Here is a 55,486-nt window from a genome sequence, read left to right on the forward strand (position 1 = left end):
AGCGTGGGCTCGGCTCTACAGGGATTCTGCGGAGCGGCCCCTTTGTAGAGCCGGCCGCTGGCCGGCTGTTGGGGAAGCCGGCCAGCGGCCGGCTCTACCCGACGTCCGTAGCGGGCCTCAGCCCTTCATCGTGCCGGTATCCAGCCAGCGCTGGTGCCACGACAACGCTTCCGGCAGCAGGTGCGGGGTGTGCTTGCCGTAGCTCTCGCGGCTGGCACGGTCGAAGTAATCCTGCAGCTGCGGGCGGAAGTCCGGGTGGGCGCAGTTGTCGATCAGCACCTGCGCGCGCTTGCGCGGGGTCAGGCCGCGCAGATCGGCCAGGCCCTGTTCGGTGACGATCACCGACACATCGTGCTCGGTGTGGTCGACATGGCTGGCCATCGGCACGATCGCCGAGATGGTGCCGTTCTTGGCGGTGGACGGGCTCAGGAACGCCGACAGGAAACCGTTGCGGGCAAAGTCACCGGAACCGCCGATGCCGTTCATGATCCGCGTGCCCATCACGTGCGTCGAATTGACGTTGCCGTAGATGTCCACCTCGATCATGCCGTTCATGCCGATGCAGCCCAGGCGGCGCACCAGTTCCGGGTGGTTGGAGATTTCCTGCGTGCGCATGATGATGCGCTCGCGGTAGAAATCGATGTTCTCCTTGAACGTCTCATTCGCCTGCGGGCTCAGCGCGAAGCCGGTGCAGGAGGCGTAGCTCAGCACGCCGTCGCGCAGCAGGTCGAGCATGCCGTCCTGGATCACTTCGGTGAACGCGGCCAGGTCGCGGAAACCACTCTTGGCCAGGCCGGCCAGCACGGCGTTGGGGATGTTGCCCACGCCCGACTGCAGCGGCAGCAGGTTCGGCGGCAGGCGGCCCTTCTTCACCTCGTGCTTGAGGAACTCGATCAGGTGCGAAGCGATCTGCTCGCTGGTTGCATCGATCGGGCTGAACGGGCTGTTGCGGTCCGGGCCGTTGGTACGCACCACGGCCACGATCTTGTCCGGGTCGCAGCGCAGCGCGGTATCGCCGATGCGGTCGTTGGCGTTCACCAGCGGAATCGGCTTGCGGTGCGGCGGCAGCGCGGTGCCGTAGTAGATGTCATGCATGCCGTCGACACCGGCCGGCTGCCATTCGTTGACCTCGACGATCACCTTCCTGGCCAGGTCCAGCCAGGTCTTGTTGTTGCCGACCGAGGTGGAGGGCACCAGCGAACCATCTTCGCGGATGGCCGAGACTTCGATGACGGCGGTATCGATCTCGCCATAGAAGCCGAACCACACGTGCTGGGCAACGTGGCTGAGGTGGATGTCGATGTAATCCAGCTTGCCCTCGTTGATGCGGTTGCGCGCGTCCGGGTCGCTCTGGAACGGCATGCGCATGGCGATGCCATCGGCCTTGGCCAGCGCGCCATCGAGTTCCGGCGCGGTCGAGGCGCCGGTCATCAGCTTGATCTGGAAGGGATTGCCCTGGGCATGCACCGCTTCGATGCGGCGGGCCAGTTCGACGGGAACGGCCTTGGGATAGCCGGAGCCGGTAAAGCCGCTCATGGCCACGGTTTCACCGGGCTGGATCAGCGCGGCTGCGGCCTCGGCGGAGACCACGCGGTCACGGAGACGCGCGTTGGCGATGCGATCAACAGACATGACGACAGTGTTTCTGGGGGGAATCCCGATTATCGGCCATCCTCATCCGTACGGGGGGTTCTACCTTCGTGGAATGGCTTTTCCCCCAGGGGCTCACCCATACCCACCGGTTCTGTTTTGCAGTGCAGCGTGCAAAGTGCTTTCGCAGCCCGCACGATGGCCCTGCATCCCGACGTGGGGGAGGGAGCAGAGCCCGCTGGCAGTTCGCTGCAAGCGGGCTTTTTTATTGCCTGTCGCCCAGTATGAATGCGCGGCTCCCAGTATCGGTAGTGGCGGCCGCTGGCCGGCAACCCCAGTAACCTTCGGCAGGATCATCGGATTTGCCGGCCAGCGGCCGGCACTACTGGGTCCGTTGCGCCCCAGCCGGGTCGATACAATCAGACCCATGACCCTCGCCCCCGCTGACCTGCCCGCCGCCCTGCAGCCTCTTGTCGACCGCGCGCTGGCGCGCTTGGCCCAGGTCCTGCCCGAACCCATCCCGACCGATCTGCTGCCGCTGCTGAGCCGGTTGGCGGTGACCAGCGACTTCGCGCTGGACACCCTGGTGCGGCAACCGGCGCTGCTGGCGCAGCTGGCCGCGCCCGGTTGCCCGCCGATCCCGCCACCGGTGCTCGATCCGCTGCAGCCCAGCGACTGGCCGGCGCAGATCCGGCGCTGGCGTACTGCCATGTCGACGCGGCTGATCTGGCGCGACCTGACCGGTCTGGACGACGTGGCACAGACCCTGGCTGGCGCCACCACCCTGGCCGAGGACTGCCTGCGGCTGGCGCTGGACGCGCTGCAGCAGGAATTCGCCCAGCGGCACGGTGTGGTCCGCGATGGCGAAGGCGCCGCGCAGCAGCTGGTGGTGTTCGGCCTCGGCAAGCTCGGCGGCGGCGAGCTCAACTTCAGTTCCGATATCGACCTGGTCTACGCCTATCCGCACGGCGGCGAATCCGACGGCCCGCGCGCGCTGGCCGCTGAAGAGTATTTCGCCCGCCTCGGCCAGCGCCTGGCCAAGCTGCTGGACGAAACCACCGTCGATGGCTTCAGCCACCGCGTCGACCTGCGCCTGCGCCCGTTCGGCAGCGCCGGCCGCGTCGCGCTGTCGTTCGCGGCGATGGACCAGTACTTCCAGCGGGAAGGCCGCGACTGGGAGCGCTATGCGTGGCTGAAGGCGCGCGCTGTCGCCGGTGATATCGAGGCCGGTGAAGCGTGGCTGCAGACCCTGCGCCCGTTCGTGTACCGCCGCTACCTGGATTTCACTGCGCTCGATGGCCTGCGCGAGATGAAGGCGGCGATCACCGCCGAAGTCGCGCGCCGCGAGCTGCACGAAGACATCAAGCGCGGCGCCGGTGGCATCCGCGAGATCGAGTTCCTGTGCCAGGCGCTGCAGCTGATCCGCGGTGGCCGCGAACCTGCGCTGCGCGAGCGCCGCCTGCTGGTGGCGCTGGACGCGCTGGTGGCTGCGGGGCAGATCGCGCCCGAGGACGGCAGTGCGCTGCGCGAGGCCTACCTGTTCCTGCGCCGCCTGGAGAATCGCCTGCAGATGTTGCGCGATGCGCAGACCCACGTGCTGCCCAGCGATGCACTGGACCGCGAGCGCATCGCCGTCGGCCTCGGCTACCCGGACTGGGACGTGTTGCGCGCGGCGCTGGCCGAACAGCAGCAGCGGGTCAGTACCGAATTCGCCGCGCTGCTGGCACCGCGCAAGGGCCAGGCCGCGCCCGACGCGCTGGCCAACTACTGGCGTAGCCTGCCCGAGGGCAGCAACGCACCGCTGCTGGCTGAAGCCGGTTTCCTCGATGCCAACGGCGCGGACCAGTCATTGCGTGATTTCGCGCAGGGCACCGGCGTGAAGTCATTGTCCGATGCCGCGCGTGCCCGGCTGGATCGCGTACTGCCCGCGTTGCTGCATGCGGCCACGCGTTCGCCGCAACCCGACGCCGCGCTCAGGCGCGTGCTTGGCCTGCTGCAGGCGGTGCTGCGCCGGACCAGCTATCTCGCGCTGCTGGACGAACAGCCCAGCGCGCTGGCGCGGCTGGTCGACGTGCTGGCGCGCAGCGCGCTGCTGGCCGAGCGGCTGGCCGCGTACCCGCTGCTGCTGGACGAACTGCTGGACGTGCGCGTGTCCGGGCCGATGCCCGATGCGGCCGGTATGCTGGCCGAGTGCCAGCAGGTGCTGGCGGTGGAAGATCCCGAATCCGCACTGCGCTGGCTCAACGAGACGCGGCTGGCGCTCAGCTTCCGCATGGCACTGGCCACGCTGGATGGCCGCCAGGGTGCGGTGGACAGCACGCGGCAACTGGCCGAGCTGGCGCAGGCGGTGGTCACCACCGTGCTGGCGATGGCCGAGGCGGACATGCGCGCCGCGCACGGCGGGATTCCCGGTGGACGTTTCGCGATCATCGGCTACGGCAGCCTCGGCGGGCTTGAGCTGGGCTTCGGTTCCGACCTGGACCTGGTGTTCCTGCACGACAATCCGGCCGGCGTGGAGGCCAGCGATGGCGCACGTCCGCTGGAACCGGGGCGCTGGTATGCACGACTGGCACAGAAGGTGATGGCGCTGCTTGGTGCGGTCACCGCCGCCGGGCGCCTGTACGACATCGACGTGCGCCTGCGCCCGGACGGTGGCAAGGGTTCGCTGGTGTCTTCGTTGGCCAGCTACACCGAATACCAGCGCGAACGCGCGTGGACCTGGGAACACCAGGCCCTGGTCCGCGCACGCGGTGTGGCCGGTGATGCCAGCCTGCTGGCCGATTTCGAACAGGTGCGCGCACAGACACTGGGTCGTGAGCGCGATCCGGCCACGCTGTATGCCGATGTGCTGAAGATGCGCGGCCGCATGCGCACTGAACTGGACCGCAGCGATGCCGCGCGGCTGGACCTGAAACAGGGTGCCGGTGGCGTGGTGGACCTGGAGTTCCTGCTGCAGACCGGCGTGCTGGCGCGTAGTGCGCAGCATTCCGCGCTGTTGCAGCCACGCGACACGCCGTCGCTGATCGATGCGTTGGCGGTTGCCGGTTTCCTTCCGGAAGACACTGCGCAAGCACTGCATGGCGCGCATGCCACGCTGCTGGATGTCGGCCTGGCCTGCACGCTGGACCGGCGCCCGCGATTGGCACCGACCACGCCCGCGATTGAAGAGGCGTGTGCCGCGATTACGGCAGCGTGCAGAGCGGCAGCGTTGCCGTTCGGGTGATGGGTGCACCCATTAGAACAATTGCCCGGGGATGATCCGCTGTTGGTAGGTGCCAACCGTTGGTCGGCACAATCTGTCAGCGGTGATGAACTCTGATGGAGCGTGCCGACCAAGGGTCGGCACCTACCGTGCTCATGTGCCATCCAAGGTCGGCACCTACCAGAGCATGTGCGGTCAGCTGGTCGCGCGCAGCGGCGCCATCTTCCACAGCAGCGCGCGGAACGGGGCCAGCAGGCACACGCCGATCGCCAGCTTCACTGCCAGGTCGCCGGCTGCCCAGCTCACCCACGGCAGGGTGGAACCGGCAAACGCGATCGACCAGAAAATGGTGGTATCCACCGTCGCACTGCAGGTCGTGGCCACCATCGGTGCGCGCCACCAGCTGCCACGGCGCAGGCGGTCGAACACGGTGATGTCCAGCAACTGCGCCACGATGAAGGCCGAGCACGAGGCAACGGCGATGCGCGGCGTGGCCACCCAGATCGACAGCAGCACCGCCACCGCGAAGCCGATCCACGCTACGCGGCGCGCCGGGCCCGGGCCGAAGCGGCGGTTGATCAGGTTGCTGACCAGGAACGCGACCGGATAACTGAAGGCACCCCAGGTCAGCCAGTCGTTGATCGGGTACTGCACCAGCACGTTGGACAGCAGCACCACCGCGCCCATCGCCAATACCGCCAGCACCAGGGCGCGGGCGGTCAGCGGGGCAAACACAGGGGCAGGACGCACGGACATCGCGAGCCAGGGGGGACAAAGGGGATTGCCCATTATCCGCTCGGCCCGCGGCAAAGCCAAAACCGCTTGTTCAGCTTTACAACGCTTCGCTCATCACATCGCCCGCGGCGTAGGCGGTGGGGACGTAGGCCAGCGCCTGGCCCTGTGCGCTCTTCACGGTCCAGCCGGCACCGGCCTCGGTGGGGTCGAAATGCACCTGCTGGCCGACCACGAAGGCCGCCGTCTGGTCTTCATGCACGCGCGCCGGCCAGCGCAGGGTGGCGGTCTGATCGGCCTTGTCGGGCACCTGCAGCTGCACCTGGCGCTCGCCCGCCGCCGTGGTCTCCACCTTTTTCACTTCCATCGGTGGCAGCGGCACCGCCTTGGTGCGGGCAACCCTGCCATTGCGTTCGCTGGCCTTGAACGGCGCTTTCGACAGTTCGGACAGGCCCGCCGACGCAGCGAGCGGCACCGAGACCACGATCAGCGAGGTGATCAGCACGCTGGCCTCGCTGCTGTTCAACTCCGGCGCGGCGCCGGCATGGACGGTGGGCACCAGCAGCGCGGAGAGCAGCAGGGCAGAAGCGGGAACGCGCAGGCAACGGAACATGGAGACCTCCTGGTCAGCGTGGGGACGGCGGCTCAGCGCCGGGTATCGAAGATGTCGCGCGGGCCGGTGGCTTCGGGCAGGTATTCCAGCGGGCGGCCCTGGTTGTCCTTCAGCTGCCAGCCCTGGTCGTTGCCGGTCGGCTCGAAATTCACGGTCTGGCCCACGGTGAACTGCACGGCCGGGCCGCCGATGCCGCGCGGATACTGCATCGATGCGGTGTTCTGCGGATCGTTGGCATCACGCAGCAGCACTTCGCGGCGGCCATCGACGGTGGTGGCGATCGCACTCACCTCCATCTGCGGCAGCTTGATCTGCTGCGGGCGGGCCAGCGGCCGGCCGGCGTCGGCCGCGTCCTGGGCTTCCTTCGCTGCTGCGGCGCGGGCCGAGGCCACCATCTGCGTGGACATTTCCAGGCTCGGTCCCTGCGGACCCGGGTCATGGATGATCACGATACGGCGTTCGGCGTGGGCGGCCGTCGACCAGGCCAGGCCGGTGACGATCACCATCGACAACACAGAGGCAAGCAGCGGACGCATATCGTTCTCCTAGCGGAATTCAGGGGGCGGCGGCAGTGGCACCGGCCACCGGCACGTGGGGGATCACCAGTTCCTGCTGCAGCTGGCTGCGCTGGTGCAGGAAGTCGAACACCGATTCCACCGTCACCACCGAATAGTTGCCGGAGATGCGTTCGCCGGCCGGATGGTCGGTGGTGGTGGCGTTGGCCACGAACAGGCGCGCACCCACGCGCTTGCCGAGGCCGATATGCAGCACGCTGGGCTGGTACTTCTGCTGGTGCAGCCACTGCTGTGCCTGTTCGCGCTTGACGATGGCCGGCGCGCCTTCGGCCTGCGCCATCGCCGCCGCCAGCACTTCCAGCACCCACTGGTTGGAGTTCTGGTAGTCGGTGGCGAACGGGTAGGCGACCACGTTGTACTTCGCTTCGTGCAGCGCCTTGGGCTGGATCGAGGGCGGCACCAGCATCGCGCGCAGCGCTGCACGCAAGGGGGCCGACGGCACGCCGATGCGCAGGTCGGTATGGCCGCCGCTCTCGCCGACGAAGTTGCCGAGGCCCTCGTGGTACAGCTGCGAGCGGTCGGTCTTGCAGCGGTTGAGCAGGTGCATCGCGCGCCAGCGGCCGTCGTCCTCGCGCAGCAGGAAGGCCAGGTGGCTGTGGCGCAGGCCATAGCGGCTCAGGTCCTGGCCACCGCGCGCGGCCACCACCACGTCCACATCGGGCAGCGCGTCCAGGCGTTCGGCGGTGGTCCAGGCGACATCCAGCATCGCCGCCTGCGACGCCACGCTCGGGTAGCGCTCGCGGCAGGCGGTGCTGTCGGCCCAGGCCGGTGCGGTCGCCAGCAGGCTGGCGATCAGCAGCGCGGCGCGGCGCAGGCGGGAAAAACGATCCATGTCGGTACCTTCAACGGCGGGCAGGCCCGCGCGCCGATCATACGCTGCTCAGCGCAGCGGGCGATCCACGCCCTTGCGCTGGAGTTCCCTGTCGCAGGCATCGCTGATCGGGGCGATCGGCAGCGGCGGGCGCTCGCCCGTCTTCGGATCGCGCAGCGCCGGCTGTTCGCGGTACGCATCCAGCTGCTGCTGGCATTGATAGGAGATCGGGTCCAGCTCGGTGGGCGCGGTCGAACACGCGGCGAGCAGGGCCAGGGGCAGCAGGAGCAGGGTACGCATGAAGGCATTCGGTCCGGTGGGGGACACCGGACTCTAACGGTATGGGCGGATTGAAATGTTCAGAAATCGCTGCGCACCCCGGTAGTGCCGGCCGCTGGCCGGCATCGGCAGGGTGTCCGGTAATGCGCACAGCGTTGCCGGCCAGCGGCCGGCACTACCCCAAGGCCAGGCGCTGCTTTACTTCCGCCGCCACGCGCGCGGTTTCGCGCAATGGCTCGATGCGGTCGTACTGCCAGTCCAGCCAGTGCGGCTGCAAGCGCCCGCGTTCGCGCAGCTGCTGCTGGAACCGGGCCAGCCGGCCCTGCGCGGTATCGGCCAGCGCCACCATTACCGGCATGCGCGTGGCGCAGGCTTCAGAGAGCAGGTTCACCGAATCGGGCGAGACCACCACGCGGTTGGCCCAGCCGAGCAGGCCGCCATAGGGATTGGTACCGTCGCCACCATCGCCCCAGATCACGTGCGGCAGGTCGGCGAACTTCGCGCGCAGGATCTCGGCCAGGGCTGGCGGCGTGCGTCGCGAGGTGGTGGCCAGCAGGCTGCCGCCTTCGCTGCGGATCTGCTCGGCCAGCGCCTGGAACACACCGACCATCGCCGTCTCGTCCCACGGCGCCAGCGGCGTCGGCCCGCCCACCAGCAGTGCGGTGCGCGGACCGGGCAGGGTGCTGAAGCCGGCGAACGCGGCGCGGCCCCAGGCCAGCCAGTCGTCGTCCACCGGGTTGAGGCTGCCGAGCAGGGTCAGCACATTGCTGCCGCGCAGGGCGTCGTGTTCCGGCACCACCACCACGTCCCAATGGCGGGCGCCGATGCGCGGGTCGAGGATCTGCACCACCTGGCTGCCGCGTGCACGCAGCACGCGCAGGGCACCGGCCGCCTGGCGACCACAGCCGATCGCCAGTGCCGGCGCCTCAGCCGCCAGCGTCGCCAAGGCCTCGCCGTAGCCATTCACATCGCCGGGCAGGCGGCGCGGCGACAGCCAGCGCCAGGGTGCGCGCGGTTGCAGGAGCAGCGGTCGGTGGGTGCCCTGGCGCAGTGCCGAGGCCAGCGCGACCGCTTGGCGGACATTGCCCGCACGGCCGTCAGTGACCGTCCATGGCGCGCTCGATCGTTTCACCATTGGCATTAATTCGTTTCAGCCCTGCTGGGTGTTGCAACAGTCGCGACACTCTACACTGCGGCTCGTCGTTTCGCCCCGCGCCGCCCGCGGGCACTGACTTCCTTTCGCCGCCCTGGAGATCCACCGATGTCCCACGCGCTCGACGCCGCCGCCCTTGATCAGCTGTTCCGTACGGCCCGCACCCAGAACGCCTTCCTCGACAAGCCGGTCCCCGAGAGCCTGCTGAAGGAACTGTACGACTTGGTGAAGTGGGGCCCCACCGCGGCCAACACCACGCCGGCCCGCTTCGTCTTCGTCACCTCGAAGGAGGCCAAGGACAAGCTGGCCCCGGCGCTGTCCGAAGGCAACCTGGCCAAGACCATGGCTGCGCCGGTCACCGTCATCATCGGTTTCGACCTGGACTTCCACGAGAAGCTGCCGTACCTGTTCCCGCACACCGATGCCAAGGCCTGGTTCGATGGCCCGCAGGAAGGCCGCCACGAAGCCGCCATCCGCAACGGCAGCCTGCAGGGTGCCTACCTGATCCTGGCTGCGCGCGCGCTGGGCCTGGATGCCGGCCCGATGTCCGGCTTCGACCCGGCCAAGGTCGACGAAGCCTTCTTCGCCGGCACCTCCATCAAGTCGAATTTCCTGGTCAACCTGGGTTACGGTGATCCGGCGGGCCTGTTCCCGCGCCTGCCGCGCCTGTCGTTCGACGAAGCGGCGCGCATCGCGTAAGTCGCTGTATCGGTTTCGGGCCCGCCGTCCCGCGGCGGGCTCTTGCTGCACCGTGTACCCACCCTACGATCCGGAGAGTTCCTCAGATGAGCGCCACCCGTAAACTGCTGCTGCCGCTGGCCCTGACCCTGGCCATCGCCGCCTGCTCCAAGCCGGCCGATACCGCTGCCCCGGCGGCCGATGCCGCCGCCCCGGCGACCACCGAGCAGGCTGCCACCCCGGCCGCTGATGCCGCGCCGGCCGCCGAAGCGATCAAGATCGCCTCGGGCACCTACAAGCTGGACCCGAGCCACACCGACGTACTGGCGCAGTGGAGCCACTTCGGCTTCTCCAACCCCAGCGCGCACTTCGGCAACGTCGAAGGCACCCTGGTGTACAACGCCGAAGACGTGACCAAGTCCACCGTGGAAGTGAAGCTGCCGCTGAGCGGCCTGAACAGCTTCACCGCCAAGTTCGACGAGCACCTGAAGAGCGCCGACTTCTTCGACGCCGCCAAGTTCGCCGATGCCACCTTCAAGAGCACCAAGGTGGAAGCGGCCGGCACCAACAAGCTGACCGTCACCGGCGACCTGACCATCAAGGGCATCACCAAGCCGGTCACCCTGGACGTCACCGTCAACGGCGGCGGCGAGCACCCGATGGCCAAGGTTCCGGCCGCCGGCTTCGATGCCACCACCACCCTGAAGCGCAGCGATTTCGGCGTCGGCGCCTATGCCCCGAACGTCAGCGATGAAGTGAAGATCCGCATCACCACCGAAGCCACCGGCGAAAAGCCGGCGGCCTGATGCACCCCACTCACTCGTCGTGAGAAGGCAGAAGGCCCGCTGAAAAGCGGGCCTTCTTTTTGGGTGCCGGTAGAGCCGGCCGCTGGCCGGCTGCATGCGAGGTGCCCGATGCCGATGGGGTTGCCGGCCAGCGGCCGGCACTACCCGGTAGATGCCAACCGGCATCTGGTGGGTGCGGATCTGCATCTGGTGGGTGTCAACCTGCATTTGGTGGGTGCGGACCGTTGGTCCGCACGATCCCTCAGCGCAACGCGCCCAGCCACGCCCCACATGCTTCGCTCGGGCTCTGCTTGGCCTTCACCGTCATCCCGCTCACCCGCACGAACGTCTGCGCCGCCTGCGCCACGCTCTGGCGGGCGATCAGCGCCGCCTGCTTGGTGGCAGCCTGCTGCTTGCGCAGCTGCACGATGTTGATCGAAGGCCGACCCACCGGCGCGTACTTCTGGTCGCGGCGCAGCACGTCGGCCACCTGCGCCACTTCGAATTCGGCCTGCAGGTAGCGGTGCTGTGCTTCCACCAGCTCGCGCAGCGGCGCGCGCAGTGCAGCGGTGTCGGCGAAGGCGGCCAGGGCCGCGTCGCAGGCAGCGTCATCAGCGAAACGGGCGCGCAGCGCATCCACGCTGGCCAGGGTCAGTTTGGCCATGTGGGCCTCGTTGCTGCAGGAAAGGAGCGCGATTGTCGCATTGCTTGCCGGCGGATGCGTTGAACCGGGCGATGGAATACCTGTAGAGCCGAGCCCACGCTCGGCTCATCGCGCGCAGCGCGAGGGTTTTCCGATGGCGGAACGACGAGCAGCCGAGCATGGGCTCGGCTCCACAATGGCCCGCTGTATCACCCACGGAAGTGCGCGAAGGTCTGCTGTGCGGCATGGTAGAAGACACGCTGGTGGAACGGGCCGGTACCCTCGGCCTGGAACCGAAAGTGGTGCGCGAGGCGCTGACCATGCACGTGGATGAGCTGCTGCACACCCGTGGCGTGCTGCGGCTGGTGAAGGCGCAGATCAACGGCATGATGCCCGGTGTGTATTTCGGGCTGCTGTTGCCGTTGTTGATCATCGCGCTGCTGGTGGCGCTGGAGATCTGGGCCGCGCAGCGGTTCGGGTGGACGCGGCAGGCGGCGCCCAGTGCTCCTGTAGAGCCGAGCCCACGCTCGGCTCATCGCGCGTAACGCGAGGGTGGAGCGAAAAGCAGCCGAGCGTGGGCTCGGCTCTTATCTCTTCCGACTCTGGCACCTTAGGTGCCGAGAGCCCGGCGCGGACGACCGTTCGGCTCTAGGTCTTTTCGATCGCTCTGTAGCAAGGATCTCCGCGCCGGTTTCTCCCTGATCCGCCCGAACAGTTGATCGAGCTGGCACTCGTACTGATAAGACTGGGCAAGCGGGGGGAGCTCTCGACCCTGTCAGCCTAGCGGAGTTGCCCCATGTTTGGGATCGGGATCGATGTCAGCGGTGAGAATCTGGATGTGGCCGTCCATGAACAGGCCTTCCGTCAGTTCAAGAACAACAAGCGGGGCTGGGCCAGTCTGATCAGATGGCTGCAGCGGTGGCCAGCCAAGCAGGTCGTGCTGGAGGCCAGCGGCGGCTATGAACAGAAGGCGCTGGACGCCTTGCACGAAGCTGGCTTGCCGATGGTGCGGATCAACCCGGGCCGTGGCCGCAGTTTCGCCTCAGCCACCGGGAAGCAGGCCAAGACCGATCGCATCGATGCCATGGTTCTGGCTCACATGGCCGACGTTCTCAAGCTGACCCGTTACGTCCCGCCAGCAGCCTGGCAACGCCGTCTGGGTGAGCTCTGCCAGCGTCGGCGCCATCTGGTGCAGATGCGGGTGAGCGAGCATCAGCGCATGCGTGCGTTCAGCGAACCAAGCCTGATTTCCATGCTGAATCAGCATCTGCGTGAGATCCAGAAAACCATCAAGCAGCTCGATACCACCATCGCAGCGCTCTTGGCTGAGCAGGAAGGATGGCATGACTTTGCCAAGCTCAAAGGCGCTGGCCCGGTGCTGATGGCAACCCTGGCCTGCGAGCTGCCGGAGCTGGGAAGACTAAGTGGGAAAGCCATCGCGGCCTTGGTAGGGGTTGCCCCCATGAACCGGGAAAGCGGCAACTGGAAAGGACGACGGAGCATCACCGGCGGCCGGGCCGTTGTACGCGAAGCGCTCTACATGGCAGCGCTGACCGCCAAACGCTATGAGCCCCGGCTCAAGGAATTCTTTGAATCCCTCGTCAACCAAGGCAAGCCGGGCAAGGTGGCCCTGGTCGCGGTGATGCGCAAGATGCTGGTGATCCTCAACGCCCGCAAGCGTGACGCGGAGGCCCAGATGGCCTCCGCCTGACAAGACAGTTGCTACAGGAGCACTGGGCGCCGCCTGCCGCGTCCACCCGAACCGCTTCGCGGCCCATATCTCCAGCGCCAACAGCAGGGCGATGATCAGCACCGGCAACAGCAGCCCGAAGTACACGCCGGGCATCATGCCGTTGATCTGCGCCTTCACCAGCCGCAGCACGCCACGGGTGTGCAGCAGCTCATCCACGTGCATGGTCAGCGCCTCGCGCACCACTTTCGGTTCCAGGCCGAGGGTACCGGCCCGTTCCACCAGCGTGTCTTCTACCATGCCGCACAGCAGACCTTCGCGCACTTCCGTGGGTGATACAGCGGGCCATTGTGGAGCCGAGCCCATGCTCGGCTGCTCGTCGTTCCGCCATCGGAAAACCCTCGCGCTGCGCGCGATGAGCCGAGCGTGGGCTCGGCTCTACAGGTATTCCATCGCCCGGTTCAACGCATCCGCCGGCAAGCAATGCGACAATCGCGCTCCTTTCCTGCAGCAACGAGGCCCACATGGCCAAACTGACCCTGGCCAGCGTGGATGCGCTGCGCGCCCGTTTCGCTGATGACGCTGCCTGCGACGCGGCCCTGGCCGCCTTCGCCGACACCGCTGCACTGCGCGCGCCGCTGCGCGAGCTGGTGGAAGCACAGCACCGCTACCTGCAGGCCGAATTCGAAGTGGCGCAGGTGGCCGACGTGCTGCGCCGCGACCAGAAGTACGCGCCGGTGGGTCGGCCTTCGATCAACATCGTGCAGCTGCGCAAGCAGCAGGCTGCCACCAAGCAGGCGGCGCTGATCGCCCGCCAGAGGGTGGCGCAGGCGGCGCAGACGTTCGTGCGCGTGAGCGGGATGACGGTGAAGGCCAAGCAGAGCCCGAGCGAAGCGTGCGTGGCATGGTTGGGCGCGTTGCGCTGAGGGATCGTGCGGACCAACGGTCCGCACCCACCAAGCAGGGTCCGCACCCACCGCCTTTTGATCAATCGCCGTCGGTTTCGTCCGGGTGGGCCTTCCAGTAGCCGGTGGAACGAATCCAGTCGCGTGGCACACCCAGGTGGCCTTCGATGAACTTGCGCATCATCCGTGCGCGGCGAGATTCGGTGGCGATCCAGTAGAAGACATCGCCGTCCGGGGCCTCGAAGTCGGTCAGCATGTCTTCCAGCAGCGTACTGCTGGCCGCCGGGAAGCCGTTGCGCTCCAGCCAGTGGATGCGCACGTTCTCGTACTGCGGCAGGTCCTGGCGCTCGGCCTCGTCGCGCACTTCGATGAAGGCCTGCACCTCGGCACTGTCCGGCAGCATGTCCAGCCAACGGGCGATGGCCGGCAGTGCGGTTTCATCGCCGATCAGCACGTAGGCGTCGTAGGTGTCGGCCACCACGAACGAGCCGCGCGGGCCGCCGATCACCAGCATGTCGCCCGGCTGTGCGCGTTCGGCCCACGGCCCGGCCACGCCCTGGTCGTGCAGCACGAAGTCGATGGCCAGCTCGCCGCGCTCGTGGTCCCACCAGCGCGGGGTGTAGTCACGGGCCGGCGAAGGCGCCTTGCCGGCCGGGTAGCTGCGGCCTTCGGCGGTCAGCACCGGCAGCACCATCTCGCCCGCAGCGTTGGGGAAGAACAGCTTGATGTGGTCGTCGGCGCCGGGCGAATCGAAGCCGGCCAGGTCGTCGCCACCCAGCACGATGCGGCGCATGTGCGGGGTGACCTCTTCGGTGCGCAGCACGGTCAGTTCACGGAAGCGCACATCCAGGCGCAGGCGCGTGTTGTTGTGTTCGGTCATGGGGGTTACCTGTAAAGGTGTCGCGCGGGGGCGCGCGGCGTAGGGGCGACCTGGCTGGATTCAGTCTGGCTGGGTCGTTGAAATCGGTGGTTGCTCGCTACCGGCCGTACCGTTGAGCAGGGCCGAGGCCCGCGTCAGCAGCGCCGCCACTTCGTCCGCCTCGCCCTCGGCCCAGCGGCCGTGGTGATGCACCAGCGCCCGCTTGAACTCGCGCAGGGCAGTGGCCAGCGGCGGCGGCAGCGAGGCCTTGGTGATCTCGCGGGCACGGTCGAAGGCACGTCGCTGCGCCAGGCGTACCTGGGTGCGCTGCACCTTCAGCTCGAACTCACCGGCAGCGGTGATGCGGAAGATCCGCTTGCCATCCACTTCCTCGGCCTCGATCCAGCCGGCCTGCTCGAAGCTGGCCAGCAGCGGGTACATGGTGCCGGCGCTGGGCGTGTAGGCCTGCATGAACTGGTTGCTGATCAGCTGCATCAGCTCGTAGCCATGGCGCGGCTGCTCGCCGATCAGGGCCAGCACCAGCAGGCGCAGGTCGCCGCGGCTGAGCACCCGCGGCTGGCCATTGCGACGTGGCACCGCTGAATCGGTGGAACGGGCTCTGGGAGAGGGGCTTCGGCTCATTTCGATATATCGGTAAACGAGTGTGCAAACGATATATCGATATGTCGAAAGCGACAACATCCGATCCGGCCACAAGCAGGTGCAATTTGGGCCACGGACCTTCGTGCGCACAGCAAAAGGGGCGCCCCCTGCGAGGCGCCCCGGCGATGCTGTGGAAGGGAGCAGGGCCATCGGGCCCATCACTCGCGACCCACCCTGGGCCCGCGACTGGCAGCGATCCAGAGGCAGGTGCGACATGTTGTCGCCGGTTCAGAACCGCTGCCCGGCGCCCACCTACGGCGGTGCCGGAGTTGCCCTACAACCGTCATCGGCAGCGGTAACACTGCGTCCTGCACATGGGCGCAGCGGCCCGCAAGCGACAGCCCGCGCCGCCGCCAAGGCCCGCCGCAGGGCCATCAGCGGGCCCGGCAAGCCCCTTGCGGACACTGGCCGGTTGCATCCATACGCCAGCGTAGCCAAGTGACGAAAGCCCTTGGTGCGCTACACTTTGCGGTCTAGAAATCTATACAACAGTCGCGCGCGTGCGTGCGGTTATGGGAGCGCTAATGAACTGGTTGAACGAGGTGCTGAACAACGACCCGAATCCTGTGGAAACCCAGGAGTGGATCGAGTCGTTGAAGGCCGTTATTGATGTCGAGGGCTCCGAGCGCGCGCATCAGCTGCTGGAAGGCATGGTGGAACTGACCCGTCGTTCGGGCGCCTACCTGCCGTTCTCTCCCACCACCGAATACGTCAATACCATCGAACCGCAGTTCGAGGCCAAGAGCCCGGGCAATGCCGAGCTGGAATGGCGCATCCGTTCCATCATCCGCTGGAACGCGATGGCCACGGTGGTGCGCGCCAACCGCAAGCCGGGTGACCTGGGCGGCCACATCGCCTCGTTCGCCTCCGGCGCCACCCTGTACGACGTGGGCTTCAACCACTTCTGGCGCGCCCCGAGCGAAAACCACCCGGGCGACCTGCTGTTCATCCAGGGCCACAGCGCCCCGGGCATCTACGCGCGTTCCTTCCTGGAAGGCCGCATCAGCGAAGAGCAGCTGGACAAGTTCCGCATGGAAGTGGATGGCGGTGGCCTGTCCTCGTACCCGCACCCGTGGCTGATGCCGGACTACTGGCAGACCCCGACCGTGTCGATGGGCCTGGGCCCGCTGGCCGCCATCTACCAGGCGCAGTTCATGCGCTACCTGGAAAACCGTGGCCTGATCGAGAAGTCCGACCGCAAGGTGTGGTGCTTCATCGGCGACGGCGAGAGCGACGAGCCGGAAACCCTGGGTGCCATCGCGCTGGCCGGCCGTGAAGGCCTGGACAACCTGATCTTCGTGGTGAACTGCAACCTGCAGCGCCTGGACGGCCCGGTGCGCGGCAACGGCAAGATCATCCAGGAACTGGAAGGCGTGTTCCGTGGCGGCGGCTGGAACGTGATCAAGCTGCTGTGGGGCGGTTATTGGGATGCCCTGCTGGCCAAGGACACCAACGGCGTCCTGAAGAAGCTGATGATGGAAACCGTCGACGGCGAATACCAGAACTGCAAGGCCTTCGGCGGCGCGTATACCCGCGAGCATTTCTTCGGCAAGTACCCGGAAACCGCTGCGATGGTCGCTGGCCTGAGCGACGACGACATCTGGCGCCTGAACCGTGGTGGCCACGACCCGCACAAGGTGTACGCCGCCTACCACCAGGCCGTGAACACCAAGGGCATGCCGACCGTCATCCTGGCCAAGACCGTGAAGGGTTACGGCATGGGCAGCGCCGGTGAGGCACTGAACCCGACCCACCAGACCAAGAAGCTGGACGACGAAGCGGTGCGCCACTTCCGCGACCGCTTCAACATTCCGGTGACCGACGCGCAGCTGGCCGATGGCCAGGTGCCGTTCTACCACCCGGGCCCGGATTCGCCGGAAGTGCAGTACCTGCAGGAACGCCGTGCCGCGCTGGGCGGTTACCTGCCGCAGCGCCGCCGCAAGGCCGACAAGACCTTCGTGGCGCCGAAGCTGGAAGCCTACGAGCGCCTGCTGAAGAGCAGCGGCGAGCGCAGCTACTCCACCACCATGGCCTTCGTGCAGAGCCTGAACATCACCCTGCGTGACAAGGAACTGGGCCCGCACATCGTGCCGATCGTGGCCGACGAAGCCCGTACCTTCGGCATGGAAGGCCTGTTCCGCCAGATCGGCATCTACGCGCCGTTCGGCCAGAAGTACAAGCCGGTCGACGCCGACCAGCTGATGTTCTACCGCGAAGACCAGAGCGGCCAGGTGCTGCAGCAGGGCATCAGCGAGCCGGGTGCGATCAGCTCGTGGATGGCCGCCGGTACCAGCTACTCGGTCAGCAATGTGCCGATGCTGCCGTTCTACATCTACTACTCGATGTTCGGCTTCCAGCGCGTGGGCGACATCGCCTGGCAGGCAGCGGACATGCGTACCCGCGGCTTCCTGCTGGGTGGCACCGCCGGCCGCACCACGCTGAACGGTGAAGGCCTGCAGCACGAAGATGGCTTCAGCCATCTGGTGGCCGGTGGCATCCCGAACGTGCGCAGCTACGACCCGACCTTCGGCTTCGAAGTGACGGTGATCCTGCAGCATGGCACCAAGCGCATGATGGAAGACCAGGTGGACGAGTATTACTACGTCACCCTGATGAACGAGAACTACACCCACCCGGAAATGCCGGAAGGCGCGGCCGAAGGCATCGTCAAGGGCATGTACCTGCTGACCGACGCCGGCAAGCCGAAGAAGGGCGAGCTGCGCGTGCAGCTGCTGGGTTCGGGCACCATCCTGCGCGAAGCCATTGCCGCGGCCGAGCTGCTGGACAAGGACTTCGGCGTGACCGCCGATATCTGGAGCTGCCCGAGCTTCAACGAACTGCGTCGCGATGGTTTCGACGTGGAACGTGCCAACCGCCTGCATCCGGAAGGTGAGCAGCGCAAGGCCTACGTGACCGAGCTGCTGGAAGGCCGCCAGGGCCCGGCGATTGCCGCCACCGACTACGTGCGTGCGTATGCGGACCAGATCCGTGCGTTCGTGCCGATGTCGTACACCGTGCTGGGTACCGATGGGTTTGGTCGCTCGGATACGCGTGCGAACCTGCGCCGGTTCTTTGAGGTTGACCGGTACTACATCGCGCATGCCGCGATTGCGGCGCTGGCGAAGGAAGGGAAGATGACCGCGAAGGATGTGGCCCGGGCGATCAAGCAGTACAAGATTGATCCGGAGAAGGCTAATCCTGTTGGGGTTTGACTGATGAATTAATTGGACAAAAAGAAGGCGGCCACATTGGCCGCCTTTTTTAAGGCCTCCCGAAGAAGTTCAACTGTTGTGAGGATGTCTTGGGCTCCGGGGGGTAGAATATAGTCTAGAAGGCCTTTGTACCCGCTAGCCCATAGCGATTCTATTCCAAGCTTCACGGTGTTCGAAGCTGATGGCTCTCTCGGTCTTCAATAGTGCGGCATACTCTGGAGCGAAGCTCGAAGGATCCGACAATAGGCGAAGGTAATAATAAAGGGATCGGTACACTCCATTAACTATTACCTGGCATCCGAAGCGTGCCTGGATTGAGGTTAACTCTTCCTCCAGTCCGGGCTTATCGCTGCTGATATGGGTGGTAAGAACATAGTAGCGATCGACGGATTTATCCATCACCTTGCGCTTTACATGCTCAATAATGGTGGAGTCAATAGGGATGTTGTGTTTAATCTCAAGGGCTTCAAAAATAGATCCATCGCTTCTTGCTATCTCAATATCCCCAATTGCGCCGGTTTGAGCGTCTGCCGCTGAATGTGATTCAAGAGGTCTGATGGACATGCCATGAAAGCGTTGCATCTCGCGCACCAGAACGGTGTAAATCGCGTGGAAGGCTAGGACTGGCAGTCTTGATGCGCCTTTGTTCTTGTATGTTTGAGAAAAGTGCTCCGTTAGCATGCGCACAATAGTGGCTATATCTCGCGTCTTTGGTTCGGCGATTATTATTCCTTTTTTGGCGCGTATTTGAATTTGCTTGTAAATCAGAAATCGTAGCGCTTCAAATGGATCGCAATCTCCGGATTCTAGCTCGTCGTATATTTCAAGAAAGCTAGTCTTGATGGTTCCAATGTTTTCGTCATACGAAAGAAAATATGGCTTTGGGCGCTCGAATGTGCGCGTCTGCCATCCCGACTTGGCGCCATTAAACTCATTCTTGGATAGCCATGGGTAAATGTTCTTCTCGGATACGCCCCGAAAATTGAATCCCGCTGGTCGATTGGTCTGATTCTGAATCTGAACTTGATGGTAGCGGACATCAATTTCCGGGCGCGCTGTCTTTATGCTAATGGCCGTCACGATGTTGGTGAAAGCGGTGGTGGAAGTCTCGGATTTTGCGGAGAGGTTCTCTATCGCAGACTTGAGTCGTGGGCTGAGTTTGAAATTTACTTCCTCGCCCTTTGCGTAATCATCTTCCGCATATGAAAGCGCCAGCTGTAAGCAGTTCAGAACCTGCTCCCCGATTCGTCCTTCCGCTTCCGTTCCGTAAACGGAAGCTAGATCCTTACACTCAGATTCTGGTGGTCGATTCATTTCATATCCCTATCAATACATCTCGTCATTGCGAGGGCTCAACACGTTCTGAAGAACCGTCTGCCGCCTCTTTACTGAGAAGTTCATCTGCTTTCTATGAGGGAGAGTGAAGGGGTATGCCACCATGTACTTATCTTTAGGCATCGCAATGTTAGTTTCAAAGCAGCGGATGTCGAATCGATACCCTCTCAGAATCTCTACTATATCAAGAAAATTATTCGTGCCAAGGGATGATCCGAAAAGATCCGTCAAGTGAGATCTTTTCAAGTGGGTCGAACAATTCTCAAACTTTGAGCAGTGCTTGGCAAATGTCGCGATAGGATGAGTCGAGTGGGTAACAAAATTATCAATTTCGAAAATCGGGTGCGGTTCAGTGAAGTGGCCGTAGAGCTCGAAAAGCGAATGGAAATTACTGGATCTGATGACCCAGTCGTCGATCGCGTTCCACATTGTTTGGATTGAATGAGGCGACTCGCCGAAAACTTCGATGCGAACGTATCCATCTGTGGGGTCACCTTCAGATGTCGGCATAATTCCGGGTAAGCGCATCGTCATTTTCGCGAATAGCTTCTTTGAGCCATCCGATCGAACAGATATCTTTACGCCATCCTTTACTCTTGTGACTTTGGTGTTCTTCTTTCCGGCAGGAGCGAGTGTTGGTTCAATTCTGGTCTCGTAGTCGAATATAGAAAATGAACTTGCCATGGCCCCCTTAGATTCGTCTACGATTGCGTGCAGCCTTCTCGTATTCCTCGCCTTGGCACTTTTTCTCTTATCGAAGCTGAGCGGCGCATCTGCAGGCAGGAGCTCAATGCCGGTGTCTATGTCAAAAATCTGGGTGGCAATAGATTGTGCAAGGGCGAATGCAATCTTCGGGCTTACAGAGTTTCCGATTTGCTTGATCGCATCGGACCTGGATCCCGTCACGATATAGTCATCGGGGAAGCCTTGAAGGCGCTTGTACTCGGCCACAGAAAAGTATCTGCTATCCCAGTGAAACGGTCCGGTGTACTTTCCGGGGCTTGCGATTAGTGTCTTAATTGGGAGATTGGGGTCGGCTTTGTAGAGAAAGTCGGAGAATCGTGACCTATAAGCGAAGACCGGATTCGGATAGCCTCGCTTCGACGTGAAGTGAAGATAGTTGCTACCCGGGGGGACGAGCGGAAGCAGATGGGCGTACTTGCCATCTTTGAGGCACAGTGCGGCAACATCCTCAGTTTGAACTACTCCCTCAAGAGCTCTGCCGGCGGTGACATGGGGCTGCCCGCTTTGGGAGTCTGGTCCAAATAGGGGGGCAGGGAAAAGGAAAGAGCGATCGGCTCGATGACCGACCAGAAATAGTCTCTCTCTCTGCTGAGGAGCGCCGTAATCAAGTGCGTCTAGAACCCTGAAGCTAATTGTATAGCCGAGCTCTTTGAAAGCCTGCTGAATTCGCGCCCAATCTTTTCCCCCATTCGTTGCTAGGATGCCGCGAACGTTTTCGAAAAGGAATCCCTTGGGTTTTAGCCAGGATAAGACACGACAATAGGCCTCGAACAGGGTCCCTCTGGAGTCCAGTGTTCCGGCCGCGCCTCCAGCTCTACGTCCAGACGCTGAAAATGACTGGCAGGGAGGACCGCCAATAACAAAATCAATATCCGAAGGTAGGTCGCTCTGCTTCAATGTGCGAATATCTGCACAAACGACTTCTGGTGCCGATTGGATTGATTTTGATGAATTGGCTCTGATGGTCTCAGTACACTGGGGTATGAAGTCTGTAGCATATACGACGTCAAATCCTGCTTGGTCGAATCCCAAATCGAGGCCGCCTGCGCCAGCGAAGAAGGCAGCTACTCGAACTTTTGGCTTTGACTTGGAGCGGGCAGTGTTAACTACGGATTTCATATATCAAAATATCCATTATAGTTTTTTATCTGTAGCAGTGGGTGCCGGCTGATAGCCATCTTCAGTCAAGTTGACGTCATGAACGTAAGATCTCATGAATTCTCTTAGGACCTGAGCGGCACAAGTGTTATGAAGCCTGCACTTATGCACAAATGCCTTCCGAAGCTCGGGTTCCAATCTGATTCGCATCCCTACATCTTTCATTGGGTGTTCCAAATGGATACACATTGTGTATCCATCTTATCACTACACCGCCCCGCATTCCAATACGGCTGGGGGCAGTGTCAAGTGCTCGATGTTGATTGGAGGAGACAATTCTCCGCCTAGGGAGTCTCATAAGCGGAGACCAAAGTCGTGTGCGCGAAGGATTGATATTGCGTCTCCACATCTTTAGGTCAAAACGCTTGGGTCGATGAGTCCCGACACCAGTGGATCTGCGGGAGGGGAGGAGGGCTCCTCGAGAAATACCGCTGAGTCAGGCCCTAGTGCCAAGCTGGCAGCGCCATCGCACGGAAACGAGCCCGCAATACGATGCCCCTAAGGCTCGCGCGTACGCTTAAATCTTGGAGATCTTGGTTGCCAACTGCAGTCGTTGGCTATGCGCTTTCTGATAATGAATTTTGCGATTTGCTGGCCATCGCATGTCTGGCAATTGCGAGGACTCGAAAATGATTCCGAGCTTACTGCCTCTGCGGATGACGGCATTGGCCAGCGTTGAGTCGAGACGGCTGGTGCAATTTCTGAGTGAAGTATGTGGGGTGAACTGCTCCAAGCTCACGGTGCGTGAATGCAGTGCGCCTTTGCTATCAATGCGCTATTGAGAGATTGCGCAGCTACTACTGTTCAATGGGAAATTGTGCAGCGAAGCGAATTCAATTTAACTTGCATAGTTCGTCATCAGCAATCGCGGCGACGAGTCATGCGATTGTACGTTGGATTCCCCGCGGCAGGCCGCAGCGAAAGCCATCGGACCTAAGTTCCAGAATGCCTGATGCTGTATCGGCGGTCATCTGGCGCAGAGCGATTTTATGACGGGCAAGTATATTGTCGGAGGCAGCTGAGTAGTTGCTCTTTCCTAACCCTTCCTTTTGACTAGGGATAATGAGAGCTCCGCCTACCCTCCTCGCCGCAAGACAGTTGGAGGCCGTAAAGCACTATCAAAAGTTCGCAGTTCGGCGAGCAGGAAAGGCCGTTCGCCTTCCGATAGCTCATTAGCGGCGCGCTGCCTATTGTCTGAAACTCAGATCCTCCGGCTCTACTCCGGCACGTGCAACCGCTCAGTCACCTGTGCAGTCAACGCCACACACGCCATCTTCAACCCTTCCATCACCCGATCCCCCAGATACTCCTCGGGCGCACCGTTCTGTCGAGTGCGCTCCGCAGCCAGCATCAGCTCCGCCACCACGCGCAGACCCGCCAGCGCGCAATCCGCGTCCGCCAACTGAAGACGCCGCCCGGGCAGTTGATGCCGCTCCGGCCAAGGCTGGCCGTCCGCAGCCGCACCAGTTCCGATGCGGTGCAGCGTGGCGACGAAGGCGTTGGGATCGACGGATGGTTCGCGCTCGGGTTCGGCGTTGTCCGGATCGTACTGCGCGTGCAGGGAACGGAAGTCCGATGTGTTCATGGCAATGCTCCGTACAGGACAGACAGCAGCGCCACCGATAAAAGTGGCGGACGATGCGAGGCTCGAAAACCGGTCAACAACCAATCCGGCGGGTCCGAAGACCCCCACGCACCGCCCGCCATGGACCGCGAACGGATTGCCAGCCGGCGTCACACGAACGTGACGCCGGCTGGCAAGCGCAAACACATGGTTGTTGACCGGGTTTTCGACGCCCGTGCCACCCTGTGTGAGGTGGCATGCCAAGGTGTACTCGCATGGCTGCGAGATGCCAAGAAACCGTAGGCCGCAGAGGCCGCAAATGCTGACGCTTACGGCATTGTTGCATGGCGCACGCGCGACAGAACCCTTGCGGTGCAGCGGTTGTGGCCGTTGTTAAGCTACCGCCCGAATGCGCTTCAAAAAGTACGGTTTGCAGCCGTGTAGGATCCCAAAAGCGACACCTAGCCCGCCGAGCTGATACGTGCAGCGGGCCGATTGCGACACAGCTTAACTTTCCGACGCCACGCACGGCCGTGGCCACAGCGCATCGTCGCGCTCCAGGTCGTAGTCGCTGCCGAACGCCAGTGCTGCTTCGCGAGGCGGAAGGTCTGCGTAGCAGCCCAGCAGGTACTCATCCATGCCGGCATCGCTATGGTCGATGGCGAACAGGTGGAGAAGCTCATTGTCGAACGCTTCCAGCCATGCGGTGTCGATCCTGGTCATGGTCATCCTCCCGAGTGCAGGAATAGTGCCCGCACCATCGCATGCCTGCTAACACCAGAACTGCCCCGCGCAATGTTCGTCGGCAGGCATCCCAATTCCGCCACGCGGCAATGTGAAGCCAGTTCAGGTCCTGCCGGCCGGTGCGGTGTATAAACTGCAGGCAAGTGAGTGCCCGAATGTGAGGAACGGATGCGACACCTACTGAGGCCATGGATGGTACTGCTGCCCCTGCTTGTGGGTGGCTGTAGCGCCCAGGCACCCCAGATCTATGGCGATGGTTTCCCCGTCGCCAAGCCTATGGACCTGGTCCATGCAGGTGCGACGGTAGAGGCGCGTTTTGAGCTGCCACCGCCTTGGGAGAAGGATCCCAAACCTCGCACGTTCCTGATCGGTTTCCGTACCGGTGGGCCTGCCAAGCGTCCGGACATGAAGCCGGGCGATGTCGCCTTCCTTGAAGACGCCCGGATTCCCCTGAAGGTGCAGCTGTGGAAGCTGGACGGCGACGCCGAAACGCCCATAGCACTACAGGTATTGAATCGCGATCTGCCTGCTGTCTGGCAGGGCAGCCGATATCAACCGGCCAAGGGCGATGTGTACGAATACAGGAGCGCCGTCGGCGCGGATTCGAACAGTCTGGTCAACGCAGGAAAGTACGATATGGCCCTGGCCTACAGGGAATATGAGGTGGCCCGTGCTGATTCCGGGGATCTGACGGCCGGGAAGTACCGGCTGAAGGTGACCAACCTGCAGGGCAACCCGGAAGTTGCACATCTCAACTTCGAGCTTCTCGTCGCCAACTACAACGTGAAATAGGACTATGGACAGTCAATCGAACAGTGCAGCCGCACCCCAGGAAGGCAATAAGGGGCCTTATACCGTCACGGTCTACCTCGCTGCCCCGGGCACACCTGTTGCAGGCAAGGATGGCACGACCCACTCATCTTCGGCGGGCCATGCCTACTTCATGGTTGCCGATGGTGACAAGAAAGACGGATATGGGTTCTCGCCGATAAAAACGGGGATCACCGGGCCTGGGCACGTGGTGAAGGGGGAGTTCGAGACCTACCAGAACCCTCGGTTCTCCTACACGCTCGAGATCACCAAGGATCAGTACGACAAATTGAAGGCGTACGGCGAGGCGAGCGTCAATCGCGATCAGGAGCGCTTCAATCTCTATTACAACGGTTTGTCGAACAGCTGCGTCGATTACGTGTGGACGGGCCTTGGTCAGGCCGGCCTGCGGCCCAAGTTAGAGAAGCCCGATCCCAGCTTCGAAGGGACGATGAAGGTGCTTCCGAATATTGATGCGCTGAAGAGCATTCCCAAGCCGTTCCCCGATAGCAAGCTCAATTCGACGCACGAGAATCCCCTCCCCAAGAAGCAAACCACGTTGCAGAAGCTGTTGACCGAGGTGGAGGGTGAGCGGCGGCCGCAAGAGCGTTTGGCTGCGCTGTCGCCGGAATCGCAGCAGCTGTTTGACCGCATGCGATCGGAGCTGCCTGAGAAGGTGAGCGATGCGCAGGTGATGTCAGCGATGGTCGCTGCGCGGGAGAACGGCATTCACCAGCCGCGACAGCTGCGCGATGTGGTGCTGCAGGAAGAGAAGATCTTCGTGATGGGCACGACGCCTGGCTTCAGGGCCATGGTGGATCTGAACCAGCCTCAGCAAAGCCTTGAGGAGGGGGTGGCCCGCAGTCAGCAGATCGACACGCGAGTGGCCGAACAGACCCGTCAGGAAACGCAGCAGCGCGAGGCGGTGGCCCAGACGTCCGGCGGCATTCAGATGGGCTAGTGCCGCCACCCGCGAGTGTTCGGGGCGCTGGTACTGCACGCTGGCTCACATATTCAGCTAGTCGCGATCGGTCGCCTCTATCCACCTGCCCACCATCCCACCTATGCCATCATCCATCCAGGACCGCAGCACCCATCAAGGCTGAACAGGCATGGAGCAGGCAACACGCTACACCGCAACCCTTTATCTGGCCGCGCCCGGCACCCCGTTGAAAAGTGGGGGCATCTCGCCGCGCGGCCACATGTACCTGCAGGTCGCTGCGGGCGACGAGGCCCACAGCTACGGCTTCGCGCCACCGCGCCACGCGCCGGGTGAAACCCGCACCGGCGTGCAGTACGCACAGGTGCGCCACGACGATGCTGACGAGCATCTGGACCCTTACTACAGCCGCACCCTGGAAATCACCGAGGAGCACTACGGCTGCCTGCGTGATTTCGCCGAGGAACCGGCCGAGTTCGAATTCGATGTGGACCGCCCGGCCACCATCAACCGCTGCAGCGATTTCGTCTGGGCGGCGCTGCACTACGCTGGCCTGCATCCACTGCCGGCGACGCTGGATGGCGGCAGCAACCTGGGCGAGTTCGCGGTGCTGTTCAACCTGCCGGAGATCCAGTGCATTGCCGCGCCGTTCCCGGGCAGCGACCTGAATGCCGAAACCCACCACGCGATGCCCGAGCGCGAGGCCGAGCATCATCGCCAGGGCGACCGCGCCAGCGATGAGCCGCCGCCGACGCCGATTGAAGTGGCCGGCACGCTGCTGGACCCTTCGCATCCCGACCATCGCCTGTTCTCGCAGCTGATCCAGAAGGTGGCCGAGCTGGATGCCGCGCATGGCCGCCCGTTCGATGCGGCCAGCCAGCGCATCAGTGCCAGCCTGCTGGTGCTGGCCAAGCAGAACAATCTCTCGCGCGTGGACCACGTGCTGCTCAGCCGGCCGACGAAGAGCAGCCATGCGGCGGAGAGCATCTTCATCGTGCAGGGCGACCGCAACGACCCGGGGCACCGCCGCGCCAGCATCGCCACCGAGGTGGCGGCCAAGACCGATGTGGCCGATTCGCTGCGGTTGAAGGAGCAATGACGCGGTCACTGCGGCGGGGGCTGGTACTGGCGGTGCTGGGCGCGCTGGCGGCATGCCGTGCGTCACCAGCGCCTGAGGTTGCGCCGTCCCTGCTGACGCGCGCACAGGCCGAGGCCCGCACGGTTGTGCCGCTCACGCGGGCCGTGCAGTTGCAGAAGGCCGGTCGGATTGCCGAGGTCACGTTTGATTTGCCGGCGCCCCAGAAGCCGGCCATTCCGATCCTGAACATCGGGTTGCGGCTGCAGGATACCGATGCGCGACGGCTGCTGGATGCTTCGGAGAAGATCACGCTGGGACGGCTGCCAACGCGGCTGCGCCTGGAGCGTATTGATGGCGGTGCACCTGGTCCTGTGCAGCTCTGGCAGCGTACTCGCGATGGACGCGATTCTCAGAAAATCGGGGAGGATGGCGTGGTAACAGACCTGACGACGGGGAGCGTGGACATCAACAGCTTGGCCGAGGCCGGGTTGTACTCTGAAGAGGTGCTCTATCGCACGTTGCAGTTGGCGCAGGTCGGAGGCATTGCACCCGGGCGCTACGTTCTGCGGGTGGACCTTGTGGAGGATCGGCCCCGGCTGGAAGGCCTGAAAGCAGAACTGATCGTTGGCTACCAATCACTAGGAAAGTAGACATGCACAAGGACGATGCCGAACGCTACAGCGTAACCATTCATCTGGCGGCCCCCGGCACGCCGCGCTACGGCCGTGATGCTGAGGGAAACAGGTTTCTGCTGGAGCCATCGTTCGCGGGGCACATGTTCCTGTCGCTGCGCCGTTCGGGTGAACCCTTCCCGGAGAGCATGGGTTTCACCCACGCAGGCACCAAGGACGAGCCGAACAGGGGCAAAGTCGATGACATGGATGTGTTGGTCTACGACAAACCCCGCTTCGAGCGCACGATCGAGATCAGCAAGGCGCAGTACGACCGCATCCTCGAGTTCTCGGCGAACCCGAAGAAGCACGGCTTCGACATGGAGTACGACTTCTTCTCCAACGCCTGCACCGATTTCGCATGGGGTGCCCTGAACCACGCTGGGCTGCGCCCGGTCGGGCTGGCCGGGGAGATCACCAACTACGAGGGCGCTACCAGGGTCCTGGACAACATCCGCGCGGTCAATGCCATTCCGCAGCAGGTGAAGGGCAGCGAACTGGACAAGGTGCAGTGGAACCCGATGCCGAAGCAGACCTTCCGCGAGTGGATGTTCACCGAGAACGGCGAGCAGTGGCGCGGCAACAGTACGCTCGCGGCAAGCGGCACGCCCGCAGACCCGGCGCACGACGATCATGCCCGCCTCAACCAGATCCACCAGCAGGTAGCCGACCTCGGCGCTTTCGGGGCGCGCAACGGCAATGTCAGCGCCAGCCTGCTCGCGCTGTCGAAGGAGCAGCAGTTCTCGCGCGTGGACGAGGTGGTTCTGGGCGAGCAGCGCGGTGATACCGCACCGAAGCTGTTCATCGTGCAGGGCGACCGCAGTGACCCGGCACACCAGCGCGCCAGCATGCCGGCGGAGGTGGCTGCGCAGGCACCGGTGGAGGCCTCGTTCGATCGGGTCGCGCAGTTGCAGCAGAATCAGCGGCAGGGAGACGCGCAGCGCCTGCAGGAGGAGCAGCAGCTTCAGCAGAGCCACGGCCCACGGATGGCATAGCGGCGGGCGCAGCATCGAGGTCGAGCGTTGGCCATGCCCGCGACGGCGCACGCCACGCCCCCCACCTGCTACCATTCCCCCGCATCCCCAGCCAGCCCACCCCGCGCAGACAGATGCGGGGCGGGCCGTCGCAGTACGGCCCAGCGAGCCAGGACACCTTCCCGTGCCCATTCAAGGACGCTCGCATGTTCCGTACTCCTCTCTTCCGCTCGGCCGCCCTGGCCGTTGCCGTTTCGCTCAGCCTCGGCGTGCCCTCCGCGTTCGCCGACAACGCGCCCGCCGCCAGTGCCACCACCGCCGTGCAGCGCCAGGCCGTGGCCAAGGGCCTGTACGAGCTGGCCTACAGCCCGAAGCAGAACGCCGTGTTCGTGGCCTCCTCTGGCGGTTTCGGCGATGACGCCGGCCCGGCCCAGGTGCTGCGCCTGAACCCGGCCACGCTGGCCGTGGAAACCCGCATCCCGCTGGAGCGCAAGGCGTTCGGCGTGGTGCTGGATGACGCCCACGACCGCCTGTACGTGGGCAACACCGTGGACCTGTCGGTGACCGTGGTCGACACCGCGCAGAACAAGGCCGTGGGCACCATCCAGCTGATGGAGAAGAAAGCCGGCAAGGACGGCAAGGCCGCCTACACCCACGACCTGCGCGAGCTGGTGGTCGACAGCGCGGCCAACCGCCTGTACGTGACCGGCCACAGCAGCCAGCCGGACGTGAGCAGCGTGCTGTTCGTGATCGATACGAACACGCTGAAGGTGATCAACACCATCGACGGCCTGGGCAATGCCAAGGCGCCGGGCCTGGCACTGGATGCGGCCAACAAGCGCGTCTACACCAGCAACCTGCTGGCCGACCTGGTGGTGGTGGGCACCGATTCGAACAAGGTGGTGGCGCAGCACAGGATCGCCGCCGAGCAGCCGATGAACATCGCGCTGGACCCGGCGGGCAAGCGCCTGTTCGTGACCGACCAGGGCTCGGAATTCCTGCGTGGCTACCAGGCCAAGAGCAGCGGCCTGGTCAGCAAGCATCCGGGCCAGCGCGTACTGGTGCTCGACCGCAGCACCGGCAAGGAGCTGGCCAGCATCCCGACCGACGCCGGCCCGCTGGGCATCCTGCTGGATGCACCGCGCAAGCGCCTGTACGTGACCAACCGCGAAGCGGGCACGGTGACGGCGTACAACAGTGACAGCTACCAGAAGGTGGCCACCTACACGGTGCCGACCCACCCGAACAGCCTGGCGCTGGATGCGAAGAACAACGTGCTGTTCGTGAGCATCAAGAACGGCGAGAAGGATGACAAGGGCGCTGACGAGAGCGTGGCGCGGATCCAGCTGTAACAGCGGTGCACAGGCTGTAAACGCAGGGGCAGGGCGCAACGCGCTGCCCCTATTTCATGCCGCAGCGTTTACCCCAGCCGCGGCGCGGGGTTCTGCATTTCCTGCGCCTGCGCCTCAACCTGCTGCTGCACACCCAACCCCAACTTCTGCATCGACTGCTCCACCGGCGTCTGCGCCGCCACCGCGGTCGGCATCATCGCGCGCAGGTGCGCTGGATTGGCCGGGTCGCCCTGCACCACGAAGATGTTGTGTCCGGCCGGGTGCTGGGCCGTGGCGTTGCTGACCAGCACGTGGTCGACCTGTTGCAGGCCCTGCTCGCGGGCGAGCACGGTCAGGCTGGCGGTCAGGCGCTCGCTGGTCTGGTCGAACGCACGGCCATGCTGGGCGTCCAGTGCGGCCACGCCCTGACGGATCTGCTGGTTGAGGCCGTAGTCGGGGTGGTTGGGGGTGATCTCTGCCATGGCGATCGAACGGTAGCGGTGGGTCGGGGTGAACTCTGCCAGTATAGATCCGGCCGGTGAAGGGCGCCGGAAAGGTCAGTCCGCCGGCCGATGGTCATAGCTGATCACCCGTTCGGCCAGCCAGTGCCCGCCCACGCGGCGCCAGACCTGGATGAAGCGGGCCTGGCCGGTCCAGTGTTCCACGCCGTCGTTGCCGCGCTCGTAAAAGCGGTGGTCGCCGATTTCGAGCGCCCGCTCATCGTGCAGCGGAAACACCTGCAGCGAAGATTCCACCAGCTCGCGGCGCAGCTGCCAGCCACCCTCGCGCGCGCTGCTGCACAGGTTGGCCACGCTGTGGCGGAAGTCCTCGCGGCTGCTGGCCGACTTGCCATCCTTGTCATGGAAGAACTCCATGTCGTCGGTCGTCATCGCCGCAGCCTTGTCGGCATCGCAGGCCTCGAAGGCCGCAGCGAAGAGCTGGGTATCGGCCTGGCGGATCTGCACGCGCAGGGTGTCGGCGGGCGCTGGCGCGGCAACGAGGCCGGCGGCCAGCAAGGGCAGGGTGAGCAGCAGCATGGTGAGGCTCCAGGGAGGGTTCACGCAGGCTCGCATGGCGTTTGGGCCACTGCAGCCGGCTTCCGACGAAACGGCCCTGCCACGGAATGAATGCCCATATTGGCGGCCCGGTTCCAGCCTTGAGGCCGTTGCCTGTGCAGGGGATGTCATGAGCGGCCGGGATTCCCTCACGGCCGCCACAGGTGACGGCCACTAGCCTGAAATCCTTCCCTTCCACAGGAGCGCCCATGCCTGCTTCCCGCATCCGCCTGCACGTTGAAGACACCGGTGGCGATGGCCGCCCGGTCATCCTGATCCACGGCTGGCCGCTGTCCGCCGATGCCTGGAAGACGCAGGTGGCGATCCTGCGCGACGCCCAGTATCGGGTGATCAGCTACGACCGGCGTGGCTTTGGCCGCTCTGACAAGCCGGCCGAAGGTTATGACTACGACACGCTGGCGGCGGACCTGGCGGGGTTGATCGAGGAACGTGACCTGCGCGACGCCACCCTGGTCGGTTTCTCGATGGGTGGCGGCGAGGTGGCGCGCTACGTGGCCAACCATGGCCAGGATCGCCTGCACAGTGTGGTATTCGCGGCCGCTGTGCCACCGTTCCTGCTGCGCAGCGACGACAATCCGGAAGGTCCACTGACGCAGGCCAAGGCCGATGAAATGCGCAGCGGGTTGGAGAAGGACCGCGAAGCGTTCTTCGACGGCTTCACCCGCGACTTCTTCAGCGCCAACGGCCAGTTGATGGTCACCGAGGAGACGCGCCAGGTGGCGATCGCGCTGTGCCATCAATCCGACCAGGCGGCGGCGCTGGGCTGCATGAAGGCGTTCGCCACGACCGATTTCCGGGATGACCTGAAGAAGATCACGGTGCCGACCTTGATCCTGCACGGCGACAGTGACGCCATCGTGCCGTTCGAGGGCTCCGGCCAGCGTACCCACAAGGCCATCAAGGGCAGCGAAGTGGTGATCCTGGAGGGGGCGCCGCACGGCTGCAATACCAGCCATGCCGACCGCTTCAATCTGGCGCTGCTGAACTTCCTGAAGCGGTAAGCTGCGGCGATGCGCGAGCCAAAGACACCCCCGTGGAAAAAGCCCAGGCCCAAAGGGCAGACGTCGCAACCGCTGTCGGATGCGCAGAAGGCGGCGGCACGGCAACGTGCCGAGGAAAACGGGCGGCGGTATCCGAACCTGGTGGACAACATGTGGGCGGCGAAGCTGCCGCGTGGGTCGTGATCCACAACCTGGGTGTGGGCTTGATGTAGAGCCGAGCCGATGCTCGGCTGGCGCGCGCAGCGCGTGCCATCCGGAGAAGGGGCAAAGGGCAGCGGAGCATGGGCTCGGCGCTAAGGGCCGGGCAGTGGCTGCCAGCCCGACTCCCGCCATGGCGCTACGTCGCGCCTCTGCACGTTGATCGCCTCGACCGGCAATCCTGCCTGTCGCGCCAGTTCGGCACGCAGTACTTCGCTGTCCACCGGCAGTGCGATGGCCACCTGCAGCTTCTCGCCCTGCTGACGGACCTGCGTGGGCACCACCGCATGGGCTTCATGCTCGCCGCCGGTGCGAGCAATCCGATAGCGCATCGCCACGGGCCTTCCCAGGTGTGCCAGTACAGGGCGCCATGCCTGCAGCACGACAGGCTGTGCCGCTGCGGGAACCCGCACCTCGATGATGGTTCCCGGGTAGCCCATGACATTGCCCACCAACACCTGGAAGCGCGCGCCATCGGGGATGGCGACCACAGTGGCGGCCAGCACGCCTATCGACAGGACAGCTGCGGCGAGGCGCCAACTGCGCGGCGCGGCGGCGGCGCGGGTCGCCGTGCGCAGCCCCGGCTTGCGCCGCAGCTTGCGCGCGTAGATGCGCCGATCCTTCCTGCGCGGGCTGCTGCTGTGCGCCGGCAGGTTCAACGGGACGCGTGGCAGCCGGGCGACGCGCGCGTCGATCAGGCGCGCGAGCAGGTACCACGCGAGCACGAATGCCAGCAGGGGCAGCAGCGTTCGTACGGTCAGGTACAGCATCACCATCGGGAATACCAAGGAAATTTCGCATTCAAACAACCGTGCCATCGTAACGGCGCTGCGTGGTGTGTGTCGCATCCGCCAGCCGACACGTGCGAAGCGCTTGGTTAGGATGGCTCTTTGCTGTCATGGATGAACCGATGAGCGCCGCCACCTCCCGAATCCGCCGCATCTGTGGGCAGGGGCCGATCCTGTTGATGCTGCAGTGGGTGGCGCTGCTGTCTGTGGTGCTGGCTGCCGGCTTCTTCCATTACCGTGTGGAGCTGTTGCTGGAGCCGGTGACGGTGGCCTGTGGCGGCCCGGACGCGCAGGCGCGATCGAAGGTTGCCGAACAGGTGATGGCGCGTGTGGGCGCACTGGATGACTGGCAACCCCTGGGCTGGATTCCATGGGTAGGCGTGGTGCTGGCGTTGCTGGGGGCCATGGCGGTGTGCGCAAGCCGTGCGCTGTGGCTGCGCGATCGGCTGCGCACGGCGAACGTGGCGCTTATGGTGCTGCACGGTGGTGCACTGGCTTTGGCCGGATGGGTCCTGCACCTGTACGAGAATGCGTGGAGCAATGTGGCGCGGCTGTCACCCACGGCGTGCCTGGTGGAGCTGGTGCCGGAGGGTGATGTACCGCTGGAGCAGGCGCAGCGCGTGGTGTTCCACATCCTGACGCGGGTGAACGCGCCACTGCTGCGCAATCCGGATGATCTGGCGCTGGTGTTGACGGTGCTGTTGTTGGCCGCGATGGCCGGCGGCGTTGCCCTGTGGCGCGCGATCGCGTGGGCCCGGGCGGGCTGAGCACGCTCGGCGGCGCGCGGTAATCGCGCTACAGTCGACGCCTCGCCACTCCAGGGAAGACCCGATGCGCTTGTTGCTGCGTGCGTTGCCGTTGTTGCTGTGTTCGCTGGCGGTACACGCCGCCGAGGTGGACCGTCGTATCGCGGTGACCATCGATGATCTGCCATGGGCACGGCTGGACCAGATCGTGCCGCCGGATCTGCAGGCCCGGCACGAAGCGTTGATGGCCCAGCTGCGCGAGGCCGGCGTGCCGGTGGTGGGCTTCGTCAACGAGAACAAGCTTGAGGTGAATGGACAGGTGCAGCCGGCGCGGGTGCAGATGCTGCGCGACTGGCGCGATGCGGGCTATGTGCTGGGCAACCACACGTACTCGCACATGGATCTGAATGCGAAGGGCGTGGCGGCGTTCCAACAGGATTTCCTGCGCGGCGAGACGGCGCTGCGGCCGCTGCTGGCCGAGAAGGGGCAGGCGCCACAGTGGATGCGCCACCCCTACCTGCGCGCCGGGCGCACTACGGATGAGCGCATGCAGATGGATGCGTTCTTCAAGCAGCATGGCTACCGCGTGGCGCCGGTGACGGTGGACAACGGCGAGTGGGTGTGGGCGTTCGCCTATGCCAACGTGATGAACGCGCAGGCGGATTCGCCTGCACGCGAAGCGACGTTGGCGCAGCTGCGCAAGGGCTACGTGCCGTACATGCTGAACAAGCTGGATTACTACGAGAAGCAGTCGCAGGCGCTGCTGGGGTACGCGCTGCCGCAGGTGTGGCTGATGCACGCCAATGAGCTCAACGCGGCGACCTTTGCCGAACTGGTAGCGGCCACGAAGCGCCGCGGCTATCGCTTCATTTCACTGGACGAAGCGATGCGTGACCCGGCGTATGCGCGGGGTGCCGAAGGCTACAACGGCCGCTATGGCCCGAGCTGGCTGCATCGCTGGGCGATGGCGGAGAACAAGCCGAAGGACTTCTACGCCGGCGAACCGGAGGTGCCGGCGTGGGTGATGAAGCTGGCCAAGGTTGATTCGGAGTGAGGCTCAGCGCTTGACGGCCAGCACGCCGTCGAGCGCCAGTTCGGCCTTGAAACCAGCCTTTTCCAGGCGTTTGGCCACTTCACGCGGCACGTCGCGGCCGCTGGTCAGCTTGTTCGGCGCGCCGGTGTAATGGAACAGGCGACCGCCCTTGCGGATGACGCGGGCGAGGTGGTCGTAGAACACCTGCGAGTACAGCTCGCCGGCGATGCCGAAGCGCGGTGGGTCGTGCAGGATTGCGTCGACACTGTTGCTGGCCACCAGTTCGATCTGCTGCGAGACGTCACCGTGGCTGAACTGCAGGCGGCCACCGGCGGCAGCAGAGTCTGGATCCGGCGACCACGGGTTGAGCGTGCGCAGCCACATCACATCGGCGTTCTTCTCGAACGAACGGATCTGGCCGACACCGGCTTCCAGCGCGCAGGCGGCGAAGTAACCGAGGCCACCGCAGGTATCGAGGATGACCTTGCCGGCCGGGGTGACCAGCTCCACCTTGCGGCGCGCATCCTCGAACGGTGACAGCTTGGAGGTCGGCAGCATCTTGATGCCGTCGATCTCGAAGGTCGGCGCGCCCCATTCGGTGGGCACCAGCTTGATCAGCGAGCCGCTGTAGCGCGAGATCGGCGCGAAGTCCTCGCCATCCCAGTAGTACAGCGTGCGGTCCTTCAGCTTGCCCGGCCAAGGGTAGGGCTGGCCCCGGAAGTGGAAGCCGTCCGCATCCAGCGCCACGCTGTCCTGGCTGCGGCCGAGGTCGAGCGAGCCCTGCCAGTCGACGGCGCCCTTGTCATGGGCACGGCGCAGGGTGTCGGCGCTGTCGCGGGTCAGCAGGGGGCCGGTGTAATGGGGCACGGCGGGTACCGGGGCGGTTCGGGGGAGGGCATGGTACCGCAGCTGTTGTAGAGCCAAGCCCATGTCAAAGTAGATCCACGCCATGCGTGGATGCAGGTGGCGAGGCGTCGAGCGTGGGCCCGACGCTACCGCTGGTACAGCTATAGCCGTGCGCGGTCCCTTCCCCCGCGATCATGCCGACGCCACGCGACGGCTGCATGCCCTGCCGCGCGCACGATCGGCGATGGACCTCCTGGGTTTGCGGTGGCTGCCGATCGAAGTCGTAGCGCATGCGGCCGTCCTCCTGCAGCAGCCAATGCACGGTAACGCGCTCATGGCGACCATCACCGAGATCCCAGTCCAGGGTGCGCATGATCAGGGTCTGGCCATCGGGCAGCTGCCGGACTTCGTCATAGGCCCCCTGAGACTGTATTGCACCGGCCATCAGCAGGAGGGGCAGCATGTTCCAATATCCAAGACTGAATGTCATTTCGTCAGTCCTTTGCCAGTGAGTAGATGGCGTTGATGCATGGACGAGAGATGCCCTGCCTTTGGGCATGGGCATCTCCCTCTAGGAGCTATTGAGCGAAGATCGTCCCTCTATTGGTGGCACATTGCTTGGGGATGCAGGTCTCCATCATGGTGTTTGCAAACTTGGACTGCGAAAAATAGCAATTGACGCCAAACTGGGTTCTGCCTCTGAACGGCCCAGCGTAGTGGTCGATTTCCTGTGCAATACAGCGTCCATTGTCCACGCTGAGGGTTGAACGTCTCATGCCGCCAATAGAGCTCTCCCAACTCCCGCTCCCAATGGGAAAGATATTCTGACCAACGGGTACCCGACCACTTGGTGCAGTCGCCGTTGCCCAATCAATACTTTTCACAGGGTCGGCAGGGGGCGCGGGATCATCGCTGTAGCAAGACCAGCCGGTGGAGGGACCCGACAACGTCATGGTCCCGCTTGAGGGTGTCATTTCCACCGACTCGCAATAGGCTTGGTGATAGAGCTGCGTGGCTCTACTCTGGTCTTCATAGCGATAGCTGAGTCTCCCAAAATCATCTTGTTTCAGGCGCTGTGTCACGTCCACGATGCCGCCATTGAAGTCTGGCCAGCTGCTTGTCCTATCTACGCTGACACTTCCGTCTGGATTCGCGACTATGACATCTATGCTTAGGCGCTCGCTAGCGCCAATGGCGGTCGCGGGCAGAAAGGCCGCTATCAAAAAGTCGAATTGCTTCAACTTCATGTCTCAGCTCCTCTTTTGGGATGGAGAGCTGATGCTGAACTGAGTTCTGGTCGCCCGACGAGATACCTATCCAGTTATCTTTGTTTTGAAAATTTTCTTATGTTTCAGACTGTTAACCACGAAAGAAGCTGTCGCAAACGTCTGCTCAAATGCACTTCACCGCATACACCGGCCCTGCGCCGATCAGCATCAACGCCATGTAGTCACTATCGCTGGCCTTGCCCTTCAACGTCGCGTCCTTGTTGAAGTGGAAGATGCCGAAGCCACCGGCCATGCGGATCAACGCGCTGTCGATCTGCTCGGCGTCATCGCGGAAGTAGCGGCTGATCTCGCTGCGGGTGGCCTTGTGCAGCGCATTGGGCTCGCGCTGCCACTGGTCGCCGCGGCTGAAGGAGACGAAGTACTGGCCGCCTTCCTTGTCGATGCGGAAGTCGGCCGGCTTGCGCGCGCCGGTGGCGAAGCAGCCCTGCAGCGGGTCGGCGGAAAACGGAAGCCCGGCGTCACTACTGCAGGCGGTGAGCAGGAGGAGGGCACCGGGCAGCAGCAGGCGGAGCGTGCGCATGGGATGTCCCTACAGGGCAGGTGCGGCTAGTGTAGGCGGCATGCGGGCGTGGCCCGTACAGAAATTCGGCAAGGACACAGGGGTTTTCGGATGGCGCAGGGCAAGGCACCGTGGTGCGGCGTGGCCAGTTGGCTGGGTATTGCAGTGGGGTGGGGGGCAGGCACCGTGGCGGCACAGGCAGCGGTCGCTGCGGGCGGCAATGGCATGGCCGCAGGGCTGGGCGTGGGCGTGCTGGGTGCGGCGCTGGTGGGCGGCGGCCTGGCCGTAGCCTCGCGCGTGCGCGGTGAGCGCTGGCCGTGGATCGGCATCGGCGGTGCAGTGCTGAGTGCGCTGCCGCTGCTGATGTACCTGCTGCGGATGATGCTGAAGCTCTGACTGTAGAGCCGAGCCCGTGCTCGGCTGATGGCCTGCGACAGCCGAGCATGGCTCGGCTCTACAGATTCGACCGCAGTCGCGCAGGATCAGCTGCGGTGGATCTCCACCGTTACGTGCACCAGCTCTTCATGGATGGCCAGCGCGTTGCGCACGGTATCGGCATCCAGCGTGGCGTCACTGGTGACCACGCTGGCGCTGACCGCGTACTTGCCGCGACCCACCTGCCAGACGTGCAGGTCGGCCAGGCGCGCCGGCCACGGGCCCTGTTCGATCACTTCGCGTACTTCGGCCACCACCGGCGAGTCCATCTGCGCGTCGAGCAGGATGCGGCCGCTGTCGCGCAGCAGGCCGATCGCCCACACCGTGACCAGCACGGCGCCGACCAGGCCCATCACCGGGTCCAGCCAGGTCAGGCCCAGCAGCTTGCCGCCGAGCAGGGCGATGATGGCCAGCACCGAGGTGGCGGCGTCGGCCAGCACGTGGACGTAGGCCGAGCGCAGGTTGAGGTCGTGACCGTGCGCATGGGTGTGATCGTGGTTGTGGCCGTGGTGATGGCCATGGTCATGCCCGTGGTGGTGATGCGCGTGGCCCGGGCTGTCGTGCAGCCACCAGGCGCACAGCAGGTTCACGCCCAGCCCGACCGCAGCGATGGCGATGGCTTCGTTGTAGTGGATCGGTGCCGGTACCCACAGCCGCTCCAGCGATTGCACCGCCATCAGCGCGGCGACGCCAAGCAGGGCGATGGCACTGGTATAGCCGGCCAGGATCTCGATCTTCCAGGTGCCGAAGGCGAAGCGCGGGTCGTGCGCGTAGCGGCGCGCGCAGCGGTAGGCGAACACTGCCAGGCCCAGCGCGAGTGCGTGCGAACTCATGTGCCAGCCGTCGGCGAGCACGGCCATGGAGTTGAACCACCAGCCGCCGACAATTTCCACCAGCATCATGCTGACGGTGAGCCACAGGGCGCGGCGGGTATTGCGTTCGGCCAGCGGGTTGCCGTCGTCGAAGCGGTGTTCGTGGCGACGGGCGGCGGCGAGGGCATCCAGGTGCATGGAAAGACCAGAGGGTGGAAGGATACCCCCATAGGGTATACGATGCGCCCATGACCCATGTACACAGGAATCGAAAGCAGCTGCTGACCCGGGTACGCCGCATCGGCGGCCAGGTGGCGGCGTTGGAGCAGGCGCTGGACAGGCCGGAGGGTGAGGCCGGCGACTGTGCGGACGTGCTGGTTCAGGTTGCCGCCGTGCGCGGTGCCGCCCACAGCCTGCTGATGGAGCTGCTGCACGAGCATCTGCAGGAACATGTGGTCGGCGCCGAAGACCCGCAGCAGCGGGCGGCCGAGGCCGAGGTGCTGGTCGAACTGCTGCGCCGCTACGGCAAATAGCAAGGGTAGTGCCGGTGCCGCGCGTTCCAGATGTGCGTGGCGGCCAGCAGCAGGCTGCCGGTGACGGTCACCGGTGTTTCCCAGTCGTGCGAGGGCAACGCCAGCGCGCCGGCCAGCAGCAGGCCAAGCCCGGAGCCGGCGGTGGCCCAGGCCAGCACCGGCAACGGATGGCGGCGCTCCGCCCGCCATAGTGCATACCCGGTCAGCGGCAGGGCGATGGCCACGAACAGCAGGTGGACCCATTCCGCTTCGGCCCAGCTGCCGAACAGCGGCAGTGCGGCGGCAAGCAGGGGCAGCGCCAGGCAGTGCAGCAGGCACAGGCTGGACAGCGCGACCGCGCCGGCATCGAGCAGGGCGGCAGACGGCGACTTCATCGGGGACGTTCCTTGCGAAGAGAATGTTATACAGTAACATTTCCGTTCCGCAGCCAATCTGCTCCGACATGAACACTGTTTCCCGCGCCGACCGTCGCCTTCCGGTCACCGTGCTGTCCGGCTTCCTCGGGGCCGGGAAGACCACCCTGCTCAACCAGATCCTGCGCAACCGCGCGGGCCTGCGTGTGGCCGTCATCGTCAACGACATGAGCGAGGTCAACATCGATGCGCAGCTGGTGCGCGAGGGCGGCGCCGAACTGCGCCGAACCGAAGAGACGCTGGTGGAATTCAGCAATGGCTGCATCTGCTGCACGCTGCGCGATGACCTGCTGCAGGAAGTGCGGCGCCTGGCCGACGCCGGTCGCTATGACTACCTGTTGATCGAGTCGACCGGCATCGGTGAACCGATGCCGGTGGCGGCCACGTTCGCGGTACGCGACGAGCAGGGCTTCAGCCTGAGTGACATCGCGCGCCTGGACACGATGGTGACGGTGGTGGATGGCAGCGCATTCCTTGCCGACTTCGGCTCGACGCTGCGCCTGGCCGAGCGCGGGCAACAGGCCGGGCCAGATGATGATCGCGGCGTGGTCGACCTGCTGTGCGAGCAGGTCGAGTTCGCCGACGTGATCGTGGTCAGCAAGGTCGACCAGGTGGATGACGAAGTGCTGCAGGACACGCTGGCCGTGCTGCGCGGCCTGAACCGCGACGCGAAGCTGCTGCTGTCCCGCTTCGGTGACGTGCCACTGGCCGAGCTGCTGGACACCGGCCGCTTCGACTACGAGCGTGCGCAACATGCGCCGGGTTGGGTGAAGGAACTGCGTGGCGAACACACGCCCGAAACCGAGGAGTACGGCATCGCCAGTTTCGTCTACCGCTCGCGGCGACCGTTCCATCCCGCGCGCTTCGCCCGCGCGCTGCAGTCGGGGATGCCCGGCGTGATCCGCAGCAAGGGCTGGTTCTGGCTGGCCAATCGCATGGACTGGGTGGGTGAGCTGAACACCGTGGGCGCCGCGACGCGGACGCAGGCGGCGGGGTTCTGGTACGCCGCGCGTGATCGCGTGCGGGCTGGGCTGGAGGACACCGCGCCACTGCTGCCGCCCACGCCGCTGCCCTACAGCGACCTGGGCTGGGCGCGGCAGCAGGCTGACTGCTGGAGCGCACCGTTGCCGGGTCTGGAAGACTTCCCGGATGCAGCCGCGCATTCGGCGATGCAGCGGCTGTGGCACCCGCTGTGGGGCGACCGCCGCCAGGAGCTGGTGGTGATTGGCGTGCACATGGATGAGCGCGCGGTGCGTGCGGAGCTGGACGCGTGCCTGCTCAACGACCAGGAACTGCGTGCGGGGCCGCTGCTGTGGCAACAGTTGCCGCAGGCATTCCCGGTATGGAAGCGGTGACGGTGCACTGAGGATCTACGGATTGCCGGCCAGCGGCCGGCACTACCCTTGGTCGATAGGCCATGCATGCATCCACGCATGGCCTATCCTGTAGAGCCGAGCCGACGCTCGGCTGCTGCAGTAGGTCCACGCATGGCGTGGATCTACAAGGCGTCACGCCACTGCCACCCCCCGGTGCCCACCTGCAGCACGTGGGTCGGCCGCAACGCCTGCAGCAGGTGCCGGTCGTGGCTGACCATCAGCAGCGCGCCCGGCCATTCCGCCAGCAGTTCTTCCAGTGCCTGCAACGCGCTCAGATCCAGCGCGTTGCCCGGCTCGTCCAGCAGCAACAGCTGCGGTGCGGGATCGGCATACAGCACGCTGGCCAGCGCGCCTTTCACCCGTTCACCATCGCTGAGGCTGTGGGCTGCACGCTGGATGCGCTGTGCGTCCAGCCCGAGCAGGGCCAGCCGTGTGCGCAGTTCACCCGCATCCGCCACCGGGTTGGCGGCCTGCACGGTGTCGAGAATGCTGCGTTCGCCGGACAATCCCAGCAGCTGCTGGTCGAGCAGCGCCAGTGGTGCATGACGCTGCACGATGCCGCTGCGTGCAGGCAGCTGGCCGGCCAGCACGCGCAGGAGCGTGGACTTGCCACTGCCGTTGTCACCGACCACGGCGATGCGCTGGCCGCGGCGGATCTCCAATTGCAACGGTGCACTGCAACCCTGCGGCAGCACCAGCGACTCCGCCTGCAGCAGACGTGCGTTGCCGCGTTCACCGTCACCGGCGAACAGCGCCAGCTCCGGTGTGGCGTGAACTGCCGAAGCCGCTGCGCGCAGCTGGTCGGCGCTGGCCTGCAGACGATCGGCCTGTACCTGTTGCGCGCGCCCGTGGCTGGCCTCTGCACGCTGTTTCTGCCGGCCAAGCAGGATAGGTGCCTGGTTGGCCTGCTTCGCATCGCGATTGCCACGTGCCTGGCGCTGCTGCTGGCGTTCGTGCTGCTCGCGCGCGCTGCGCTGTTGCTGCCGGTGCTGGGCGCGGGCGTGGTCGAGCTGTGCGGCGGCCGCTTCGCGTTCGGCGGCCCGCGCGTCGGCGTAGTGCTGCCAGGGGCCGCCATAGCGATGCAGCCCGCGCGCGTCGAGCTCGACGATCTGCTGCATCTGCGCCAGCAGCTCGCGATCATGGCTGATCACCAGCAGGCCGCCGCGCCACTGCTGCAACCGTTCGTACAACTGCTGGCGATGGCGGCCATCGAGGTGGTTGCTGGGTTCGTCCAGGATCAGCCAATCGGCGCCGCTGGCCCAGGCGCCGGACAGCGCCACCTGCATGGCCTGGCCGCCACTGAGCCGCGCGGCGGGTTGGGCGGGATCGAGATCGTCGGGCAGGCGGAGCGCCTGCCATTGCTGCTGCAGGCGCTCGCGCAGATCCCAATGGTCGCCGACGCAGGCGAAGTCGGCCTCATCCACGCTGCCGGCTTCGATGCGTTGCAGCGCGGCCAGTTCCGCGCCGACGCCGGCCAGTTCACCGACCGTGCCGGCGGGTGGATAGCCGGGCGTCGGCAACAGGAATACGCGGCCGCTGCTGCGCACCTGCCCGTTCTCTGGCCGCACCCGACCGGCCAGCAGGCGTGCGAGCACGCTCTTGCCGGTGCCATTGGCACCGACCAGGCCGGTGGCGACCGGATCGAAGGAAAACGAAAGATCGGAAAACAGCGGGCGGCCGTCGGCCAGCCGATACGACACGCGATCGAGCGTGAGGGAATGTGTGGTCATGCGACCTCCATGGATGCCGGGTTCTCCCCTGCGCGCAGGGGCGGGAAGAGTCAGGCCGTCTGTTGGGAAGACGGCGGCATCAATGGCGCATTGGTCGCGAGCCTCTGGGAGGAATGAGCGGCCAGTATAGCGGGGTTGGCTGAATGGCTGCGTGCAGCTGTAGAACCGAGCCACGCTCGGCTGATCTTCGCTTGGGGTTCCGGTGAGTCGAGCATGGCTCGACGCTACAGGAACCATCCATGCCTGGCGTGGATCTACGGCACGGTGTCCAGGCGGGCGCCGACGAAGTCGATGAACACCCGCAGCTTCGGCAGTACGTGTCGGCCCGACGGCCACAGCAGGTGGAAGGTGCCGCAGGAGTGCACATGATCCTCCAGCACGGTGACCAGGCGGCCGTCGGCCAGCGCTTCGCGCACCGAGTGCACCGGCACGAAGGCCAGGCCGGTACCGCGCAGCGCCAGCGCCACCCGCGCCTCGATGGTGTTGGCCACCATGTGCACCGGCAGCTCCTGCGGTGTTTCGTGGTCGGGCCAGTGGATCGGCCACGGCTCCAGCTTGCCGGTGCTGGGGAAGCGGTAGTGCAGCAACGTGTGCTGCAACAGGTCGGCCGGCGTGCGTGGAACGCCGCGACGCTGCAGGTAGCCCGGCGCGGCGACGACACGCCGCGGGAACACCCCCAGCCGGCGCGCGTTCATCCGCGAGTCGCTGGGTTCGCCAACGCGCAGCACCGCATCGAAACCTTCCTCGATGACATCGACCAGCCGGTCGCTGAAATCCAGGTCGAGGCGGATGTCCGGATACGCGGCCATGAATTCGGCCATCAACGGCAGGGTGAGGTCACCTACCAGCGGCAGGCTGATCCGCAGCGTGCCGCTCGGTGCAGCGTGCGGTTGCGCCAGTTCGGTGCGCGCGGCATCGCGTTCGTCGAGGATGCGCCGGCAGCGCACCAGGAACAGCTGGCCCTCGGCGGTGAGGGTGATGCTGCGCGTGCTGCGGTGGAACAGGCGCACGCCCAGTGCGTGCTCCAGCCGCGCAACGCACTTGCCGGCGGCCGAGGCCGAGATGCCCTGCAGGCGCCCGGTCTCGACGAAGCTGCGGGTGTCGGCGGCGTGGACGAAGGTCTGCAGGTTGGCGAGGTTGTCCAGGACTGACATGGGCGTACCGGCAATGAAAACGGCAGGGGAGGGGCGGGTGATCGCGGCACGCGGCGCGGCCATCGCAACACTGTGGTGCGGGGCCTCGGGCAGCCCTTGCGACCTTGCAGTTCCGGGCATCATGCCGATTGCGGACTGCACGGTCCATGATGCCCGGAGCGGCAACCGGCTTTTTGCGTCGCGTCGTGCTGCCTAACGTGGCGGGCCTCTCCACACGGATCACCGCGATGAATGCCGCTCTTTCCCTTGAACCTGCACCGACGCTGCCTTCGGTGCAGCGGCTGCTGCAGCAGGTCCACCCGCTGCGCCTGGTCGGCGCGGTGGTGCTGGTGCGCGAGCACGGCGTGCTGCGCCATGCCAGCGCGACCGGGCTGGCCGATCGCGAGTCGGCCAGGCCGATGCAGCGCGATCAGCTGTTCCGGCTGGCATCGGTCAGCAAGCCGTTGCTGGCCACGGTGATCCTGCGCCTGGTGGCCGAAGGCGTGCTCGACCTCGACACACCGGTACAGCGCTGGCTGCCGGACTTCCGCCCGGCGCTGGCCGATGGCCGCACGCCGCCGATCAGCCTGCGCCAGCTGCTCAGCCACAGCAGCGGGCTGGGCTATCGCTTCCTGGAGGCGGATGCGGTGGGGCCCTACGCGCGCGCTGGCGTCAGCGATGGCATGGACGCCAACCCGCTTTCCCTGGTCGAGAACGTACGCCGGATCGCGCAGGCGCCACTGCTGTTCGAGCCGGGCAGCCAGTGGCTGTACTCGTTGGGCGTGGACGTGGCCGGTGCGGTGGCCGAAGCCGCGACCGGTGAAACGCTGCAGGCGCTGTTCCAGCGTCTGCTGGCTGCCCCGTTGCGCCTGCGCGATACCGCGTTCGCCACGCGCGATGCCGCACGGCTGGCCACGCCGTATGTGAGCGACACGCCGCGGCCGCATCGCCTGCAGGAAGGGGAGGTGGTCGCGCCGTTCGAGGGCACGGTGGGCATCGAGTACAGCCTTGCGCGTGCCCTCGATGCAAGCCGTTTCGCTTCGGCCGGCGCCGGCCTGGTGGGTACTGCCGATGAAGTGATGGCGGTGTTGGAGGCGCTGCGCGACGTACAGCGCTCTGGCCTGTTGCCACCCGCGCTGGCGGAGGAGATGGCCAGCCCGCAGGTGGGCGAGCAGGGGCCGCCGGAACCGGCCGGCTGGGGCTTCGGGCTGGGCTTTGCGGTACTGCGCGACGCCGCCGCCAGCGGCACACCACAGCGCGAAGGCACCTGGCGCTGGGGCGGTGCCTACGGGCACAGCTGGTTCGTCGACCCGTCGCGTGGGCTGAGCGTGGTGGCGCTGACCAACACCCTGTACGAAGGGATGGATGGCGTATTCGTCGATGACCTGCGCGATGCGATTTATGCCGACCTGGAGACCACGCGATGAGCGGCCATGCCATCGATGCCGCCAGTCCGGCCGGCGAGGCCACGCGCCTGCCGTGGGCGGGCCTGCTTGCCTTGGCCGGCGGCGGCTTCATCACCCTGTTGACCGAGACCCTGCCGGCGGGTGTGCTGCGGCCGATGGGCGAAAGCCTGGGCGTGAGTGATGCGGCGGTCGGCCAGCTGGTGAGCGTGTATGCGCTGGGTTCGGTGATGGCTGCACTGCCCATGACCGCGCTGACCCAGCGCCTGCCACGGCGTCCGCTGCTGCTGGCGGCCATCGCCGGCTTCGTGGTGGTCAATACGCTGACCGCGTTGAGCAGCAGTTACGCGCTGATCCTGGCTGCGCGCTTCCTGGCCGGTGTGAGCGGTGGATTGCTGTGGTCGCTGGTGGCCGGTTATGCCGCGCGCATGGTGGTGCCGTCGCTGCAGGGACGGGCCATCGCGGTCGCGATGGTCGGTTCGCCGCTGGCGCTGTCGCTGGGGGTGCCGGCAGGGACGCTGCTGGGCCAGCAGATCGGCTGGCGCTGGGCGTTCGCGCTGATGAGCGTGCTGGGTCTGCTGCTGCTGGCCTACGCGCGCTGGGCGTTGCCTGCGCTGCCGGCCGCTGGGGCCGGGCAACGCACTTCGCTGGCGACCGTGTGGCGCCTGCCCGGTGTACGCAGTGCGCTGCTGGTGATGGCGCTGTACGTGCTGGCGCACAACGTGCTCTACACCTACATCGAGCCGCTGGCGGTCGATGCGGGTGCCGGTGCATGGCTGGACCGGCTGCTGCTGGCCTTCGGCATGGCGGCAATTGCCGGCATCGCGATTGCCGGCTGGGGCGTGGATCGCCACCTGCATGCGCTGGTGTGGGCGGCGGTGATCGGCTTCATCGTGCCGGTGCTGGCCTTGCTGGTGTGGCCCGGCATGGCGAGCGCACTGCTGCTGGCGACGATCCTGTGGGGCGTGGCGTTCGGCGCCGTGCCGACCCTGTTCCAGACTGCCTTGGCACGGCGCGCCGGGGCCGCTGCGGACCTGGCGCAGTCGATGCTGGTGACTGGCTGGAACCTGGCCATTGCGGCCGGCGGCGTGGCAGGCGGCGTGCTGCTGCAGGCCAGCGGCCCACGCCAGCTGGGATGGCTGCCGTTGCTGCTGCTGGCGGTGACCGCCGCGTGGCTGCTGGCACGGCCGAAGGCCTGGGCGTAGGCGCAGGCCAAACGTTACGGAGGGGGCGGCCAGTGGCCGGCACTGCCGTGGTCCACGCCATCCACGCATGGCGTGGATCTACCGAGCGCAGCGACCCGCGTTTGCCTTTGCTTTCGCTTTCTTCCGTTGATTCCGTGGCGGGACGCCGCCGTACTATGTCCGTGGCCGGGTGGGTGGGTTGCGCAGGACGCCCAACCCCGGTCTTGCCCACCCGGCCCCACCTGATGGATCCACCGGGCGCGATCCGCCACGAGGGGCTCCGCCGTTCGCCGTCCTACTCCACTCCCTCACGCTCGATCGGCACGCTGCGCGGGTTCTGCATGTGTTCGCGTGCAGCGCCGTACTGCTGCTGCCGCTTCTGATGGAAGGCGACGAACTCATCGCGCGGCAGCGGCCGCGAGAACAGCCAGCCCTGTCCGAATTCCACATGCCGGCTGTGCAGATAGGCCAGCTGCGCTTCGGTTTCCACGCCCTCGGCCACCACCCACAGGCCCAGCTCCTTGGCCATGTCGATGATGTGCGGCGTGACCGGGCTGGTGGCGCTTTCGGTGCCGATCGCATCGATGAATGATTTGTCGATCTTCAGTGCATCCAGTGGCAGCTGCTGTAGGTATTGCAGGCTGGAGAAGCCGACGCCGAAATCATCGATGGCCACGCTGTGGCCGGCGCGGCGGGCGGCGGCGAGCATGGTGCGCGCGCGGTCCAGATCGAGGAAGCCACGTTCGGTGGCCTCCATCCAGATCTGCTGCGGCAGGATGCCGCTGCCGGCCATGTGCCGGGAGATCATCTTCAGGGCGCGACCGCTGCTGATGTCTTCGGCGGCGAGGTTGATCGCGATGTGCGCGCTGCGGTCGGCGACCAGCAGCTCGCGCATGTCGCGCACCACGTTCTCGATCACCAGGTCGGTGACGTCGGCGATCATGCCGGCCTCTTCGGCCAGCGGAATGAACAGGTCAGGGCGCACCTGGGTGCCATCCGGGCGTTGCCAGCGTACCAGCGCCTCGGCGCCGACGCAGATGCCGGTGTCCAGTTCGATGATCGGCTGATAATGCAGGTACAGCTCGCGGCGGCGGATGGCGGTAGCCAGTTCGCCGCGCAGGGAAAGGCGGCGCCGCGACAGCCAGATCACCAGCCCGGCGCCGGCGGCGGCCAGCAGCAGGCCCACCGGCACGTACAGCCAGGCCTGTTGGCGGAAGGCCGCAGCGAGCGCGGTGCGCGGTGTAGTGGCGACGGCCAGCCATTCCTCGTTGCGCGCGGTAGCGAACAGCGTGGTGTGGTCCAGGCCTTCGCCCGGGTCGCGCAGCAGTGCCTGCAGCAGGTCCGGATCCAGGCCGGGCTGTTTGGCCAGCAGGCGTCCATCGGGGCTGGCCAGTGCCAGCCGCACATTCGGGTCGGCGATGACATCGACGAAGCGGCGTGGGTCCACCAGAGCGTCGTAGGACCCATACAGGATCGCCAGCACCTGGCGTCGCCCGCTGATTTCCGGGCGCACGTCCACTGCGATGCCAGCGCCGTCGCTGGTGACGTGGTCCGGCCTGGGCTGATCCACATCCGACAGGAACGGCCCCCAGGAGGTGCAGCGCAGCTTGCCTCCTTCGAAGTAGCCCATCTGGTCAATCGATGGGGTGGTCATCACCAGGGTCTGCATGCGCCGGATGTGCTCGGGGCTGCAGGACACGTAGGCACCGGCTTCGGCGGATTTCAGCGCCGCCAGCGCCTCCTGGTAGGACAGGTCGGAGCGGCGCAGGGTGCGATCGGCGATGTCGCGCAGGCGCTGCTGTTCGACGCTGACCGCGCGGTCCCAGGTGGCGTAGGCCATGACCGCGATCGGCACCGCAGCGGCCAGCAGGGCCAGTGCGGTACCGCCGATGATGACGCGCAGGCGGCTCATGGCCGGGGCTCCAGCGGGGCGGGCGGGGCAGGGCGCATGGTCGGGCCGGTCCTTGGGCAGATGCGGCTATCTCAGCATGGCACCGGGCCGGGCGGAATGGGATCAATACGGTATTCGGTCACATTGTGGTGAAAGCGGCCTGCTTTGACGCAATGGGGCCGTCTGGCGCTGGCGCTCGGCGTCGCGGAGGACTACCGTCGAACGCTTCGCCCGCCCCTTCCCGCGCCCATGACCGAGCCCGCCACGCCCCCCGAGCACCTGCGCCGCAGCCTGTCCAACCGCCACCTGCAACTGATCGCCATCGGCGGTGCCATCGGCACCGGCTTGTTCATGGGCTCGGGCAAGACCATCAGCCTGGCCGGCCCGTCCATCGTCTTCGTCTACCTGATCATCGGCGCGATGCTGTTCTTCGTGATGCGTGCGATGGGCGAGCTGCTGCTGTCCAACCTGCAGTACAAATCCTTCATCGATTTCTCCACCGACCTGCTCGGCCCGTGGGCCGGGTTCTTCTGTGGATGGACCTACTGGTTCTGCTGGATCGTCACCGCCATTGCCGACGTGATCGCGATTGCCGCCTACGCACAGTTCTGGTTCCCGGGGCTTGAAGCCTGGAAACCGGCGCTGGCCTGCGTGATGCTGCTGCTGGCGTTGAACCTGGTGACGGTGAAGCTGTTCGGTGAAATGGAATTCTGGTTCGCGCTGATCAAGATCGTGGCGATCTGTGCGCTGATCATCACCGGCGCCGGTCTGGTGGCGTGGGGCTTCACCTCGCCGAGCGGCCACACCGCGTCGCTGTCGAACCTGTGGAATGACGGCGGCATGTTCCCGATGGGCCTGGTCGGTTTTTTCGCTGGATTCCAGATTGCGGTGTTCGCCTTCGTCGGCATCGAGCTGGTCGGCACCACCGCCGCCGAAACCGCCGACCCCGAGCGCAACCTGCCCAAGGCAATCAACTCGATCCCGGTGCGCATCATCATCTTCTATGTGCTGGCGCTGATCGCGATCATGGCGGTCACCCCGTGGCGGCAGGTGGTGCCGGACAAGAGCCCGTTCGTGCAGCTGTTCGTGCTGGCCGGCATTCCCGCCGCCGCCAGCCTGATCAATTTCGTGGTGCTGACCTCGGCCACGTCCTCGGCCAACAGTGGCATCTTCTCCACCAGCCGCATGCTGTACGGCCTGGCCGAAGAGGGCCACGCACCGCGCGGGCTGTCGAAACTGTCGCGCGCTGCGGTGCCGGCCCGTGGCCTGCTGTTCTCGTGCCTGTGCCTGCTGGGCGGCACGCTGCTGATCTACCTGATTCCGAACCTGGTGACCGCCTTCACCCTGGTGACGACGCTGGCCACGGTGCTGTTCATCTTCGTCTGGTCGCTGATCCTGGTGGCCTACGTGGCCTATCGCCGTCGCTACCCGGAGCGCCACGCTGCCTCGATCTTCAAGATGCCCGGCGGCGTCGCCATGTGCTGGGCCTGCCTGGTGTTCTTCGCCGCCGTGCTGGTGCTGCTGAGCCTGCAGGTCGACACCCGCCAGGCGCTGATCGCCAGCCCGGTGTGGTTCGTGCTGCTGGGCGCGGGGTATTGGCTGCGCCGGAGGGCCGCGAAGTGATCCAACGTCTCCGTTCCATCGATTGATCCATCGTCTCCAGAGAGTTTCATCCACGCAGGGCGTGGATCTACTGTCAGCCGCAGGAAATCGGCCGCTGCCGTTGCCGTTGAGGTTGCCGGCCAGCGGCCGGCACTACCGCGGGTGCAGGGCGCAGCCCTGCCGACCCCCGTTCACCCGACATTCGCGGGCGCGGCCGGATCATCCGGCCGCCATGTCCCATCGACCTCTCCTGCTTGTACTGGTGCTGCTGCCCACCCTGTGGCCCGGGATGGCTGCCGCGCGCACGGTCTATCGCTGCGTGCAGGGCAACACCGTCAGCCTGGCCACCGCACCGGAGCCGGGATCGCGGTGCACGCCGAAGGAGATCGACGACAACGCCATCCAGGCCCCGAACCTGTGGGGCAACATGGGCGTGTTCAGTGGTGTGCTGTACGAGCGCGAGCAGGACGGCGTGCTGGTCTATTCCACCCGCAACCTGCCCGGCTCGCGGGTATTCCTGAAGTTCACCGTGGCCACGCCGCCGGGCGAGCCGGCGCACGAGGGCCTGGGCAAGGTCGGCACGCCGCAGCTCGCGCAGCACGCCAGGCAGTTCAAGGCCGCGGCCAAAGCTACCGGCGTCGACGATGCCTGGCTGCGTGCGATCGCCCATGCCGAAAGCAATTTCGATCCGCTGGCGGTCTCGACCAAGGGCGCACAGGGCGTGATGCAGTTGATGCCGGAGACCGCACAGGAATATGGCGTGCGCGATCCGTTCTCGCCACAGCAGTCGATCGAGGGCGGCGCGCGCTACATGCGCGCGCTGCTGCGCCGTTACAACGGCGATCGCCCGTTGGCGGCGGCTGCGTACAACGCGGGCATCGGTGCGGTCACCCGCTACAAGGGCGTGCCGCCCTACGCCGAAACCCTGGCCTATGTGGACAAGGTGATGGCGCTGTACGCGCGCTACCGCGAAGCGATGGGCATCCGCACCGAAGTGCCAGCCCGCTAGCGGACGGTGCTGCCTGCACGTGGCGTTGTAGAGCCGAGCCAATGCTCGGCTGCGCCAATTGCAGCCGAGCATCGGCTCGGCTCTACACAAAAGCCGCTCAGCGCGAGGTGGAAGTGCTGACCAGGTCGTAGCGCTCGATGCGGCCGACGCGTGCCACTTCGGCCTGCACGTCGGCACGCTGCTTGAGTGCACGCCACGCGGCATCGATGCGCACATCGCCCGGCAATGACGGATAGGTGCGCATGTCCTGCAGGCTGGCCAGGGTTTCACCGCGTTCAACCGGCGAGCGCAGCTGTTCGATCAGGACGGCGGCGGCACCGTCCAGGTCGCCTTCTTCCAGCAGCATTTCGCGGTGGAACAGGCGGGCATCGTCGCGCTGGGCCAGGATCACCGCGCGTGCTGCATCGCGCGCCTTGGCATCACCGCGCTCGCGGGCGGCGGCAAACTGCAGCAGCGCCTGTGCGGCCTTGCCGTAACCGGCGAGGCCCGGCATGTCATTCACGGCCTGCGCAGCGTCCTGCATGCGTCCCAGCGAACTGAACACGAAGCCGACATTCATCTGGTGCTCGACACCATCCGGGCCGAGCGCGCCGATGCGGGCGGCCTGCTTCGCCGTGGCCAGTGCCTCATCGGTGCGGCCCAGCCGGCGCAGTGCGGTGAGCCGGCTGTTGAGCAGCCAGGCCACCCATTCCGCTTCTGTGGCGGCAGGCGATTCGCCGTTGCTGGCGGCAGCGGCCATGCCCTCGGTCAACGACAGCACTTCCTCGTTGCGGTCCAGCATCAGCAAGGTGGTGCTGAACTCGGCCATGCGCGCGTCCAGTGCGCGGTCGAGCAGGCCGGAAACACGTAGTTCATCGAGGTGGCGCTGTGCCGCCTGCACTGGATCGAAACGCGCGTCACCGCGATCGACATAGCGATCGAAGCGCTTGTCGCTGCGCAGGCGGATGATCTCGGCCGGGCTGTCGATGCGCGCCAGCGTGGCCGGAATGCTGTCGCCACGGCCGTTGTCGGCCTGCAGCGTGGCCAGCGCCAGCCACAGCCCGGTGGGTTCCAGGCCGCCACTCTTCCAGCCGTTGTCAAACAGCGCCTGCAGCAGGTCCATGCGCTTCTGCGGCTGGTCACGCAGGCGGTACTGCAGGTAGTTGACCGCGTGGTGATCGATCGGCAGCGGCGCGTCGGCGTGCCGCAGTGCCTTCACCAGCAAGGTGGTGGCTGCGGCCGGCTGGTTGTCCGACAGTTCCACCGACACCAGGGTGAGCAGGATCTGTGCATCCTCCGGCAGGGCCTCCTGCGCCCGCTGCAGGTAGCGGCGGGCCTGATCCGGCTTCTTCTGCATCAGAGCGGTCCAGCCGGCGACCTGCGAGGCGCGGCCGCGACGCTCGGCATCGAAGTCGTCCAGCAAAGGATCCTCCATCAGCCGCTCCATGCTGATCAGTGCACCCAGCGTGTTGCCGCCGCGTGCCTGCTGGATGGCTTCATCCCAGCGCGTGGCGTACGCCGCGTGTACTGCATCGGCGGTGGCCGATGGCTTCTGCGGGGCCACCGTGATCGAAGCGGAGGCGGGCGCACTGGCCAATGCGGCCAGCAGCAGTGCGGTGAGGGGGAGAGCGCGGGGCATGGAGAATCTCCATCCGTGGGAACCGCATTGAACCTGCTACGGCCAGCGAGGACAAGCACGACGAAGCGAATCCTGGCCTTCAGCCGCATGATCGGCCGTGGCGGATCGCACGCGCAGCGTCTATTGTCGGTGCCTCTTCAAGCAGCAGGCAGAGGCAGCGCAACACGATGGCACGGTGGCAATGGATGGCGGCAGGGGTGGCGTTGGCAACGGCGGTGGGCTTGGCTGCAACCTGGTGGGACACCCCGCTGAAAACGCTGGCCGGCCCTGCCGGCCCGGTGCCCACGCCCTTGGCCTGGACCGCGCAGATCGAGCCGCTGGCGGGTGATGGCCACCCCGGTGACCGCGACGGTGCGTCCGCGCAGGCGCGCTTCGCCGACCCGTATGCACTGCTGCGCGGCAGCGATGGCAGTGTCTATTTCACCGATGCCGGTGACAACAACCGGATCCGCCGCCGCCTGCCCGATGGCCGCGTTGAAACCGTGGCCGGGCAGGGTGAGGGCCGTGTCGATGGCCCTGCGCTGCAGGCCAGCTTCAATACGCCCTCGGGCATTGCCGGCGATGCGCAGGGCAACCTGTACGTGGCCGACACCGGCAACCATGCGATCCGCCGCATCGGCACCGATGGCCAGGTGACCACGTTGGCCGGTGGCGAACAGGGCCACGCCGACGGCCCGGCCACGCAGGCCCGCTTCGATGCACCGATGGGCGTTGCGGTGGACGCGCAGGGCCAGGTCTACGTGGCGGACACGTTCAATGACCGCATCCGGGTGATCGGTACCGATGGCAGTGTGCGCACTCTGGCTGGTGGTGATCGGCCAGGCTTTGCCGATGGCGTGGGCGCCGCTGCGCGTTTCGATACGCCAGTGGCGCTGGCCTTCGACGCGCAGGGTGCGTTGCTGGTGGCCGATCTGTTCAACAACGCCGTGCGCCGGGTGGGGGCCGATGGCACGGTCAGCACCGTGGTCGCCGCCGGTGGCGTGATCAATGGGCCGCTGTCGCTGGCCACCACCCACGACGGCGTGCTGTACGTGGGTGATCTGGATGGCCGCATCGTGCAGGTGACGCCGCAGGGCCACCAGATCGCGCTGGTCGGCAATGGTCGCCTGCCGCGCCTGGCCCGCCCCAGTGGATTGGCGATGGATGCCGATGGCAGCGTGCTGGTGGCCGACGCCGCAGGCTACCGCCTGCATCGCCTGCGCCCGCTGCCGGTGGGCGAACTGCCGGCACCGGCACTGGTCGGCCCGGCCGCTGATGCCGCGCTGCCGAAGACGGGGGGCCGTTGGCCGCTCGCACCGCAGGACGGCTGGCACGAAGTGGTCGGCACCCTGGGCGAAGTGCGCGGCAACTTCAGCGGTGAGAGCCGCCACCACCTGCATGGCGGCTTCGACGTGCGCGGTGATGTGGGCCAGACCGTGCTGGCGATTGCCGATGGCAAGATCAGCAGCCCGGTGGCGGCCTGGAACCTGGGCGAGCAGGCCGAGGGCCTTGCGGTGGACCGCCTCAAGTACATCCACATGCGCGTCGGCCGCACCCCGCGCGATGTGCCGTTCGACGCGCGCTGGCAGGCGCTGTACGACGAGCAGGGCAAGCTGCAGCGGATGCGCGTGCGCCGTGGCATGCGCATCCACGTGGGTGACCGCCTGGGCAGCATCAACAACCAGGCGCACGTGCACCTGGCGGTGGGCACCGGTGGTTTCGAGACCAATGCGGTGGCGCTTGGCTTCCATAACTACGCCGATCACTTCGCACCGCGCATCACTGATGTAGCACTGCTGGACGACAACGACCAGCCGATGGCCGCAGGCAGCGATGGCGTGGTGATGGTTGCGCGGCAGGGGCGTGGCGTGCAGATCGTGGTGGAGGCCTGGGACCAGGTCGACAACAATCTGCCACGACGCCGCCTGGGCATGTACCAGGTGGGTTACCAGATCCTCGATGCTACGGGACAACCGCTGCAGGGCTACGAGCAGCCGCGCTGGAACATCGTGTTCAACCGCATGCCGCCGCAGCGGGAAGCAGTGCGCGTGGCCTACGCACCGGACAGCGGCATCACCGTGCATGGCAGCGCGGTGACCCGGTTCCGCTACCTGGCCACCAACACCGTGCGTGATGGCCTGATGGAAACCGGACGCTGGCAGCCGGCGGCGTTGCCGCCGGGCGAGTACGTCGTGCGCGCCAGCGTGCGCGACTACAGCGGCAACGAAGGCGTCGGTCCGCGCGAGATCAGGGTACGGCTGCTGCCATAGCCGCAGCCGGGGCGCCGCAGCGTTCGCGCTCGGCGTCCATGTCTTCCAGCGGCCGCACTTCGATGCTGCCGAAGCGTGCCCACGGGAAATCGCGGGCGATGCGCATGGCGTCGTCGCGGTCGCGCGCTACGATCAGGTTGAAGCCGGCCAGCAGTTCGCGGGTCTCGGCGAAGGGGCCATCCAGTACGCGGCTGTGGCCATCACGCACGCGCAGGGTCTGCGCGGTGTCGACCGGCTGCAGCTTCTGTGCGGCCAGCAGCGTGCCTTCGGCCTGCAGTTTGTCGGCGTGGGCCAGGCAGTCGCGCATCAGCGCGTTGAATTCTTCGGTGGGCAGGGCCTGCAGCAGGGCAGGCTCGATGTAGATCAGAAGCAGGTACTGCTGCATGGCATGGTCCTGGCGGGGGCGGGTGCCCATGATCGCGCAGGATTGCGCACGGGCATGTTGCAGCGCGGGAAGCGGCGCCTTCGCCGACCCTCGCCGAAGGCGCGCTTTCCGCGGAAGAAAAAAAATTTCCAACAGACGTGTCGATTCCCAGTCCCCTGGTTCGTTGTACCCAGTGAAGGGCACGCACCGCGCGTCCCACGGGAGACCAAAATGAAAGTGATGGTGATCGTGAAGGCCAACGCCGACTCCGAAGCCGGCCGCATGCCCAGCGAACAGGAACTGTCCGAAATGGGCGCCTTCAACGAACAACTGGTGGCCGCCGGCATCATGCTGGCCGGTGAAGGCCTGCACGCCACCCAGCGCGGCCGTCGCATTCATTTCGGCGCCGGGGCACCCAAGGTCGAGGCCGGTCCGTTCGGTCCTGCCAGCGAACAGATCGCCGGCTTCTGGCTGTGGGAGGTGCGGTCGCTGGACGAGGCCGTTGAATGGGCCAGCCGT

The 55,486-nt window shown here is 65.6% G+C and carries 52 protein-coding genes and 2 pseudogenes (1 of these 54 only partly in view); 25 read left to right on the forward strand and 29 right to left on the reverse strand.

The annotated features are described in order from the left end of the window. Positions 1–117 precede the first annotated feature (117 nt). Positions 118–1,632: an acetyl-CoA hydrolase/transferase family protein gene (locus ROV93_RS10135; RefSeq protein WP_021202957.1), complete on the reverse strand. Its 1,515-nt coding sequence runs from the start codon at positions 1,630–1,632 to the stop codon at positions 118–120. A 385-nt stretch (positions 1,633–2,017) separates the two neighbouring features. Here ROV93_RS10135 and glnE point away from each other — a divergent pair, with 385 nt between their 5' ends. Then, on the forward strand, positions 2,018–4,813 hold the full coding sequence (glnE, locus tag ROV93_RS10140; RefSeq protein ID WP_072169047.1) for a bifunctional [glutamate--ammonia ligase]-adenylyl-L-tyrosine phosphorylase/[glutamate--ammonia-ligase] adenylyltransferase: 2,796 nt from the start codon (positions 2,018–2,020) through the stop codon (positions 4,811–4,813). 174 nt (positions 4,814–4,987) lie between these two features. On the opposite strand, the gene ROV93_RS10145 is transcribed toward glnE, so the two are convergent. From ROV93_RS10145 to ROV93_RS10170, 6 genes are all read right to left on the reverse strand, one after another. Further along, positions 4,988–5,548 carry a queuosine precursor transporter gene (locus ROV93_RS10145; protein ID WP_005415040.1) on the reverse strand — a complete coding sequence of 187 codons (561 nt, stop codon included), beginning with the start codon at positions 5,546–5,548 and terminating at the stop codon, positions 4,988–4,990. A 76-nt stretch (positions 5,549–5,624) separates the two neighbouring features. Next, entirely contained in the window at positions 5,625–6,137 is a 513-nt protein-coding gene (locus ROV93_RS10150; RefSeq protein ID WP_072169048.1) for a hypothetical protein, read from the reverse strand. 32 nt (positions 6,138–6,169) lie between these two features. Next, entirely contained in the window at positions 6,170–6,673 is a 504-nt protein-coding gene (locus tag ROV93_RS10155; RefSeq protein ID WP_312539605.1) for a hypothetical protein, read from the reverse strand. A gap of 19 nt (positions 6,674–6,692) precedes the next feature. Next, positions 6,693–7,544, reverse strand: coding sequence for a DUF2145 domain-containing protein (locus ROV93_RS10160; RefSeq protein ID WP_072169050.1), 852 nt, complete (start codon positions 7,542–7,544; stop codon positions 6,693–6,695). A gap of 48 nt (positions 7,545–7,592) precedes the next feature. Continuing rightward, on the reverse strand, positions 7,593–7,823 hold the full coding sequence (locus ROV93_RS10165; RefSeq protein WP_005415044.1) for a hypothetical protein: 231 nt from the start codon (positions 7,821–7,823) through the stop codon (positions 7,593–7,595). A 154-nt stretch (positions 7,824–7,977) separates the two neighbouring features. After that, positions 7,978–8,937 (reverse strand): mitochondrial fission ELM1 family protein, encoded by a 960-nt coding sequence (locus ROV93_RS10170; protein WP_072169051.1) that lies wholly within the window; start codon positions 8,935–8,937, stop codon positions 7,978–7,980. A 126-nt stretch (positions 8,938–9,063) separates the two neighbouring features. On the opposite strand from ROV93_RS10170, the gene ROV93_RS10175 reads away from it, so the two are divergent. Next, positions 9,064–9,654 carry a malonic semialdehyde reductase gene (locus tag ROV93_RS10175; RefSeq protein WP_005415046.1) on the forward strand — a complete coding sequence of 197 codons (591 nt, stop codon included), beginning with the start codon at positions 9,064–9,066 and terminating at the stop codon, positions 9,652–9,654. 86 nt (positions 9,655–9,740) lie between these two features. Then, positions 9,741–10,439 carry a YceI family protein gene (locus ROV93_RS10180; RefSeq protein ID WP_072169052.1) on the forward strand — a complete coding sequence of 233 codons (699 nt, stop codon included), beginning with the start codon at positions 9,741–9,743 and terminating at the stop codon, positions 10,437–10,439. Positions 10,440–10,680: 241 nt separating this feature from the next. On the opposite strand, the gene ROV93_RS10185 is transcribed toward ROV93_RS10180, so the two are convergent. Next, positions 10,681–11,082, reverse strand: a complete 402-nt coding sequence (locus ROV93_RS10185; protein ID WP_312539613.1) for a hypothetical protein — start codon at positions 11,080–11,082, stop codon at positions 10,681–10,683. Positions 11,083–11,279: 197 nt separating this feature from the next. On the opposite strand from ROV93_RS10185, the pseudogene ROV93_RS10190 reads away from it, so the two are divergent. Beyond that, positions 11,280–11,606: pseudogene (locus ROV93_RS10190) on the forward strand (hypothetical protein); the annotation flags it as partial. A gap of 251 nt (positions 11,607–11,857) precedes the next feature. After that, a complete protein-coding gene (locus ROV93_RS10195; RefSeq protein ID WP_269777539.1) occupies positions 11,858–12,772 on the forward strand; it encodes an IS110 family transposase in 915 nt (304 codons plus the stop codon). Positions 12,773–12,805: 33 nt separating this feature from the next. Here ROV93_RS10195 and ROV93_RS10200 read toward each other — a convergent pair. Continuing rightward, positions 12,806–13,078, reverse strand: a pseudogene (locus tag ROV93_RS10200) (hypothetical protein); the annotation flags it as partial. A 197-nt stretch (positions 13,079–13,275) separates the two neighbouring features. Between ROV93_RS10200 and ROV93_RS10205 the strand changes: the two are divergent. Then, the gene (locus tag ROV93_RS10205) at positions 13,276–13,677 is read left to right on the forward strand and encodes a hypothetical protein (protein WP_111201276.1); all 402 of its coding nucleotides are present in this window, start codon (positions 13,276–13,278) and stop codon (positions 13,675–13,677) included. A gap of 61 nt (positions 13,678–13,738) precedes the next feature. On the opposite strand, the gene ROV93_RS10210 is transcribed toward ROV93_RS10205, so the two are convergent. After that, positions 13,739–14,536 carry a siderophore-interacting protein gene (locus tag ROV93_RS10210; protein ID WP_072167691.1) on the reverse strand — a complete coding sequence of 266 codons (798 nt, stop codon included), beginning with the start codon at positions 14,534–14,536 and terminating at the stop codon, positions 13,739–13,741. A gap of 60 nt (positions 14,537–14,596) precedes the next feature. Further along, positions 14,597–15,157 (reverse strand): PadR family transcriptional regulator, encoded by a 561-nt coding sequence (locus ROV93_RS10215; protein WP_072167692.1) that lies wholly within the window; start codon positions 15,155–15,157, stop codon positions 14,597–14,599. Positions 15,158–15,702: 545 nt separating this feature from the next. On the opposite strand from ROV93_RS10215, the gene aceE reads away from it, so the two are divergent. After that, on the forward strand, positions 15,703–18,390 hold the full coding sequence (gene aceE, locus ROV93_RS10220; RefSeq protein ID WP_012478970.1) for a pyruvate dehydrogenase (acetyl-transferring), homodimeric type: 2,688 nt from the start codon (positions 15,703–15,705) through the stop codon (positions 18,388–18,390). Between the two features lie 135 nt (positions 18,391–18,525). On the opposite strand, the gene ROV93_RS10225 is transcribed toward aceE, so the two are convergent. The 4 genes from ROV93_RS10225 to ROV93_RS10240 all read right to left on the reverse strand — a co-directional run bounded on the left by ROV93_RS10225 (position 18,526) and on the right by ROV93_RS10240 (position 23,914). Continuing rightward, entirely contained in the window at positions 18,526–19,704 is a 1,179-nt protein-coding gene (locus ROV93_RS10225) for a hypothetical protein (protein WP_141653575.1), read from the reverse strand. Between the two features lie 12 nt (positions 19,705–19,716). Then, on the reverse strand, positions 19,717–21,588 hold the full coding sequence (locus ROV93_RS10230) for a DNA cytosine methyltransferase (RefSeq protein WP_072167693.1): 1,872 nt from the start codon (positions 21,586–21,588) through the stop codon (positions 19,717–19,719). 1,255 nt (positions 21,589–22,843) lie between these two features. Then, positions 22,844–23,212 carry a hypothetical protein gene (locus tag ROV93_RS10235; RefSeq protein WP_072167694.1) on the reverse strand — a complete coding sequence of 123 codons (369 nt, stop codon included), beginning with the start codon at positions 23,210–23,212 and terminating at the stop codon, positions 22,844–22,846. A 486-nt stretch (positions 23,213–23,698) separates the two neighbouring features. Next, a complete protein-coding gene (locus ROV93_RS10240; protein WP_176698780.1) occupies positions 23,699–23,914 on the reverse strand; it encodes a hypothetical protein in 216 nt (71 codons plus the stop codon). 213 nt (positions 23,915–24,127) lie between these two features. Here ROV93_RS10240 and ROV93_RS10245 point away from each other — a divergent pair, with 213 nt between their 5' ends. The 6 genes from ROV93_RS10245 to ROV93_RS10270 all read left to right on the forward strand — a co-directional run bounded on the left by ROV93_RS10245 (position 24,128) and on the right by ROV93_RS10270 (position 29,760). Continuing rightward, positions 24,128–24,727, forward strand: coding sequence for a hypothetical protein (locus ROV93_RS10245; RefSeq protein ID WP_072167696.1), 600 nt, complete (start codon positions 24,128–24,130; stop codon positions 24,725–24,727). 4 nt (positions 24,728–24,731) lie between these two features. Beyond that, a complete protein-coding gene (locus ROV93_RS10250) occupies positions 24,732–25,706 on the forward strand; it encodes a lytic enzyme (RefSeq protein WP_219629309.1) in 975 nt (324 codons plus the stop codon). Between the two features lie 151 nt (positions 25,707–25,857). Further along, positions 25,858–26,784 (forward strand): XVIPCD domain-containing protein, encoded by a 927-nt coding sequence (locus ROV93_RS10255; RefSeq protein ID WP_111201265.1) that lies wholly within the window; start codon positions 25,858–25,860, stop codon positions 26,782–26,784. Further along, on the forward strand, positions 26,781–27,413 hold the full coding sequence (locus ROV93_RS10260) for a hypothetical protein (RefSeq protein WP_072167698.1): 633 nt from the start codon (positions 26,781–26,783) through the stop codon (positions 27,411–27,413). Before ROV93_RS10255 ends, ROV93_RS10260 begins: the two co-directional genes overlap by 4 nt. Positions 27,414–27,415: 2 nt before the next feature. Continuing rightward, on the forward strand, positions 27,416–28,429 hold the full coding sequence (locus ROV93_RS10265) for an XVIPCD domain-containing protein (protein WP_072167699.1): 1,014 nt from the start codon (positions 27,416–27,418) through the stop codon (positions 28,427–28,429). A 185-nt stretch (positions 28,430–28,614) separates the two neighbouring features. Continuing rightward, complete coding sequence (locus tag ROV93_RS10270) at positions 28,615–29,760, forward strand: YncE family protein (RefSeq protein WP_072167700.1); 1,146 nt, start codon at positions 28,615–28,617, stop codon at positions 29,758–29,760. Between the two features lie 68 nt (positions 29,761–29,828). On the opposite strand, the gene ROV93_RS10275 is transcribed toward ROV93_RS10270, so the two are convergent. Next, positions 29,829–30,221, reverse strand: coding sequence for an XVIPCD domain-containing protein (locus ROV93_RS10275; RefSeq protein ID WP_072167701.1), 393 nt, complete (start codon positions 30,219–30,221; stop codon positions 29,829–29,831). Between the two features lie 75 nt (positions 30,222–30,296). Continuing rightward, positions 30,297–30,776, reverse strand: a complete 480-nt coding sequence (locus ROV93_RS10280; protein WP_072167702.1) for a nuclear transport factor 2 family protein — start codon at positions 30,774–30,776, stop codon at positions 30,297–30,299. Positions 30,777–31,003: 227 nt separating this feature from the next. On the opposite strand from ROV93_RS10280, the gene ROV93_RS10285 reads away from it, so the two are divergent. Further along, entirely contained in the window at positions 31,004–31,816 is an 813-nt protein-coding gene (locus ROV93_RS10285) for an alpha/beta hydrolase (RefSeq protein WP_072167703.1), read from the forward strand. 293 nt (positions 31,817–32,109) lie between these two features. Here ROV93_RS10285 and ROV93_RS10290 read toward each other — a convergent pair whose 3' ends face one another. Further along, on the reverse strand, positions 32,110–32,790 hold the full coding sequence (locus ROV93_RS10290) for a hypothetical protein (RefSeq protein WP_072167704.1): 681 nt from the start codon (positions 32,788–32,790) through the stop codon (positions 32,110–32,112). Between the two features lie 134 nt (positions 32,791–32,924). Here ROV93_RS10290 and ROV93_RS10295 point away from each other — a divergent pair, with 134 nt between their 5' ends. Further along, the gene (locus ROV93_RS10295; RefSeq protein WP_080376928.1) at positions 32,925–33,569 is read left to right on the forward strand and encodes a hypothetical protein; all 645 of its coding nucleotides are present in this window, start codon (positions 32,925–32,927) and stop codon (positions 33,567–33,569) included. A 64-nt stretch (positions 33,570–33,633) separates the two neighbouring features. Next, positions 33,634–34,602, forward strand: coding sequence for a polysaccharide deacetylase family protein (locus ROV93_RS10300; RefSeq protein WP_072167706.1), 969 nt, complete (start codon positions 33,634–33,636; stop codon positions 34,600–34,602). A gap of 3 nt (positions 34,603–34,605) precedes the next feature. Here ROV93_RS10300 and ROV93_RS10305 read toward each other — a convergent pair whose 3' ends face one another. From ROV93_RS10305 to ROV93_RS10320, 4 genes are all read right to left on the reverse strand, one after another. Then, a complete protein-coding gene (locus tag ROV93_RS10305) occupies positions 34,606–35,511 on the reverse strand; it encodes an MnmC family methyltransferase (RefSeq protein WP_176698782.1) in 906 nt (301 codons plus the stop codon). Position 35,512: 1 nt separating this feature from the next. Further along, complete coding sequence (locus ROV93_RS10310; protein ID WP_072167813.1) at positions 35,513–35,890, reverse strand: hypothetical protein; 378 nt, start codon at positions 35,888–35,890, stop codon at positions 35,513–35,515. 115 nt (positions 35,891–36,005) lie between these two features. Then, positions 36,006–36,674: a hypothetical protein gene (locus ROV93_RS10315; RefSeq protein ID WP_141653576.1), complete on the reverse strand. Its 669-nt coding sequence runs from the start codon at positions 36,672–36,674 to the stop codon at positions 36,006–36,008. 145 nt (positions 36,675–36,819) lie between these two features. After that, positions 36,820–37,236, reverse strand: a complete 417-nt coding sequence (locus tag ROV93_RS10320) for a hypothetical protein (RefSeq protein ID WP_072167708.1) — start codon at positions 37,234–37,236, stop codon at positions 36,820–36,822. A gap of 90 nt (positions 37,237–37,326) precedes the next feature. Here ROV93_RS10320 and ROV93_RS10325 point away from each other — a divergent pair, with 90 nt between their 5' ends. Next, positions 37,327–37,611: a hypothetical protein gene (locus tag ROV93_RS10325; RefSeq protein WP_005415073.1), complete on the forward strand. Its 285-nt coding sequence runs from the start codon at positions 37,327–37,329 to the stop codon at positions 37,609–37,611. A gap of 86 nt (positions 37,612–37,697) precedes the next feature. Here ROV93_RS10325 and dmeF read toward each other — a convergent pair whose 3' ends face one another. Continuing rightward, positions 37,698–38,660 carry a CDF family Co(II)/Ni(II) efflux transporter DmeF gene (gene dmeF, locus ROV93_RS10330; protein WP_072167709.1) on the reverse strand — a complete coding sequence of 321 codons (963 nt, stop codon included), beginning with the start codon at positions 38,658–38,660 and terminating at the stop codon, positions 37,698–37,700. A 50-nt stretch (positions 38,661–38,710) separates the two neighbouring features. Here dmeF and ROV93_RS10335 point away from each other — a divergent pair, with 50 nt between their 5' ends. Continuing rightward, positions 38,711–38,995: a metal-sensing transcriptional repressor gene (locus ROV93_RS10335; RefSeq protein ID WP_072167710.1), complete on the forward strand. Its 285-nt coding sequence runs from the start codon at positions 38,711–38,713 to the stop codon at positions 38,993–38,995. Here ROV93_RS10335 and ROV93_RS10340 read toward each other — a convergent pair. Further along, positions 38,983–39,369 carry a MerC domain-containing protein gene (locus ROV93_RS10340; protein WP_180890745.1) on the reverse strand — a complete coding sequence of 129 codons (387 nt, stop codon included), beginning with the start codon at positions 39,367–39,369 and terminating at the stop codon, positions 38,983–38,985. The two genes, ROV93_RS10335 and ROV93_RS10340, sit on opposite strands and share 13 nt — an antisense overlap. 68 nt (positions 39,370–39,437) lie before the next feature. Here ROV93_RS10340 and ROV93_RS10345 point away from each other — a divergent pair, with 68 nt between their 5' ends. Next, positions 39,438–40,763 (forward strand): GTP-binding protein, encoded by a 1,326-nt coding sequence (locus ROV93_RS10345; protein ID WP_180890744.1) that lies wholly within the window; start codon positions 39,438–39,440, stop codon positions 40,761–40,763. A gap of 143 nt (positions 40,764–40,906) precedes the next feature. Here the strand turns inward: ROV93_RS10345 and ROV93_RS10350 are convergent, their stop codons facing one another. Continuing rightward, positions 40,907–42,514 (reverse strand): ATP-binding cassette domain-containing protein, encoded by a 1,608-nt coding sequence (locus ROV93_RS10350; RefSeq protein WP_072167814.1) that lies wholly within the window; start codon positions 42,512–42,514, stop codon positions 40,907–40,909. A 254-nt stretch (positions 42,515–42,768) separates the two neighbouring features. Next, positions 42,769–43,668: a LysR family transcriptional regulator gene (locus ROV93_RS10355; protein ID WP_072167815.1), complete on the reverse strand. Its 900-nt coding sequence runs from the start codon at positions 43,666–43,668 to the stop codon at positions 42,769–42,771. Between the two features lie 227 nt (positions 43,669–43,895). Between ROV93_RS10355 and ROV93_RS10360 the strand changes: the two genes are divergently transcribed. Then, on the forward strand, positions 43,896–45,074 hold the full coding sequence (locus ROV93_RS10360) for a serine hydrolase domain-containing protein (protein ID WP_072167712.1): 1,179 nt from the start codon (positions 43,896–43,898) through the stop codon (positions 45,072–45,074). Next, positions 45,071–46,255 (forward strand): MFS transporter, encoded by a 1,185-nt coding sequence (locus ROV93_RS10365; protein ID WP_072167713.1) that lies wholly within the window; start codon positions 45,071–45,073, stop codon positions 46,253–46,255. The genes ROV93_RS10360 and ROV93_RS10365 overlap by 4 nt, the downstream gene beginning before the upstream one ends. Before the next feature lie 274 nt (positions 46,256–46,529). Here ROV93_RS10365 and ROV93_RS10370 read toward each other — a convergent pair whose 3' ends face one another. Beyond that, complete coding sequence (locus ROV93_RS10370) at positions 46,530–48,146, reverse strand: EAL domain-containing protein (RefSeq protein WP_072167714.1); 1,617 nt, start codon at positions 48,144–48,146, stop codon at positions 46,530–46,532. Between the two features lie 228 nt (positions 48,147–48,374). Between ROV93_RS10370 and cycA the strand changes: the two genes are divergently transcribed. Continuing rightward, positions 48,375–49,748 (forward strand): D-serine/D-alanine/glycine transporter, encoded by a 1,374-nt coding sequence (gene cycA / locus ROV93_RS10375; protein WP_072167715.1) that lies wholly within the window; start codon positions 48,375–48,377, stop codon positions 49,746–49,748. A 211-nt stretch (positions 49,749–49,959) separates the two neighbouring features. Beyond that, a complete protein-coding gene (locus ROV93_RS10380) occupies positions 49,960–50,736 on the forward strand; it encodes a lytic transglycosylase domain-containing protein (RefSeq protein WP_072167716.1) in 777 nt (258 codons plus the stop codon). A gap of 97 nt (positions 50,737–50,833) precedes the next feature. Here ROV93_RS10380 and ROV93_RS10385 read toward each other — a convergent pair whose 3' ends face one another. Further along, complete coding sequence (locus ROV93_RS10385) at positions 50,834–52,354, reverse strand: tetratricopeptide repeat protein (protein WP_072167717.1); 1,521 nt, start codon at positions 52,352–52,354, stop codon at positions 50,834–50,836. A gap of 167 nt (positions 52,355–52,521) precedes the next feature. Here ROV93_RS10385 and ROV93_RS10390 point away from each other — a divergent pair, with 167 nt between their 5' ends. After that, the gene (locus ROV93_RS10390; protein WP_072167718.1) at positions 52,522–54,603 is read left to right on the forward strand and encodes a gluconolaconase; all 2,082 of its coding nucleotides are present in this window, start codon (positions 52,522–52,524) and stop codon (positions 54,601–54,603) included. Here the strand turns inward: ROV93_RS10390 and ROV93_RS10395 are convergent. Beyond that, positions 54,581–54,988, reverse strand: coding sequence for a YciI family protein (locus tag ROV93_RS10395; protein ID WP_049413606.1), 408 nt, complete (start codon positions 54,986–54,988; stop codon positions 54,581–54,583). The two genes, ROV93_RS10390 and ROV93_RS10395, sit on opposite strands and share 23 nt — an antisense overlap. 210 nt (positions 54,989–55,198) lie before the next feature. Between ROV93_RS10395 and ROV93_RS10400 the strand changes: the two genes are divergently transcribed. Continuing rightward, positions 55,199–55,486: the 5' portion of a YciI family protein gene (locus ROV93_RS10400; protein ID WP_032953878.1), read on the forward strand. It continues 126 nt past the right edge of the window; only the first 288 of its 414 coding nucleotides appear in the window; its start codon is at positions 55,199–55,201; its stop codon lies off the right edge, out of view.

Origin of the sequence: Stenotrophomonas maltophilia group sp. msm4 (genome assembly GCF_032025605.1) — a bacterium.
Taxonomy (GTDB): domain Bacteria; phylum Pseudomonadota; class Gammaproteobacteria; order Xanthomonadales; family Xanthomonadaceae; genus Stenotrophomonas; species Stenotrophomonas sepilia.

Coding starts and splice junctions, on each gene's coding strand:
- ROV93_RS10135 (WP_021202957.1), bottom strand. CDS start 1,632: ATGTCTGTTGATCGCATCGCCAACGCGCGTCTCCGTGACCGCGTGGTC.
- glnE (WP_072169047.1), top strand. CDS start 2,018: ATGACCCTCGCCCCCGCTGACCTGCCCGCCGCCCTGCAGCCTCTTGTC.
- ROV93_RS10145 (WP_005415040.1), bottom strand. CDS start 5,548: ATGTCCGTGCGTCCTGCCCCTGTGTTTGCCCCGCTGACCGCCCGCGCC.
- ROV93_RS10150 (WP_072169048.1), bottom strand. CDS start 6,137: ATGTTCCGTTGCCTGCGCGTTCCCGCTTCTGCCCTGCTGCTCTCCGCG.
- ROV93_RS10155 (WP_312539605.1), bottom strand. CDS start 6,673: ATGCGTCCGCTGCTTGCCTCTGTGTTGTCGATGGTGATCGTCACCGGC.
- ROV93_RS10160 (WP_072169050.1), bottom strand. CDS start 7,544: ATGGATCGTTTTTCCCGCCTGCGCCGCGCCGCGCTGCTGATCGCCAGC.
- ROV93_RS10165 (WP_005415044.1), bottom strand. CDS start 7,823: ATGCGTACCCTGCTCCTGCTGCCCCTGGCCCTGCTCGCCGCGTGTTCG.
- ROV93_RS10170 (WP_072169051.1), bottom strand. CDS start 8,937: ATGGTGAAACGATCGAGCGCGCCATGGACGGTCACTGACGGCCGTGCG.
- ROV93_RS10175 (WP_005415046.1), top strand. CDS start 9,064: ATGTCCCACGCGCTCGACGCCGCCGCCCTTGATCAGCTGTTCCGTACG.
- ROV93_RS10180 (WP_072169052.1), top strand. CDS start 9,741: ATGAGCGCCACCCGTAAACTGCTGCTGCCGCTGGCCCTGACCCTGGCC.
- ROV93_RS10185 (WP_312539613.1), bottom strand. CDS start 11,082: ATGGCCAAACTGACCCTGGCCAGCGTGGATGCGCTGCGCGCCCGTTTC.
- ROV93_RS10195 (WP_269777539.1), top strand. CDS start 11,858: ATGTTTGGGATCGGGATCGATGTCAGCGGTGAGAATCTGGATGTGGCC.
- ROV93_RS10205 (WP_111201276.1), top strand. CDS start 13,276: ATGGCCAAACTGACCCTGGCCAGCGTGGATGCGCTGCGCGCCCGTTTC.
- ROV93_RS10210 (WP_072167691.1), bottom strand. CDS start 14,536: ATGACCGAACACAACAACACGCGCCTGCGCCTGGATGTGCGCTTCCGT.
- ROV93_RS10215 (WP_072167692.1), bottom strand. CDS start 15,157: ATGAGCCGAAGCCCCTCTCCCAGAGCCCGTTCCACCGATTCAGCGGTG.
- aceE (WP_012478970.1), top strand. CDS start 15,703: ATGAACTGGTTGAACGAGGTGCTGAACAACGACCCGAATCCTGTGGAA.
- ROV93_RS10225 (WP_141653575.1), bottom strand. CDS start 19,704: ATGAATCGACCACCAGAATCTGAGTGTAAGGATCTAGCTTCCGTTTAC.
- ROV93_RS10230 (WP_072167693.1), bottom strand. CDS start 21,588: ATGAAATCCGTAGTTAACACTGCCCGCTCCAAGTCAAAGCCAAAAGTT.
- ROV93_RS10235 (WP_072167694.1), bottom strand. CDS start 23,212: ATGAACACATCGGACTTCCGTTCCCTGCACGCGCAGTACGATCCGGAC.
- ROV93_RS10240 (WP_176698780.1), bottom strand. CDS start 23,914: ATGACCAGGATCGACACCGCATGGCTGGAAGCGTTCGACAATGAGCTT.
- ROV93_RS10245 (WP_072167696.1), top strand. CDS start 24,128: ATGGTACTGCTGCCCCTGCTTGTGGGTGGCTGTAGCGCCCAGGCACCC.
- ROV93_RS10250 (WP_219629309.1), top strand. CDS start 24,732: ATGGACAGTCAATCGAACAGTGCAGCCGCACCCCAGGAAGGCAATAAG.
- ROV93_RS10255 (WP_111201265.1), top strand. CDS start 25,858: ATGGAGCAGGCAACACGCTACACCGCAACCCTTTATCTGGCCGCGCCC.
- ROV93_RS10260 (WP_072167698.1), top strand. CDS start 26,781: ATGACGCGGTCACTGCGGCGGGGGCTGGTACTGGCGGTGCTGGGCGCG.
- ROV93_RS10265 (WP_072167699.1), top strand. CDS start 27,416: ATGCACAAGGACGATGCCGAACGCTACAGCGTAACCATTCATCTGGCG.
- ROV93_RS10270 (WP_072167700.1), top strand. CDS start 28,615: ATGTTCCGTACTCCTCTCTTCCGCTCGGCCGCCCTGGCCGTTGCCGTT.
- ROV93_RS10275 (WP_072167701.1), bottom strand. CDS start 30,221: ATGGCAGAGATCACCCCCAACCACCCCGACTACGGCCTCAACCAGCAG.
- ROV93_RS10280 (WP_072167702.1), bottom strand. CDS start 30,776: ATGCTGCTGCTCACCCTGCCCTTGCTGGCCGCCGGCCTCGTTGCCGCG.
- ROV93_RS10285 (WP_072167703.1), top strand. CDS start 31,004: ATGCCTGCTTCCCGCATCCGCCTGCACGTTGAAGACACCGGTGGCGAT.
- ROV93_RS10290 (WP_072167704.1), bottom strand. CDS start 32,790: ATGGTGATGCTGTACCTGACCGTACGAACGCTGCTGCCCCTGCTGGCA.
- ROV93_RS10295 (WP_080376928.1), top strand. CDS start 32,925: ATGAGCGCCGCCACCTCCCGAATCCGCCGCATCTGTGGGCAGGGGCCG.
- ROV93_RS10300 (WP_072167706.1), top strand. CDS start 33,634: ATGCGCTTGTTGCTGCGTGCGTTGCCGTTGTTGCTGTGTTCGCTGGCG.
- ROV93_RS10305 (WP_176698782.1), bottom strand. CDS start 35,511: ATGGGCTTGGCTCTACAACAGCTGCGGTACCATGCCCTCCCCCGAACC.
- ROV93_RS10310 (WP_072167813.1), bottom strand. CDS start 35,890: ATGCTGCCCCTCCTGCTGATGGCCGGTGCAATACAGTCTCAGGGGGCC.
- ROV93_RS10315 (WP_141653576.1), bottom strand. CDS start 36,674: ATGAAGTTGAAGCAATTCGACTTTTTGATAGCGGCCTTTCTGCCCGCG.
- ROV93_RS10320 (WP_072167708.1), bottom strand. CDS start 37,236: ATGCGCACGCTCCGCCTGCTGCTGCCCGGTGCCCTCCTCCTGCTCACC.
- ROV93_RS10325 (WP_005415073.1), top strand. CDS start 37,327: ATGGCGCAGGGCAAGGCACCGTGGTGCGGCGTGGCCAGTTGGCTGGGT.
- dmeF (WP_072167709.1), bottom strand. CDS start 38,660: ATGCACCTGGATGCCCTCGCCGCCGCCCGTCGCCACGAACACCGCTTC.
- ROV93_RS10335 (WP_072167710.1), top strand. CDS start 38,711: ATGACCCATGTACACAGGAATCGAAAGCAGCTGCTGACCCGGGTACGC.
- ROV93_RS10340 (WP_180890745.1), bottom strand. CDS start 39,369: ATGAAGTCGCCGTCTGCCGCCCTGCTCGATGCCGGCGCGGTCGCGCTG.
- ROV93_RS10345 (WP_180890744.1), top strand. CDS start 39,438: ATGAACACTGTTTCCCGCGCCGACCGTCGCCTTCCGGTCACCGTGCTG.
- ROV93_RS10350 (WP_072167814.1), bottom strand. CDS start 42,514: ATGACCACACATTCCCTCACGCTCGATCGCGTGTCGTATCGGCTGGCC.
- ROV93_RS10355 (WP_072167815.1), bottom strand. CDS start 43,668: ATGTCAGTCCTGGACAACCTCGCCAACCTGCAGACCTTCGTCCACGCC.
- ROV93_RS10360 (WP_072167712.1), top strand. CDS start 43,896: ATGAATGCCGCTCTTTCCCTTGAACCTGCACCGACGCTGCCTTCGGTG.
- ROV93_RS10365 (WP_072167713.1), top strand. CDS start 45,071: ATGAGCGGCCATGCCATCGATGCCGCCAGTCCGGCCGGCGAGGCCACG.
- ROV93_RS10370 (WP_072167714.1), bottom strand. CDS start 48,146: ATGAGCCGCCTGCGCGTCATCATCGGCGGTACCGCACTGGCCCTGCTG.
- cycA (WP_072167715.1), top strand. CDS start 48,375: ATGACCGAGCCCGCCACGCCCCCCGAGCACCTGCGCCGCAGCCTGTCC.
- ROV93_RS10380 (WP_072167716.1), top strand. CDS start 49,960: ATGTCCCATCGACCTCTCCTGCTTGTACTGGTGCTGCTGCCCACCCTG.
- ROV93_RS10385 (WP_072167717.1), bottom strand. CDS start 52,354: ATGCCCCGCGCTCTCCCCCTCACCGCACTGCTGCTGGCCGCATTGGCC.
- ROV93_RS10390 (WP_072167718.1), top strand. CDS start 52,522: ATGGCACGGTGGCAATGGATGGCGGCAGGGGTGGCGTTGGCAACGGCG.
- ROV93_RS10395 (WP_049413606.1), bottom strand. CDS start 54,988: ATGCAGCAGTACCTGCTTCTGATCTACATCGAGCCTGCCCTGCTGCAG.